The sequence below is a fragment of the Ilyomonas limi genome, assembly GCF_005233845.1.
Classification (GTDB): Bacteria; Bacteroidota; Bacteroidia; order Chitinophagales; family Chitinophagaceae; genus Ilyomonas; species Ilyomonas limi.
Window position 1 is genome coordinate 532,317 of sequence record NZ_SZQL01000001.1, and the last position, 57,671, is coordinate 589,987.

Consider the following 57,671-nt stretch of genomic DNA (forward strand, 5'->3'; position numbering starts at 1 on the left):
AATAAAAAGAACATTACAAACCTTTAAATACGCGTATTCTGAAAAGAGATCAGCATATACTTCTATAATAAGCATTGCAGCTATTTTGTTGAAGTTGTCTTAATGAATGTGACACATACTGCACTAACTGCTAATGGTTATTAAATCTTATAGTATATGCAAATTTCAGCTTGCGGATAATGTTTCCTGATATATCTGCTACTACGATAAATAAGTATGGAAGACAGGAGCTAAGATGGAAGTTCAGCTTACTTAATAACTATCAATTTGTAGCTGTGTGCAGCAAAGATGTATGTAACGCGGCTGCAATGGACTGACTGTAAAAAAGTGTGCTGATTATTACGTTGAAATAATAAAATCAACTTCTATGTTTGAAGAATATCCCTTTAAAGCAAATGATGGTTTTCAATGTAAACTATTAAGGGTTGCCGATGCTGCCAGTGCTACCAAAGGTCCGGTAATGCTGGTACATGGGGCTGGTGTACGGGGTAATATTTTTAATCCACCCAACGAGACAAACCTGGTACAAATGCTGCAGCAGGCAGGCTACGATGTATGGCTCGAAAACTGGCGGGGCAGCATTGTTTGCCCGAAAAATGAATGGGATTTGGATGTGGTTGCCGAAAACGACCATCCTGCGGCTGTAAAGGAAATATGCAGGATAACGGGTGCCCAGTCCATCAAAGCAGTTATCCACTGCCAGGGCTCTACCAGCTTTATGATTTCGGCAGTAAGAGGCTTGGTGCCCGAAGTAGATACAATTGTATCCAATGCCGTTTCGCTGCACCCGGTGGTACCTGATTATTCAAAGTTTAAGCTGAATTATTTTTTGCCCTTAATCAAACCGCTTACCCATTACCTTAACCCACATTGGGGCGATGATGCGCCGGATTTTGTATCAAAATTTTTTAGAACGGTGGTGCAATTAACGCATCGTGAAAACGACACAACCGTAGGCAAAATGGTAAGCTTTACCTATGGCGCCGGCTTTCCTGCATTGTGGGAATTAAATAACCTCACAGCAACCACCAAACAATGGATTCGCAATGAGTTTGGTAATGTGCCCATCAGCTTTTTTGAACACATCCGTAAATGCGTGGACAATGGCGTTCTGGTATCAAAAGATGGTAAAACAAACTATGCAGCAACAGCTCCAAAAACGGCTGCCCGGTTTGTGTTTTTAACTGGTACGCTCAATAAATGTTTTCGTAGCCTGAGCCAGCAAAACACTTATCAATATTTCGATGCATTACGACCGCACTATCATCAATTTTATGAATATCCAACATACAGTCATTTAGATATTTTCCTGGGCAAAAATGCACACAAAGACATTTTTCCTACCATCATCAACGAATTAAATGCATAATGCTATGAGTGTACCCAAACGAATAAAAACATACGCCGGACGTTATGCACTGGTAGATGACGTTCCCTTTACCCTGCCGGTACAAGCTAAAAATACACCTGCTTTTATGGCTGGTTTCTTTTGCAATTACGATAAAGCTAAACAACTACTGCCGGGCAACGAACTGTATCCTTTCAAATTTGCGAATGGCAAGGCGGTGTTTATGGTAACGGTGGTAAACTATGTTAATACCAATATTGGTAAATACATTGAATACAGCATTGCACTGGCCTGCACCAAAGGCAAAAAGCAGGCACCCGCTATGCTGCCTGCACTCCTGATGAAGCGGTACGGCACCGGCCAGTTTATCCTCGACCTGCCGGTGAGCAGCGACATATCGGTGAAAGGCGGTAAGGGAATTTGGGGAATGCCAAAGCATAAAGCGAGTCTGGATTTTAAAGTAACGGATAACACCGTTTCTGCGCAATACGAAAAAGATGGACAATTTGCTTTTCGTATTGAAATTGAAAAGCCTAAAAGAATCATTTTTCCCATCAACATCGGGGCTACCAATTATGGACATTTCCGCAACATGCTCATGCAATCTTATATCTATTTCAAAGCTAAAGCAGGTATTTGCCTGGGCAAAAAGGCTAAAGGAACGCTGTACATCGGCGATCATCCGCGAACGGCGTTTATGCGCAATTTAGACATTGAAAGCAAGCCTTTCTTCACCTTGTTTATGCCTTCGGCAAATGGCATTCTCGACGACCATTTTCAATGCTGGTTTGTAACCTACAAAGACAAGCCCGATAAAGTAACACCCGAAGGTTTTGAAAGCGTCATTAACCTCGGATTAGGCGAAGACTGGCTGCCTGCACCTGCTGTTACCGATTATGAAAAATACAGGATATAAAAACAATGTATGGAGAACGGTATGATTACGCACAAAAACAGATCGCCCCTGAAAAAAATACTGCTTCATATCAGCAGTATTTACACCTTTTTCATTGCCTCGTGGCACATGGGACTCATGATATCAGTATTGTTGCTGTGGTATCCAAGCTGGAGCGGACTAACCATTGATACCGTTAAAACCAACTTTGATATACCTGCACAAACCGCAACAAATTTGTTTGTGATAATGGTGCCCATAGCCATCACAACTGCTTTTATTTTGGTAATAGGAGAGTGGAAAAACATCTTGCGCTGGCCTGCCATTGTTGCGTTTATCGGGCTTACTGGTGCATCTATCGTTGCAAAGTATTTTCTCTTTCCCATCAACGATATTATTTATGCCGGCGTAAAAGATCAGAACGAACTAACGCCATTACTGATCAAATGGATGGCGCTGAATAATTGGCGGGTTTTCTTTAGTGCGCTTACCTGGGTAGCCATGATGACCTACTATACCATGAAATGTGAAATGAAAACTGCATGAAAAAATACCTGAGATTAATAATCATTTTAATTGGCATACTGACTGCTGTTTCGGGGTTGATGCAAATGCTGTTTCCGGCTTTTGTTTTAAAACTCGTGGGTGCCGAAATCACCAACACTACCAAACATTTTTTTGCCATTGTTGGAATGTTCATGTTTTTATTCGGTGGTTTAATACTTCATGCGCTGTATAGCATTCAAGACAACAAAGCAGCTATACTATGGTGTGCTTTACAAAAGTTTGGTGCATCCATCGCCGTAGCTATTGGCATTGCGCATCATTTGTTTGCATGGATGGCAGGACTGGTTGCTTTGTTCGATTTTATTTCGGGCATTATCATTCTGCTTTATTTTAAATCAATATATACTTATGAAGTTCGCTAATTATTGCTTTTGCTAATTGCTGGTATGCTTTATCCGCCTGAATTGAGCGGATAAGTGTTACAGGAATTGTTTTTATTCAACAGACCTATTCATAAAAAAGTATATAGAACAAATGAATGTTAGATGTAAGGCCTCATAGCTATTTGGGTGATAAACGAACGCCACCTGCTTATAACTTAAATGCATGTATGTGATGATAAAATAAATTTCACTTATGGCTAAATTCCTTTCAAAAAACAATGCTGTTCACCGCTCGCTTATTCTTGCGGGTGGTGGTGTGCGCCTTGCCTATCATGCAGGCGTGTTGAGGGTATTGGAGGAGGAAGGATTATCATTCGATCATGTGGATGGCACATCCGGCGGCATATTTGGAACGGCCATGTTGGCGAGTGGTATTACGCCTGTAGAAGCAGGCCTTCGCTGGCGGAAACTAAAGCTGGGTGGGTTCATGAATCTGGTGCCGTTTAAGGATGCGCATTTCCGGCTTTCTAAATTCTTCAATGGTGCAGAAGGAATTAAAAAGGCCATCTTTCCCGGCCTGGGTATTGATATAGAAAAGGTAAATGCCAATACTGACTTTGATGCCACTTTTAATGTTTGTAATTTCTCGAAAAAAAAAGTAGAAAGTTTTACGCATACGCAGGCAACGATTAATCATTTGGTCGCCGGTTTATCGTTGCCGATGTTTATACCCGCTACCAAGATAGGAGATGATTGGTACACCGATGCAGTATGGATAAAAGATGCCAACCTTACGGAAACGGTAAAGCGTGGCACACAGGAAATCTGGCTGATATGGTGCATTGGCAATACGCCTGTTTACCGGCACGGGCGCTTTAATGAATACGTGCACATGATAGAGATTAGCGCCAACGCAGGCATCATGAGAGAATTAGACTGGATGGAACAGGTAAATAATGCGCGCGAAAAAGAAGGCTTGCCTGCTATCAAACTGCACATTGTAAAACCGGAATTTCCTTTACCATTAGATCCTGCTTTTTTTCTGAAAAAAATAGATGCCGATACATTAATCAACATGGGCTATGCCGATACCAAAGCGTATTGCAGGCAGTACAAGGAAATGCCTGTTGTTATCAATCCCGCAACGGCAACGGTAATGAAAAACTGCGATGCCACACTGCATTTCAGGCAGCAGTTTTATGGCAGTATTTTACTGGACGGTGGTAAGCAACAAGTTTGTTTGCACCTGGCTTATTTTATCCGAAAAATGGATAGTGAATATGTATTGCAGCAATTTGCTTCCATTGAATTGGTAGGTAGCGATGAAGTAATTCCGGGATATGAGCATAGGGTTGTAAAAACAAGGAAGGGCGAACTATCGGGCAGGTTTTGCGTTCAACACAACAACAATATTATTCAGGTAAATAGTAGTATCTTGTTTTCCGATTCGCTTGCGCTTTTTGTAGGGCTGGATTGCAAAAAAGCTATTATAACTGTTACTGAGAACGATGGAATGCCAAATACAACTACCTTTTACCAGCCTGCCCTTAACAGGATAAACAATGCGGCGCATTTGTATATAGATGGCAATTTTTCTTTTGTGGAAAAATGGAAATGGAAGCGTGCGTTACTGGATTATATTTTTCAATAAGCATGGATATGGAGAGACAATATAAGCAGTCTAAAATGGTGAATTGGTATCAGCCCCGTATGCTGCTGAGCATTGGGTTGAAGGCGGTGATTTCGGGCACGTTTGGCAACTACGCAGACCGCAGAGAACTGGAAGCAGCGTTGGACAACAACCTGGATAACGAAAAAGAGTGGGAACAATTAGAAACTGAATATGGTAAGAACGAAGAAATCTGGATTGATGTAATCAACGATACAGGTGATGGGTTCAACTCCACTTTTGCTGTTGCCAAAACGGTTGCACAAAAAACACTAACATTTAGCTATACAAATGAGGAAGGCAACTTGCAAAGCGTAACAACACAACGTGGTAAAATTTTGATATTCGGGGGCGATGAAGTGTATCCTTTTCCTACACTTGAAGAATACACCAACCGCTTTAAAATTCCGTTTGCTTCGGCGTGCGACGACGTGGCTGAATTAACCAAAGAAAACGACCGTCCGCACCTCTACGCCATTCCCGGCAACCACGATTGGTACGATGGGTTAGGCAATTTTATTAAACTCTTTTGCCAGCAGCGCTGGATTGGTATTTGGAGCACCAAACAGCACCGCAGTTATTTTGCATTGCCCCTGCCTTGCAACTATTGGATTTGGGCTACGGATATACAGTTAAATTCCGACATTGATAAGCCGCAGTTAAACTATTTTGAAGCGATTGCCAAAACCGAAATGAAAGATAACGACAGGATTATTCTGATAACTGCCGAACCGGCCTGGGTGTATAAGCAAATACATAAAGAGGATCGCTCGTACGATAAGCTGAAATTTTTTGTAGATAATTACATTCACAACAAAAACGGATGCACAGGAAGAACTTTCAAATTGGCGGCTACACTCACAGGCGATCTGCATCAATATGCGCGCTTTTGTAATAAGGAAAAACCGCAGGGACACCAGTATTTTACTGCAGGTGGCGGTGGTGCTTTTTTGCATTTGACGCATAATCTGCCTTCCTGCTTAAAATCCATCCGTGAGGGAGATGATGCCGCCAATGATATTTATCAGCAAAAGGTATTTCCCGAAAAAAAAGATTCGCACCGGCTGCTGCTGGGCAACCTGCTTTTTCCATTCAAAAATGTTACATTCACCTTCTTACTGTTTTGTATTTACCTGTTTATTTTTTGGATAGTACAGGATCATTATCCGGGAGCATTTATTAATGCAATGAAATATCATTATCCGTTTGTACATTTTGTATTTACGGTATTAAGCCATCCTTTTTTATGTATTCTCACGCTAGGGCTGAGTGCCGGTTTTTATGCTTTTTCCGATACGAATGTAACGTCTAAAGCAGCGCCGGTTGCAGGTTTTATACATGCTGTTGCGCAAGCTGTTGTTCTCTTGCTTACATTGTATTATAATAGTTCGTTGTGGTATGTTCTTAATGCAGAAAACTATAGCCTTGTTGCAAAAATAGTCACTGCTCTGTTTGCCTCTTTTGTTGGTAGCATTATAGCCGCGTTTGTTATGGGCGTGTATTTGTATGTAAGCAACCTATTGTTCAACATGCATATCAACGAAGCTTCTTCCTCCCTTGCTTCGCCCGATTATAAAAACTTTCTCCGGTTGCATGTTCACAAAGATGGCGTTACAGTTTATCCCGTTGGCATTAAGAAAGTACCCAGAAAATGGCAGCAGCATTACAACAAAGATAAAGACACGTACTCTTTTACAGGAGCAGTTGTTGAAAGTGCACTCATCGAAGAACCCATTCATATTTTAAATAATCAGCTATGAGAAAACTATCAAAACATATCAGCGAACTACGCCCGTCGTATGATGTAGTGATTATTGGAAGCGGTTATGGCGGTAGCATTGCGGCTGCACGCTTTGCAAGAGCCGGATTGCAGGTGTGCCTGCTGGAAAAAGGCAAAGAAATGCAGCCCGGCGATTTTCCGGATAATATGTCGGAAGCGGCAAAGGAAATGCAGGTAAATGCGGATAGTCGTACAGCAACAGGCAATGGCTTATATGAATTTCACATCAGCGAAGATATTACGGTATTTAAAGGCTGTGGATTGGGCGGCACTTCGCTGGTGAATGCCAATGTAGCTATCAAGCCGGTGGAGCGCGTGTTTGAAGATACACGCTGGCCAACTGCCATCCGCAACGATAGGAAAAGCCTTGAAGAAGGATATGGAAAAGCAGCGCAGGTGCTGGCTCCGCAACCCTATCCGGTAAATGCGCCCGGCTATCCCGAACTGGCGAAAACAAAAGCATTAAAGAAATCGGCGGCTGCCATGAAGGAGCCATTTAGCTATGTGGACATTAATGTGAGTTTTGCTGATGGACCCAACAGCGTAGGCTACGAGCAACACAAATGCAACAACTGCGGTGATTGTGTAACGGGTTGTAATCATGGTGCAAAAAATATGCTTATCATGAATTACCTGCCCGATGCAGTGAACCACGGTGCGGAAATCTTTTGTAATGTGGACGCAAAATATGTAGAGCGCTCCGGCGATGATTGGCTGGTGTATTTCGATTTGTTTCATGCCTGTCGCGATGTATTCAACGCACCGTTGTTGTTTGTGCGCGCCACAAAGCTGGTAATAGTGGCAGGCGGTGCATTGGGCAGTACCGAATTTTTGTTACGTTCCAAAGAAAAGGGACTCTCTGTTTCGCCTATGCTCGGCAAACATTTTACCGGTAACGGCGATGTACTTGGTTTTGGTTACAACTGCTGCGAACCTATTAATGGCATGGGTAAAGGCAGCCACTTTGGCGATGCTAAACTAAAGCCGGTTGGCCCGTGCATTACAGGAGTTATTGATATGCGCGATAAGCCCAACCTTGCCGATGGAATGACCTTTGAAGAAGGCAGCATACCGGGGCCGATCGCTTCGTTCGTAAGCAGAAGTTTGTTGGGATTAACCGTGTTGCGTCATTTAGAGGGTGCATCGTTTTGGGATAAAATGAAAGCCACCATGCGCCGGTGGGTGAGCGAATGGCGGGGACCTTATTACGGAGCTACCAACAATATGCAAACGTATCTGATTATGTCGCACGATGATGGCAACGGAGAGATGAACCTGAAGAAAGGACGGCTGAATATTGAATGGAAAGATGTGGGTCGCCAACCCATTTTTGAAAAAGCAAGTAAGGCAATGGAAGATGCCACAAAAGCGCTAAGTGGCGTGTACGTGAAAGATGTAGTTTGGAACAAAGAATTGAATTATAAGTTGATAACAGTGCATCCATTAGGTGGTTGCTGTATGGGCGATAGTGCAAGCACCGGTGTAACCAACCATATTGGTAATGTGTTTACCGGAAGCAATGGCACCACGCATCCGGGCTTACATGTATTAGATGGTTCCATCGTGCCTTTGCCACTCGGCACCAATCCGCTCTTTACCATTAGTGCAGTTACCGAGAGGGCTTGTAAAATCATCATTCAGCAAATGGGTTTGCAGGCAACAGAAGATTATCCGCCTATACACTTGGCAGACGTAGGTTATGTTCCTGCCGTACAATTTACCGAAACAATGAAAGGTTTTTTCAGTACAAAAGAAACAGATGATTTTGAAAAAGCGTATGAGGCCGGCAAGCAGGAAGACTCGCCGTTCCAGTTTACACTAACCATTAAAACAGGGGATATTAACGTCTTTAGCAGCAATCCCGGGCATCCGGGCTCAATGGTGGGAACGGTAATTGCGCCTGCACTTTCTGATAAGCCCATGACCATTAGCAATGGTGTATTTAATCTCTTTGTAAAAGATGCAAATAATCCGCTGCACAAAAAAATGAAGTACAGTATGCAGCTAAACACCCATGATGGGAAACATTATTTTTTCGATGGATATAAGCAGGTAGAACATGATAAACATTTTGATATGTGGTCGGATACTTCCACACTGTATATCACTGTTTACAACGGCACCAATACAACAGGAACAAAAGCAGGCGTGGGTATTTTGAAGATTGCACCGGGAGACTTTGCCAAACAAATGACCACTATGAAAGCAGTGGATACTAAAAATAAATGGGAAAGTATCAAAGCGTTGGAGAAATTCTCCATGTTCTTTAGTAAGAATATTATTGATACTTATATCAAACCTGTGTTCGGGAATATAAAGAACAAATTAGTTGATAAAGAGAAGCATGAAAAAGTAATATAGAACTTTAGCCTGCTGAATTATACACAAACAATTGAAAGGCTTTAGTATGAGTGAATGCTTATGCTAAAGCCTTTACTTTTATACATATCTGCGCTTAAGTTGAAATGCTGAATAAATAGGAACTCACTTTTATTGTGCAACATTTACTTACCACATTGTTACCTAAATTATTTTAGATTTTGGCGGGTGGGGGTATCTGCAGATAGCCCTTTAATGGTTGGTGTCACATCATCCGAAATGGCAGCGTTTAAATAAGTTTAATCGGCAATGTACTAATAGCAACTTCTCTTATTCGCTTATACTATTTTCAGTTGAACAGCAGTCGTTTTTCTCTCCTCAAGACTCAACGCTTTCAGCTTATATAACTCAGGCTGATTAACGGGTATTACTGCTAAAATGTACTGCTTATTTATTAGGCAACTCAAACATCATCATAACAGTTCATAACAGTTAAGAAATCCAGTTTTCTAATTTAGTGTTGTCATTAACGTTTTAAATCACGCTTGTCATATTTGAGCCTATTGCTTAACCACGCCATATAATAAAAAACAAATTGCTTGTTATGAAAATGCTTTTAGTTCTCATGCTAAGGCACAGGAAATCTTTTGCCTTATTGCATCCGTCTTTGTCCTTGTTTGATGTGCAATATGAGTATGCTGTTTCACTTGTAAAAGAAAAAAACCTCCACATCTGATTGTATTATAAATATTAAAAAAGAACACCTTTTCACTAATTATCAATACCTAATATTTAAGTTAAACACAAGCCGTATGAAACAATCAACGCTCTTGCGGAGAAGACACTCTAATTATTCCTGTTGGAATACAACATGGCTCTTTCGCAAGCAAACTTTTTTAATGATTATTACCCTATTATTTATCACTTTACAGCTTTCTGCACAGGAAAAAAACATTACCGGCACGGTGCAGGATGAGAAGGGGCAGCCTGTATCCGGCGCCAGTGTTATGGTTAAAGGTACTTCCACAGGAACCACTACCGATGCTACCGGTAAATTCAGCATTCAGGCGCGGGATAATGCCACTTTAACGATTAGCTATGTAGGCTATACCACGCTGGAGGTAGATGTGAATGGCCGCGCTACGGTGGATATCAAACTGGGTGCAGCCAGCCAGGACTTGAATGAAGTAGTAGTAATAGGTTATGGTACGCAGAAAAAAGCCACCCTTACCGGTTCTATTGCTACGGTAAGCGGCAATGAAGTAAGAAAATCTCCTGCTCCAAATGTTTCCAATTCACTCGTTGGCAGACTGCCTGGTTTGGTAGTTGTTTCAAGAACAGGCGAACCAGGGAATGATGGTTCTTTATTAAGAATAAGAGGCGTAAATACTTTAGGGGATAATGCTCCGCTTGTTATTGTTGATGGTATTCAAAATCGTGGACTGGATCGTATTGATCCGGCCAACATCGAATCCATTACGGTCTTGAAAGATGCTTCGGCTGCTATTTATGGCTCTGAAGCAGCAAATGGTGTTATTTTAGTTACTACCAAACGTGGCAAATCAGGAAAGCCTCAGATTCAAATTGATCTCAGGCAAGGATGGAATCAGCCAACGGTTCTTCCAAAGATGGCAGATGCGGCAAGCTATGCGGAGATGATCAATGAAATTAAACTGTATCAGAACCAGCCGGCAAAATATACAGAAGAAGACATTCAGAAATTCAGGGATGGTTCCGATCCCTGGGGACATCCCAATACAGATTGGTTTGACGCTGTAATAAAACCGTGGTCTCCGCAGAATTATGCAAATATTTCATTAAGCGGCGGTACCGACCGTGTTAAATATTATGTTTCGGGCGGCACCACTTATCAGGATGGTATTTTTTATAACAGTGCCAACTATTATAAGCAGGTTAATTTCAGGAGTAATCTTGATGCTGCTATTTCTGATAATATTCACCTGAATGTAGATGTTTCCGGTGGTCAGTATAATGCGCACTACCCGGGCACTGGTATTGGCGGAGATGCTTTAAATACCTGGTGGGCACTTAACAGGCAATATCCTTATTTGCCTGCTTACTGGCCCAATGGCTTACCTGGCCCCGATGTTGAATATGGTCAAAATCCTGTTCTTACTACCACCGATGCTACCGGTTATCTGCAGGATAAAACGCTTGCATTACAAACCAATGTAAAGCTGGATATTACGATACCATGGATAAAAGGTTTGTCAGTTACGGGGTTGGCAAGTTATGACCGGTCGGTACTGAATCATAAACAATTTGAAAAGCCCTGGTATGTTTATACATGGGATGGAGTAACCCGCGATGAAAATGATATACCCGTTTTGGTAAAAGGGCAGAGAGGCGTTAGCGATGCAAGGCTATGGCAGGGCTTTACCGATGGTAACAGTTCCACATTAAGGGCTTTGATCAATTATCAAACGAGTATAAAAGACAAGCATAATATTAAAGTATTATTAGGTACCGAACGGATCTCTGGCAAGTCAATGAATTTCAGTGCCTTTCGCCGGTATTTTACCTCTACCGCTATCGACGAAATGTTTGCAGGTGGCAACTTGTTGAAAGATAATGGAGGATATGCCAGTCAGGATGCCCGCTTAAGTTATTTTGGCCGCGTAAACTATGATTTTGAAGGTAAATATTTAGCTGAATTTGTTTTTAGAGAAGATGGCTCTTACGTTTTCCCTCCGGGTTCTCAATACGGCTTTTTTCCCGGAATTTCCCTCGGCTGGAGAATTTCCGAAGAAAAATTCTGGAAGCAGCATATTGCATTTATCAACGACATGAAGATCAGAGGATCGTGGGGACAAACGGGTAATGACCGGATAGCTCCTTATCAGTTTGCGGCTAACTTCGCCTATAATGGTACTTATACATTTAATCAAAATGTTGTTTTCAATACCAGCGCACAGGTTCGTACCCCCAACCCAAACATCACCTGGGAAGTTGCCAATCAATCCAATATTGGTTTCGATGCGCGGATGTTCTCCGGCAAGCTTAGTGTATCGGCCGACTATTTTTATAACGTTCGTTCTAATATCTTATGGTGGAAAAATGCCTCTGTTCCCGGTTCTGCCGGGTTGAGCCTGCCGCAGCAAAACTTCGCCAAAGTTTCTAACAAGGGCTTTGAGTACCAGGTAGGCTACAATAGTAAGATAGGCAATTTAATTTATACCATCTCTGTAAACGGCTCCTATGCACAGAATAAGATTTTAGACTGGGACGAAACACCTGGCATACCAGACTATCAGAGAACTACCGGCCACCCAATGAATGCGCATTTATATTATCAGGCAATAGGAATATTCAGAGATCAGACTGCGGTGGATAAATACCCGCATTGGGATGGCGCGCAGCCCGGCGATATTATATTTAAAGATGTGAACGAAGATGGTAAGATTGATGGGCTCGATCGCATAAGGGATGATAAGACAGATATACCCACTTTTACAGGGGGGGTGGGTATTAGCCTGGAATACAAAAATTTCGACGCTTCCATATTAATACAAGGCGCTGCCGGTGCAGAAAGAGCTTATACCGAATTTTCTGGTGAGGCAGGCAACTTTAGAATGGAAAATGTAACAGGCCGCTGGACGCCCGATAATATAGATGCTAAAAAACCAAGAGCATGGAACCGTACCTCTCAATACTGGATGGCCGATGGATGGCCCAACAATACTTATTGGGTAAGAAACAGCAATTATATGAGGCTAAAAAATGCTGAAATCGGCTACTCACTTCCGCAAAACCTTATTAAAAGAATAGGCCTCACCGGCTGTAGAGTGTATGCCAGCGGTTTAAATCTGGTAACGCTTACCGGCTTAAAGGATTTTGATCCCGAATCTCCCAATACTGCACCGGGTTCTATCTGGGTTAACAGCCAGGTTTATCCATTAAACAAAACCATTTCTTTTGGTTTAACAGTAACCTTTTAAAATTTTTGAAATGAAGAATTTAGTAAGTGTATATACGATACTTTTATTGGTGCTCCTGTTATCTGCCTGCAGTAAAGACTTCCTGAATAAAAAATCTTTAACGGAGTTCTCAAGCGAGGATGAGTGGGGCGATCCTGCCTTAACCGCTACTTACATCAATGGCATTTATAACGAGCTGCCTGCAGGGCCTGCAATGAATGCCGGGAATGTAGATGAATCAAGAAGCAGGGATGCGGATGGCCTGAATTTTAATAACATGGTGATAACACAGGATGATGGAGAATACGGCGGATGGAGTGGAGCATACAGTGCTATCCGGCATTGCAATGTAGCTCTGGAAAATCTTTCTAAAGCATCATTCGACCCAACGCCGGTTGATGGGGTTTCTTTGAAAGACAGAATGCTGGGGGAAGTTCATTTCCTCCGGGCTTATCTCTATTTCAGGTTAACTAATTATTATGGCGGTGTGCCTATTATTACAAATGTTTATGGCTTGGATGATGATTTTAAAATAGAACAAAGCACTTATGCAGATTGTATAAATTTTATTGTAAGTGATCTTGATTCTGCTGCCAATTTATTACCCCTTATTCAGAGTGGTGACAATGATGGCAGGGCAACCAAAGGTGCTGCGCTTGCTTTAAAATCGAGGGTTTTATTATATGCAGCCAGTGATCTGCATAATCCTGAAAAAAATGGAAGTGTAATAAATGGATTTTCCCGCCCGGAATTATTGGGTTATACAGAGGGCGATGCAAGAGCCCGCTGGCAGGCTGCAAAAGATGCTGCTAAAGCTGTTATAGATTTAGGCATATATGAATTATATAAACCATCACCTGCATCTGCCGAAGAAGCTACCCAGAATTATAGTGATCTTTTTACATCCACCAAAAGTGTAGAAGATATTTTCGTGAAATATAGTTCGGCTTCAACAGGCGGTGGTTATAATGGCTGGAATATCGCTCCTAATGGCTGGTATGGCAATGGTGGCGTTGGCGCTATTAATGAATTAGTAGATGCGTATGAAATGGCAGATGGAAGCAAGTTCAGCAGAAGCAATCCTGCACAGGCAGCACAACCATACAGTAACCGTGATCCACGTTTGGCTGCTACTGTTCTTTTTGAAGGAAATAAATACAGGCAGCGTCCGGCAGATCTAACTATCTACGATCCCGTAGGAGTGGGGCAGTTCGGTTCATGGGAAAAATGGGATAACAGTGCCAATGAAAAGTATGTTGTATATGGACTCGATACACGTAACAGTATTGCCAATTCATGGAATGGTAATGAATGCGGCGCTACAATGCTTAAATTTTTAAATAAATCAGTAGATATTCAAAAGTCTTTTCAGGATTTAACGATCCGCTGGATAAGATATGGAGAGGTGCTGCTGAATTATGCCGAAGCCTGTATTGAACTTGGTGAAGATGCCGAAGCAAGAACGTATATCAATATGATAAGGAAAAGATCTTTTATGCCCGATGTTACCGAATCCGGAACTGCATTAATGGAGCATTACCGCAATGAAAGACGCATTGAAATGGCGTATGAAGATCAACGATTCTTTGATGTTCGCAGGTGGATGATTGGCCCCGAAGCTTATCATGATGTGCACGGGGTGCAAATTGTATATGCGTTAAATCCCGATCATACAACCGCTACTGTTCCCACTGTTACACCCATTGTTATACGTCCCGGAAAATGGGATAACAAGGCTTATTTCTTTCCTATAACAAGGAGTGAAATGAATAAGAATGATAAATTGGTGCAACTGCCGGGATATTAAGTACATTGTCAAACTAAATAGCTGAAGTGTTCGGCGGGTGCGGGCACCCGCCGATAGCCCGCTGATGGATAGGTCTCATCATCCGAAAAGATAGCGGTTAAATTATATTTAATTGACAATGTAGTAAGTTCTGTTGCCTAAAAAAATGTTGATGAAACCCGGCATAATACTGCTTAAAACACACAGAGGAATGAAAATGCGAGGTTCCATCTGACATTGATATAACATAAGAAATTTTCAGATGAATAAATATTTATTATTCTTTTTTAGTTTGTTGGTTTTTAGTAAAGGAATGGCTCAAATAAGCTTTCGGAAGCAGATGATTGCTGCTGAGAGCTTTGAGTCTGTTAATGTGTTTGATGTAAATAATGATGGGAAAACGGATATTGTATCCGGCGCATTTTGGTATGAAGGTCCGAATTTCATAACAAGACATTTTATTGGTAATATTGAAAGGACTGGCCCAACGGGAGAATACTGGGCTGATTTTGCTACAATTCCATTGGATGTAAATGGCGATGGAAAAATGGATTTTGTAAGTGGCGACTGGTTTAGCAAATGCATGTGGTGGTGGGAAAATCCCGGTAATAATGAACAATGGAAAAAACATATTATTGATACTACCGGTAATGTTGAGTGTATAAGAGCCTGGGATGTGGATGGAGATGGAACAGTAGAAATTGTTCCAAATAATCCCGGAAGTTCTTTAAAGTTCTATAAACTGCAAAAAGACAAACAGGATAAATCCACCGGAAAGTTTTTAAAAGTAGAGGTAACTCAAAAACAGGATCACGGAGTAGGATTTGGCGATATTAATGGTGATGGTCGCGGCGATTTTGTAATAAGCGATGGATGGATAGAGGCACCGGCTGATAGAATAAATGGCAAATGGATTTTGCATAAAGAGTTTACCTTAGGAACGGTTAGCGTACCGGTATTGATTGAAGATGTGAATAAGGATAGCAAGATGGATCTTATCGTTGGTCAGGGGCATGATTACGGTCTTGACTGGTATGAACAAAAAACAGATCAGTCTGCAAAAAGAATTTGGGTAAAACATCCTATTGATCCCTTTCATTCGCAATATCATACGATGGAATGGGCAGATATTGATAACGATGGGCAAATGGAATTAATTACAGGAAAACGTTATCGTGCTCATAATGGCGCAGATCCGGGCGGCAATGATTTGTCCGGATTGTACTATTTTAAATGGAATGGCGAATCCTTTACAAAAAATATTATCAGTTATGGCCCGCTGGGCGAAGGAAAGGGAACCGGGCTTTTCTTCGCCATTGCAGATTTGCATCATACCGGGCGTAAGGATATTATTGTAGCAGGTAAGGACGGATTGTATGTTTTTTATAATGAAGGCTTGTAATTTGGCTTTTAAAAGATAGGATAAACGATTGCAATTTTTCCGATAAAAAAGAAATTTGAGTCAGGCGTATAGGTATCATTTGCATCCCACAGAGGCACAAAGCTCACGAAATTTCTTCTTTGTACTCTTAGGCGCTTTGCAAGAAATTTTTACCAGTTATCGTGAGATTTAAAACGCTTTATTCTAAAAAAGAAATATAATATTTAGCTTCAAATTGTTTAACCTTAAAATTAGCATCTGTACATGACTATTTCGAAGATGAGATTAGAAAGAACACTGATAGGATTTTTAATTCTTATTATTTCAGCAACTGCCTGTAGTCCATCTGGCTCAGAATCAGAAAATAAAAATGTTGACCCAAAAGTGGCAAACCTCAAACTACCTGAAGGTTTTCACGCCGATCATCTATATTCTCCCGGCGAGAATGAACAGGGTTCCTGGGTTGCCATGACTTTCGACGATAAAGGCAGAATGATCACCTCCGATCAATATGGAAACCTTTATCGTACTACTATTCCGCCTATCGGCTCCGATACAACGCAAAAAGTAAACGTTGAAAAACTGCAGATAAAAGTTGAAGGCGATACAACGATGCACAAGATGGGCTTTGCCCAGGGGTTATTATACGCTTTCAACAGCCTGTATGTAATGGTGAATGATGAAGGCGATACTGCTCTCTCAAAACCAAGTGGCCTGTATCGTTTGCAGGATACAAACGGAGATGATCAGTTTGATAAAGTGTCTTTATTAAAAAGGTTGTATGGCAACGGTGAGCACGGCCCGCACAGCGTTGTTTTGTCACCCGATAAAAAATCTATTTATGTGATTGCAGGAAATTTTACAAAGATGCCTGAAATGGACGTGTATAAATCTCCTCCTGCAAAAAGGGAAATTGATAACCTGCTGCCTTTGATAAGAGATCCTAATGGTCACGACAATACCGTAAACACGCATGGCGGCTGGATAGCGCATGTGGATTCAACAGGTTCTCATTGGGAATTGATAAGCTCCGGCTTTAGAAATCCTTTCGACCTCACTTTCAACGAAGCAGGAGAAATGTTTGCCTACGATTCGGATATGGAGTGGGATTTTGGTCTTCCCTGGTATCGCCCTACCCGTATTTGCCATGTAACCAGTGGCAGCGAATTTGGCTGGCGCCCCGGCACCGATAAATGGTCGCCTTCTTTTCCCGATAATTTACCACCGGTGTTAAATGTAGGTCAAGGTTCTCCTACCAGTTTCTTTAGTGGTCACAATGCACATTTTCCTGAAAAATACCGCAAATCTTTATTTGCTTTCGACTGGAGTTTTGGAATTATTTACGCTGTTCAGCTTGAGCCGAATGGTGCGTCCTACAATGCAAAAGGGGAAGAGTTTGTTTCCGGTTCTCCTTTGCCTTTAACAGATGGTATGATTGGTCCTGATGGTGCATTGTACTTTCTTACAGGCGGCCGCAGGCTTGAATCAGATTTGTACCGCGTTTATTATGGCGATAACTCAGGCAATACTGAAAAACTCGCTGAGGTAAAACCAAGTGAAGAGCTGAATATCCGCAGAAAACTGGAAGAATATCATGGTCAGCCAAAAGCTGGTGCTATAGATTTTGCCTGGCCCTATTTAAAACACAATGACCGATTTGTTCGGTTTGCTGCAAGAATTGCTGTAGAGAATCAACCGGTTAGCGAATGGCAGGATAAAGCGCTGAACGAAAAAGACCCTGTTATTTTAACGCAGGCTATCATTGCATTGGCTCGCCAGGGCAATCCGGCTGTAAGAGACCAGGCGTTGAAGTCGCTGATGAGTGCTGATTATACAAAACTTTCCGAGCCACAACAAATAGATTTTGTAAGAGCATTTGAATTGGTTATGTCCCGCCTGGGATTGCCGGGAGCAGATGTAAAAGCACAGATAGCTGCTTATCTTAATCCGCAATATCCCGCCAAAACAAACGAATTAAACCGGGAACTGAGCAAGGTGTTGGTTTATGTAGATGCGCCTCAGTCTGTAGAAAAAACAATGGATTTGCTCGCTACTGCCAAAGACGATAAGTCTAACCAAAATACGCTTACCCAATCTTCCGACCTTATTCTTCGTAACCCGCAATACGGGTTGGATATTGCTAATACCCTGTCAAAATTGCCGCCGGCGCAACAAACGTTTTACGCTACTGTGCTAAGCCAGGCTAAAACAGGATGGACACCTGAGCTGCGGGAAAAATATTTTAAGTGGTTTTACGATGCTTTTAAATACAAGGGTGGTCACAGCTTTATTGGGTTTATTAATCTTGCCCGTAAAGATGCCCTCAGCCATGTTCCCAAAGAGCAGTTTGCTTATTATAATACCTTGTCGGGAGATTCTTTGGTTGCCAAAGGTGGCATTTATGTAGTGAATGCCGTTCAGCAACCAAAAGGACCAGGAAGAGACTGGACGGTAGAAGAAGCAACGCTGGTTGCTGATAGTGGTATTACCAATCGCGATTTTGAACATGGAAAAGCGATGTTCACTGCTTCGCTTTGCAGTTCCTGCCATACCATGAAAGGCGAAGGCGGCGTAGCTGGCCCTGATCTTACACAACTGGGCACCCGCTTCTCTTACAAAGACATGCTGGAGGCGATCATAGAGCCAAGCAAAACAATTTCCGATCAATATGGCGCTACGGTTTTTTATCTTAAAGAAGGAGGCTCCGTGTTAGGAAGATTGATCAGCCAGGATGATGAAAAATATATTATTTCTCAAAACCCGTTTGATCCTCAAATAACAAGAGAAGTACTTAAAAAAGATGTGGCCCGTACGCGGCTTTCAGATGTTTCGCCCATGCTTCCCGGACTGATCAATCGCTTAAACCCGGAAGAGTTGAAAGATCTGCTGGCTTACCTGAAATCCGGCGGTAACGCACAGGACACCATCTTTTCAAACAAAAAACAGGTAGCAGAACAAAAAAGCAAATAATAAAAAGAATTATTATAGTTTCCAACCCCCCTCTCCGCCGGAGAGGGGGGTTGAGGTGAGGTTTGAACAAGCAGTGAAGGGTTTCATTTTACATAATCATTAAAAGGTAATAAAAGGAGAAAATAAATTTGAAACCAGGCTGGGCTGATAAAATAACTAATCCTACACAATTGGGCGGAATTGAAACTGCTGTATTGGATAACGGTGCTGGCCGCGGAACCCGTATTGCCTGGATAAATACAGGAACCGGCTTTCGTTACAAAGTGGTTATTGACCGTGCAATGGATATTGCTGATGCTTTTTATAATCAGTATAACCTGGCGTGGTTAAATAATCCCGGTGTTACACCACCTCAGCCCTTTTCGCATAGAGGAACAGACTGGTTAAGAACATTTGGCGGCGGTTTGGTTACAACCTGTGGACTTGATCATGTTGGTGGCCCCGAAACGGATGCTTTTGGCGAACGTGGTTTGCATGGACAAATCAGCAATATTCCGGCAGCAATAGAGTCCATCATACAGCCGGACCCTGTGGCGGGTAAAATGGAAATGCGTATCACCGGCGTTACAAATCAAACACAGATATTTGGCCCAAGCCTCGAATTAAGACGAACCATATCAGGAACACTTGGAAAAGCAGCTATTTATATTCATGATGAAGTGCGCAACCGCGGTAACAAACCTGCGCCGCACATGCTGTTATACCACTGCAATTTCGGTTGGCCGCTGGTAAACGAAGGAACAGATATTATATGGGAGGGCAGTTGCGATCTGCATAAAGCAGCAGATAAAGATAAAATATTCAGGGAAGGTAATAATTTCCGTAAATGCCCTGCGCCGCTGGATGCGCATAATGGAACCGGTGAAGAAGTAGCATTTATTAATATAAAAGCAGATGATGCTGGCCAATGTGTATGCGGGTTGTATAATGAAACATTGCAGATTGCTGTGACCTTGCGGTTTCCTAAAAAACAATTGCCGTGGCTAACCAACTGGCAGCATTGGGGAAAAGGAGAATATGTAACCGGCCTGGAGCCGGGAACACACCCGCCTATAGGACAAGCAAAAGCAAGAGGACAAAATAATTTGATCTATATTGAGCCGGGTGAAAGCAGGAATTACGATCTCGCGATCGAAGTGTTATATCAGCAAGAAAAAATTCAGGATTTTTTACAACATTCAACGAAAGCAAATTAAGAATCACTATTAATTAAAGCCAATGGAAAAACTAAGTTTAGCTGCAAAAGCATTAGACCAGGGAAAAGGCATACTTCGGCTGGCGCCTACCTGGGTGCCAAGATCATTTTGTGTACCGGGCAGACGCATTAAGCTTCACCCCGATGATTACTACGTTTTGGGTGGTCAGCGGGGCGGTATTGACGAACGCTGGCTCTCTTCAACAACACCTGCAAAAAACGGTCCTTTGACCGGTGAAAATGAAGGATTAAGCGCCGTAGTTTTTAAAGATGGAACAAAAGACGGGCAGATCCTGCTAAAAGATGTAATAGATGAACTAAAAGGCGCATTAATTGGTGACAGGTTATGGAATGAGCATCAATCCTGGCCTATGTATTCCAAGTTTTTTGATAATATGGGCCCTTTGCCGCATCATGTGCATCACAACGATGAAAAGGCAGCTTTGATTGGCCAGAGAGGTAAACCGGAAGCTTATTATTTTCCACCACAGTTAAACAATCATGGCGGTGATTTCCCTTATACTTTTATGGGACTTTCACCGGGAACAACAAGAGCGCAAATCCGTGAATGTCTCGTAAATTTTACAAAAGGCGATAATAAAATCACCAATTATTCGCAGGCATTCCGGCTTGAACCGGGTACCGGTTGGGATGTGCCACCAGGACTGCTTCATGCACCGGGCAGTATGTGTACTTACGAGCCGCAAAAAGCTTCCGATGTATTTGCTATGTATCAGTCGCTGGTTAATGAAGCGATCATTCCTGAAGAATTGTTATGGAATGGCACCCCAAAAGAAAGCATCGGCGATTTTGAACAACTGTTGGATGTGATTGACTGGGAACTGAATCTTGATCCTTATATTCATCAAAACCGTTACATGCAGCCAAAGCCTGTATGGTCTTTGGAAGAAATGAAAGCAGCAGGATATATCGAAAACTGGATATGTTACAAATCGGATGCCTTTAGCGCAAAAGAACTGACCGTTTTTCCCGGCGCAACAGTTACTATTAAGGATAGTGCAGCTTATGGCATGATCCTGATGCAGGGGCACGGCAAAATGGGCGTTTGGGATATTGAAACCCCGTCGCTTATTCGCTACGGACAGCTAACCAATGATGAATTTTTTGTGAGCGAACAAGCGGCAATGGAAGGTGTTACCATCGTTAATGCATCTGCAAACGATCCTATTGTTATGCTGAAACACTTTGGCCCCGGAAATCCCGACCTTGTTTTATGATCTTTATCTTTTTTAATTTTCTAATTTAAGCTAACGATATGCAAGAAAACAATTATCCAAAACTGCATAATGCCACCTGGCCCGGCATTGTTGGAAAAGGGCCTGATTCGGAGCCAGTCATTCCATTTGATACCATGCTTGAAATGACTGCCGCAGCGGAAGTAAATGGTATTAAATTCGACGGTATTGACATCGGCCTTCTTGATCCGCATTTTAATATTGATATGACGGATGATGATATTAAAAGGCTGGCCGAAAAAGTTGCTTCCTATAATCTTACAATCGGCAGCCTCGTAGCGCCTATATGGGGCGGACCTGCCATGGGAAGCAAGGAAGAACGGGAAATGTTTGTGAATATGGTTCGCAAAGCCTGTAATATCGGGTATAAACTTCGCGAACTCGGTGTCCGTCCTTACGGTGTTGTCCGGATTGATTCCGCCAGTAAACCTGAAAGCTGGGCTGCCGATCCCGCAAATAATACCAAATTGATTGCCGATACTTTTCGCCAGGCCTGTGATGTTGCTGCGGAATACGATGAAAAGCTTGCTGCCGAAGGCGAGATCTGCTGGGGCGGTATGCACAGCTGGAAAACGATGATAGAAACGCTGGAAGCCGTTGGCCGTCCTAATATTGGTTTCCAGGCAGATATGTCGCATACACTATTATATCTGCTCGGTTATAATCGTCCCGAAGACCGTATTTTACCAGTTGATTTTGAATGGGGAGACAGAAAAGCTTTGGATGAAGCATTGAGAACCTTAACCAATGCGCTTCGCCCCTGGACGATTGATTTTCATGTTGCTCAAAATGATGGTACGGTGCATGGTACCGGCTCCCACGATAAAACAGGTCGTCATTGCCTTGCAACCGATCCTAATGGCAAATTGGATATTGTTCACGATGCAGGTTATTGGCTGCGCGATGAAAACGGTGAACTCACCAAAGCATTTAAACACATTTGCTGGGATGGCTGTATGTTCCCTAACGAAGTGATGACGCAGCAGAAAACCTGGAATGATATACTGGCAACCCTGATAAAAGTGCGCCATGCACATGGTTGGTATCAGCCTGAAAAAAAAGAAGAACCAGTATTATAAACTTGTTTTCCGGTGTTATAGGAGCAAGTAATAGTTCGTTGCATTATTCCTGTTGCGACAGGATGCATAAGTGCTCGAAAGCTGCTGAAGTGCAATCTTACGCTACATCATTGCGAGCGGAGTGAAGGGCTCTGTGGATGATAGTACAATCAGGCTGAGCCATCAATATTAATGCACTAATCAATGATAAACTTTATTATAAACATCAATTAACCTATTAATAATGATTTACGGCTATCCACAGACTGCTTCACTTAAGCTCACAGTGACGATGTTGCTTTACTTTCAAGCATAAAACGCAGGTTTCAAACACTGGTGCTTTAAATCCTGCCATCGTTTATGCCCTACAAAAGGGTGGTTTTTTTGAACAGAATAGCTGGTTGTAATACCAGCTTCTTTTAAAAGAACAGATAATTACGGGCAGGAAAACTAAAGCTCCAAAGATTTGCTGGTGAACGAAATGCAATGCAAGGCCGATGCTATAAAAACTTATACTGGCATTATAAAATCTATAATTGATTATTACGGAAAAACTTTTTTCAAGCAATATAAAATTTGAAAAATGGCAAAAAAGAAAGAACTGAGAATTGGATTAATAGGAACAGGATTTATGGGAAGAACACATTCCAACGGTTATAACCGGGTTGGCAATTTTTTTCCTAAACTTGAGTATAAGCCTGTTTTAAAAACCGTGTGTTCCCGAACGGAAGATAAAGTACGGGCTTTTGCAGAACAATGGGGATATGAATCGGTGGAAACAGACTGGAAAGCAGTAATTGCACGGAATGATATTGATGCAGTGGACATTTGTACGCCCAACGATATGCATGCCGAAATTGCAATAGCGGCGGCAGAGGCAGGAAAAATGGTGCTGTGCGAAAAACCGCTTGCCCGTACGTTGGATGAAGCAAAAGCTATGGTAGAAGCTGTTGAGAAAGCAGGCGTTAGTAATACGGTTTGGTATAACTATCGCAGGATTCCGGCTGTTACTTTAGCAAAACAGATTGTTGCTTCGGGTAAGCTTGGAAAAATATTTCATTATCGCGCTAATTTTCTGCAGGACTGGACAATTAATGCAAACCTTCCGCAAGGAGGCGAAGGATTATGGCGAATGGATGCAGATGTTGCGGGTTCCGGCGTTACCGGTGATCTGCTTGCCCATTGTATAGATACAGCTATGTGGATGAATGGTGCTATTAAAGATGTAGCTGCTGTTACAGAAACATTTGTAAAAGAGCGGGTACATCAGTTAACAGGAAAGGTGCAAAAAGTAAGCATTGATGATGCCTGTATTTTTCATTGTCATTTTGAAAATGGTTCGCTGGGGTTGTTTGAATCTACCCGTTATGCCCGTGGCCACAAAGCTTTATATACGTTTGAAATAAATGGCGAAAACGCTTCTATCCGCTGGGATCTGCACGATTTAAACCGCCTCGAATTTTTTGATAATGCGGATGCTTCCAATGTAAAAGGATGGCGCTCTATTCATGTTACAGATGGCGATCAGCCGTATATGGATAAATGGTGGGTACCTGGTCTTGGTATTGGTTATGAACATTCATTTATTCACCAGGTGGCAGATTTTCTCAAAAGCTTAGAAACAGGAGAACCTTGCGAACCCACTTTTAAAACGGCACTGGAAACGCAAAAGGTTTGCGAGGCGGTGCTTGAGGCAGCAGCTTCCGGTTGCTGGAAGGATACCGGTGTGGATCTCTAAAATGATTTTTTACAGGAATATTTATCATTCATAAAAAACAAAAAATGCTACAAAAAATCAATTTCAAACTCACTTTGTTGTGGGTTATAACGGGCCTTTTTATAGCTACAGGATGCAATAATTCTGAAGGTGCCAGTTCTGATTCCAATAAAGAGAGTGCTGATAGCAGTTCTAATAGCGATGGTTTTGTGCAGCTATTTGATGGCAAAACGCTGGCAGGCTGGAAAGGAGATACCGCTGTATGGCGTGTTGAGGATGGCACGATCATAGGCGAAATTACACCTGCATCAACACCCCTTAAGACCAATACTTTTCTTATTTGGGAGGGCGGTACACCGTCTGATTTTGAACTTACCTGGGAGTATAGAATTTCCCCAAAAGGAAACAGTGGCGTTCAGTATAGGAGCGAAGAAGTACAGGATGTGCCATACGCGCTAAGAGGCTATCAGTTTGACATTGACGGAGCTAATACTTATACAGGTCAAAATTATGAAGAGCGGGCAAGGGCTATTATAGCATTCCGTGGGCAAAAAGTAACACTCCCGGCGGTAACAGAACCTGTAAATGTACTTGCAAAAAATAATGTATGGTCGCCTTCCGTAGTAACAGATTCTTTAGGTAGCCAGGATTCTTTAAAAGCACAAATTCATGATGGATGGAATAGTTGCCGCATTGTGGCAAAAGGTAATCATCTGCAGCACTATGTGAATGACGTGTTGATGTGCGACGTAACAGACAATGATACTACCAATAGGAAAATGAAAGGTCTATTAGGATTACAAGTGCATGTTATGCCTACTATGAAAGTAGAGTACAGAAATATACGGTTGAAGGAGGAGTAAAAGGTTATAAAATGCCCAATGCAAAGCTGTTGTATTCGGGGTTTATTGAGGCGGATGCAGTTGGTTGCTGAGACTATTAATAAAGATAAACAATTGCTGCTACAACTCCGCAGGAGCAACACATTAATAGAAAGAAATAGTTATACATAAACAAGCTCCATCGGGAACGGTACGTTAGTAATAAAAATGTATCGCTCCGATGGGGCTTGTTTTATTTTGATGTGTTTGGCGGCTGCTAATATATTGCTCTTACAGAGTTGCATTTCATTCACAAATCGGCGAGTTGGGAAAAATATTTTAAGAGCAAACATATTTTGTGTAGAGAGATACTTGGAGAAAATTTTGTTTGCACTTATATAGAGGAGAACTTCAAAATTGACAGAAGTTTGTACATCGCTCTACATTGCAACTCAGACTTCGATTGCAAATATGTTTCAGCAATACTTGCCTTTTATTTTCGATATACGAATAATGAGTTTGATACTTTATTCTCTAAAATGAGAGTTGCTGAATTTAAAAGATTACCAATAAAATTATTGCATCTTAAAGATCAACGACCATTTATTCAGAAAGCAGATATAATACTTGGCAAGAATAAAGAACTCAATCAACTATCTCAACAATTCACTCATTTACTTCAAACCAAATTTTCCGCACTCAACATCAACAATAAATTGCAATCCTGATATTCCTTGTTACCTAATGAATTTTTAAAAGAACCTGACAAATAAAAAATAAAACTTTCCTTATCCGAACAGCAGGAATAGCTGCAATACTTTGAAGAACAAAAAAGCTGCCGATATTCAACACCTCATTGAAGAAACTGACACCACAATTAATGCAATGGTGTACCAATGGTACGGCTTAACAGAGAAAGAAATCAAATTGGTAAAAGGGGTGAAGTAACGGCGAAGAACCTTTGCACAGTATCTTCCAATGGTCTCACGACTGCGTTGTACCATGTCCTTTCTTTATGGCTGACTGGCTCTGCTGCTTTAGTCGCTCTACTTGTGCACTGGCTTCTTGCAGCGATACCGGCGGCTCTTCTTGTTGTTTCATCAATGGGTTCAAAACTGCATGTTCGTTCTTCACCCAGGAATCGTCTAAATATTCGCGAATAGTATTCATCTATTCTATACTTAATTTTTTTATTTTTCTACCTCCATATTGAATATTAAAACTGCAGCTTTTTTGCAGCAAACCCAAAACGTGCAATTCCATTGCGTATTTTATACGCCATCATACCAGTTCATAACAGTTGGCAATTTGCATACTCTAATTTAGAGCGATAAACAGTTTATTGAGCGTACGCTTAAGCTCATTGCTTACACCCAACACAACAAAATTAAATTGCTTGTTATAATGAAGAAAATTACCATTCTTTCAGCGGCATTATTAGCATCCACTGCTTTATTTGCCCAGCCGCAACAGCCTGCACCAAACGACAGCTTGTATCAACATTTTACCACGCCACCCAGCTCTGCCAAGCCGCGTGTATGGTGGCACTGGATGCAGGGAAATATTACCAAAGACGGCATCCGTAAAGATTTGATGTGGATGCATCACTCCGGTATTGGCGGCTTTCAAAACTTTGATGCCAACCTGGCAACACCACAAGTAGTTGAAAAACGATTGGTATACATGACGCCGGAATGGAAAGATGCCTACCGTTTTATGGCCAAGATTACCGACTCTTTGCATTTGGAAATGGGCATTGCCGGATCGCCTGGCTGGAGCGAAAGTGGCGGCCCATGGGTGCAACCACAAGATGGTATGAAGAAAGTGGTATGGACAGAAACCCGTGTACGAGGCGGTGCTACCAACATTACTGTACCAAAGCCGTCGGGTATAACCGGCCCTTTTCAAAACATACCGAAGCAGCCGGAATTTGGAATGAGTAATGCAACAGAAGAAGTGCCCGGTTTTTACAAAGACATCGCTGTAATTGCTTATAAATTGCCGGATGCAGATAAAGCCTTAAGCGAATTAGGTGCGGTGGTTACTTCCAGTGGCGGTAACTTCAATGTGCAGCAATTAACCGATGGAGATTTGGCAAAAACAACGTTGTTACCAACTGATACTGTTAAAGGTTTTGCCTGGATACAATTCGCCTTTCCGCAGCCGCAAACTATCCAATCTATAACAATGGTAGGCGGTGGCAATGCCGGCAATTTTGGTTTTGGTGGTGATGCTAAAGATGCCCGCACATTAGAAGCGAGTGATGATGGTACTAATTTCAAAGCCATTTGCACAATTCCCATCGGCGCCATATTGCAGCAAACCATCAATATTCCGGTAACAACTGCAAAATATTTCAGGGTTACGGTAAAAAATCCACCACCAATCATAGACTTAACGGCTATGTTTATGGGCACTAAACCTGCGCCGCCCAAGCCTTCTCCCGGAACGGAGATAGCAGAAATAGTGCTGCACCCGATAGCACGTGTAAATATGTTTGAAGAAAAAGATGCGTTTGCACCTGCCACAGCATTATACCAAAAAGCAACTGCACCTGCCAACGATGTGGTGAATACAACAGATGTTGTTGATCTTGCTAATAAGCTAAACGCAGATGGTACACTCAACTGGTCGGCTCCTGCAGGCAACTGGAATATTGTACGTTTTGGATATTCATTAACCGGTATTACTAACCATCCTGCTACACCAGAGGCAACCGGTTTGGAAGTAGATAAATTAGACCCGGTGGCAGTTAAAAATTATTTTACTACTTACTTAGATAGTTATAAAGATGCTACCGGTGGTTTGATGGGCAGCAAAGGTGGATTGCAATACCTGGTAACAGATAGCTGGGAAGCTGGTGCACAAAACTGGACGCCCAACATGCTACAGGAATTTCAAAAGCGTCGCGGTTATAGTATGCTGCCCTGGATGCCCGTACTCACAGGACATGTAGTAAAAAGTGCAGAAGCCAGCGAGCAATTTTTATGGGATTTTAGAAAAACATTGAGTGATTTGGTTGCCGAATATCATTACGATGCACTAACCAATATATTAGCACAGTATGGCATGAAGCGTTATACCGAATCGCACGAAAGTGGTCGTGCCCTCATTGCCGATGGTATGGAAGTAAAGCGAAAAGCCGCTGTACCAATGTCTGCCATGTGGACGCCTAACTTAATGATGAACGGCGGCGACCAAACTGGTTATCAGGCAGATGACCGCGAATCGGCATCGGTAGCGCATATCTACGGACAAAACCTCGCAGCCGCTGAATCCATGACTGCTTTTGGATTAGGTGGCGCTGCTTATTCTTATGCCCCTGAAAACCTAAAGCCTACAGCAGATTTGGAATTTGCCAGCGGTATCAACCGCTTTATGATTCACTCTACGGTGCATCAGCCGGTAGATGATAAAATTCCCGGCTTGAGCCTTGGGCCATTCGGTCAGTGGTTTAACAGGCATGAAACCTGGGCAGATAATGCAAAAACATGGACTACCTATCTTGCACGTACATCTTATATGCTGCAGCAAGGTAAGTTTGCGGCTGATATTGTGTATTATTATGGTGAGGATAATAATATCACTGCTTTATTTGGCAAAAAATTACCGGATATTCCCGAAGGTTATAATTACGATTTTATTAATGCCGATGCATTGGTGAATTTATTATCGGTTAAAGACGGTAAACTGGTTACACCCAGCGGAATGAGTTATCAGGTGTTGGTGTTGGATAGTAATGCACGCAAAATGTCGTTACCGGTTTTGCGTAAGATAAGAGACCTCGTAAAAGCAGGTGCAGCCATTGCCGGTATGAAGCCGGAAAGTGATCCTAGCCTTGCAGATGATTCAACCGAATTTCACAACATTGTAAATGAAATCTGGAATAGCAACAATGCAAAAGTGCTTACCGGCAAAATGTTGAGTGAAGTAATGCCTGCATTGAATGTTCAACCTGATTTTGTTTATACTAAGCCAGATCAAAATATCAAACTATTGTATGTACATCGTAAGCTAAATGATGGTGATTTGTACTGGGTAAACAACCGCAGTAATAATGCAACAACTATTGAAGCCTCCTTCCGCGTAACAGGTAAGGCACCTCAAATATGGCATCCGGAAACGGGTGAAACTGAAGATGCTTCTTACACGATTGCCAATGGTATTACCAAAGTGGCATTGCCATTAACGCCCAACGATGCAGTGTTTGTGGTATTTAGAAATAATACTACCAATACTTCCTTTACAGTGCCACCCACGACAGAAAAAGAATTAGCTACTGTGGAAGGTAGTTGGAATGTTGCCTTTCAACCTAATCGTGGTGCACCTGGCAATGCAACATTCGATAAGCTAATTTCATACACGGATAACACGGATGCAGGCATCAAATATTTCTCCGGTATAGCTACTTATACCAAAACCATTGATGCGCCCGCAAGCTGGTTTAGCAACAAGGAGCAACTATGGCTGGATTTGGGCGATGTAAAAAATCTGGCAGAAGTAATTGTGAACGGAAAGTCACTAGGTGTTATCTGGAAACATCCTTTTAAAGCAGATATAACAAGTGCCTTGAAACAGGGTGCAAATAAAGTAGAGATAAAAGTCACCAATCTATGGGTCAACCGTATTATTGGTGATGCACAACCAGGTGTTACTAACAAGATTACTTATACTTCCATGCCGTTTTATCAGGCTAATTCACCTTTGTTGCCCTCAGGGTTGTTGGGACCGGTGAAGATTGTATCGGTAACCAGATAATCAGTAGCGCTTAAATTAAGTTGGTACTGCTCGTCACTATGCAAATAGCGCCGCCAAGTTGTAAAGATAATTTATTTCTTAAGGGCGGTATTTGCACAGTGACGAGTAGTTTGCATTTTTAATATAATGGAGAAACGAAAGCTGCATTTCCGGAAAGACGGGTGTGTAATGGCGAACTAATATCACTGGAAAAAGCGGATATTTTAATGGTAAATGCTATGTGAATAGGACATAAAGCTATTATACTTGAGTATAGAAACGGAGCAGTAATAAAAACCGGAGTAGAAAAATAAACTACTGTAACGAAATAAATTGATTGTAATAGCCGATTTCAGTATTTTGTACTTAATATAAAAGTGAATACCGGTGCAGGAATAAAACAATTGACTTATGAAGAATAATATTCTGTTCAGCTTGCTTTTTTTCTCCCAGCTCTTATGTATCAGCGTACATGCTCAGCAACAGGGTAAATCTCAAATTCAGAATCTTGTTTTAAGTAAAATCGGAGGCGTACAACCCCGGAATGTCATTTTCATTTTAACCGATGATCATCGTTATGATTTTATGGGTTTTACCGGCAGGTTGCCGTGGCTTAAAACACCTAACATGGACCGCTTATATCATGAGGGTGCCTGGTTTAAAAACGCTTTTGTCACTACTTCTTTATGCTCACCCAGCAGGGCGTCTATTCTTACAGGCGCATACTCGCATGTGCACACCATTGTTGATAATGCAGCACCCGAACCACCCGGCAATATTTATTTTCCCCAATACCTGCAAAAAGCAGGTTATCAAACGGCTTTTTTTGGTAAATGGCACATGGGCGAAGAAACTGCATCAGACAATCCACGGCCGGGCTTCAGCCATTGGGAAAGCTTTAAAGGACAAGGCATTTACTACAATCCTACCCTCAATATTGATGGCAGGCAGGTGCACTATAGCGATTCTACTTACATCACCTATTTGCTTACTGAGCATGCTATTGACTGGCTGAAAAATAGAGACAAATCCAAGCCTTTCTTTGTGTACTTATCGCACAAAGCCGTACATGCTCCAATGACACCTGCCAGGCGCCATGCAGGTATGTATAAAAATCAACCATATCTCAAACCACCCACCTATTACCAAACCCTTTCGGATGATTACAAAAAGCTGAATTGGCCGGAATGGGTAAAGCAGCAGCGCTATAGCTGGCATGGCGTGGATTATATGTATCATACGCACCAGGACATTGAAGAACTGGTACAAACCTATTGCGAAACCCTCATGGGGGTAGATGAAAGCATTGGTGCAGTGATGGACTATTTAAAGAGTGAGGGACTGGATAAAAGCACACTGGTTATCTATATGGGTGATAATGGTTTTAGCTTTGGGGAGCATGGTTTAATTGATAAACGGCATTTTTATGAAGAGTCAGTAAAAGTTCCTTTTTTAGTGTATTGTCCGGAGATTTTTAGCGGCGGCAAAACCATTACCAAAATGGTACAAAATGTTGATGTAGCACCAACTATATTATCTGCTGCCGGCCTGCAACCACCTGCCACTATGCCCGGCAAATCGTTTATACCACTGCTAAAAGGAGACTCTACCAACTGGCGAAACAAAATATTTTACGAGTACTATTGGGAGTACGATTTTCCGATGACACCAACGGTGTTTGGCGTGCGTACAGATAAATTCAAATACATCCGCTACTATGGTATTTGGGATACTAATGAATTGTATGATTTGGAAAACGATCCTGATGAAACCACCAATCTTATTTATAAACCTGAATATGCCGATACAGCAAAAAAAATGGCTAATGAATTGTACGATTGGCTAGGACAAACCGGTGGAATGCAAATCCCTTTGAAACGGGTTGTAAGACCACCTTTTGGCGATTACCGGCATCGGGGAATGTATTGAGATGAATGGTAAATGGTAAGTGAAATTAAAAAGTACAGTAAAATCAAAGCTAATTGCGTTCCACTCGTCAATGGCTTATTAAGTAAAGAAAAGAAGTGTAAAAAATTATAGCCTTGTACAGGTGGCTGCTCAAGTATTGCCACGGCATATCCGGGTGTAAAAGAGCAGCTTCTTTACCTCCATTAATTACAACAATCCGGCACCGCTATTTTACAGAAAAAATATTTTGTTCAAATGTATGAACATATTGATAGAACTACTATTTTTACTGTATGTATGAACATATGTACATACTACACTAACGATGGAAGAAGCCTTTGTAATTGACCATAGAAGTGCATTGCCATTACATTTACAGGTAGAAGAAATACTGAGAAAACTGATAGAGCAGCCTGAATATCAAAACGGTAAGCTGCTTCCTAATGAAGTGCATATTGCACAACGGCTTGGTATTTCAAGAAACACAGTGAGGCAGGCTACCAACAAACTGGTGTATGAGCAATTACTCGTAAGAAAGAAAGGCGTAGGTACTAAAGTGGCAAAAAACAACATTGCCACCAAGCTGAACAAATGGACAAGCTTTACGCACGAAATGGACGAAAAAGGGGTTTCTTTTAAGAATTATGCTATTAAAGTAAGTAAAGTGTTGCCCGACAAGGAAATACGGCAACTCTTCAATATTGCAGAAGGTGTAAAAGTAGTAAAACTGGAACGATTAAGGGGATTGGAAAAAGGGCCGATCGTATATTTTATTTCTTATTTCCATCCAAGAACAGAACTTACAGAAGACGAAGATTATACTAAGCCGCTGTATGAAAAACTGGAGCAGGAACACCATATAGCGGTTGCAATCTCAAAAGAGGGTATCAGTGCCATACTGGCTAATAAAAAGCTTGCTGACAAGCTGAATATAGCCGTTGGCGACCCAATACTGTTTCGTAAACGAGTGGTATGCGACCCCGGAGACCGGCCCATAGAATATAATTTGGGTTATTACCGGGCAGATAGTTTTACCTACACAATTGATATAGCACGGGATTGAGGAAATGCGGAGAACGTTGCTTGTGGGTGGGAATTCGAAATATTTATACGCTACATTCACCTTTCATCAACATTCGCTACTCACCAATCATAAATGCCATTAATAAGTTGGTTTTTGCCAACAACTGATTGCTTATTAACGATTAATTTTTTGCCAATGAAATACTGTACAAAACTAATTGCTGCCTGCATTTTTATTATTGCCTTATGCTACTCACAGCAATTACTGGCACAGGCTGCGGGAAGAACAATAACCGGAAAAATAACTTCCCCCTCCGGCGATATACTAACTGGTGCAAGCATTAGTATAAAAGGTACTTCCACTACTGCCATAACCAACGAAAAAGGGGAGTTTACCATTACTGTTCCCGACAACAAAGCCGTGTTGGTTATATCGCATGTAGGCTATAAACTAAAGGAAATCCCTGTAAAAAATCAATCCTATTTAACGATTACGCTGGAAAGTGAAAGCAACGAGTTGTCGCAGGTAGTGGTAATTGGTTATGGGGCTGTAAAGAAAAGTGATCTTACTGGCTCGGTAGTATCAGTTAAAGGCGATGAAATAAAAGCGGTGCCCGTTACTTCTTTCGACCAGGCTTTGCAGGGCAGGGCAGCCGGTGTGCAGGTAACGCAAACCAGTGGCAAGCCCGGCGCGGAACCATCCATACGCATCCGCGGTACTACGTCTATCAATGCCGGCAACGAGCCGCTGTATGTGATTGATGGCATGCTGGTAAGCAGCGATGGCGGCGATATGACTACCGGCGTTACGCTGGGTCCGCGTATTGGTGCGCTGGCAGCTATCAACCCAAATGATATAGAGTCTATTGAAATTTTAAAAGATGCTTCTGCTACGGCTATCTATGGATCGAGAGGTGCAAACGGCGTGGTAATTATTACTACCAAACGCGGTAAAGCGGGCACCGGCACCGTAAGTGTAGATGCTTATTACGGGCAGCAGGAAGTAGCGCACAAGCTCGATTTATTAAACGCTGCACAGTTTGCTACTCTGGTAAACGATGCCAAGCTTAATGCGGGCGCAACGCCGGTGTATGTCAATCCCAAAAACTTAGGTGCGGGCACCGATTGGCAGGGCGAATTATTCAGAACTGCGCCAATGGCAAATTATCAATTAACCTTTTCGGGCGGTGACGAAAAAACAAAATATGCTATATCCGGCGGCTACTTCAACCAGGATGGCATTATTATCAATTCGAACTTTAAAAGATATTCTTTCAGAACCAATTTCGACAGGGAAATCAATAAAAAATTAACCGTAGGTAATAGCATCAGCTATGCAAGAATTGCTTCAACAGGTGTATTGACAAATGCTGGTACGATTGTGCCCGGCGTGGTAAGTGCAGCCATATTGTTTAATCCGGTATTGCCGGTATATGATTCTACCGTAAAAGGCGGTTATACTTTTGAAAATGACAGGGGAAAAATATTAGGCAATCCTATTGCCGATGCCAAAGAATACAACTCTTACACTACCAGTTCCCGGATATTGGGCAATGTGTATGCACGGTATAAAATTTTGGAAAGTCTGGAGTTTAGAACCTCCTTTGGTATTGATGGTTTTACGCAAAAAGAGAACTCATTTGGACCTAACTTTTTAAAACGTACACAAGCCAGCCAGGGCGAGGCTTCTATTAGTACGGTGCAGGGTTTAACATGGCTAAACGAAAACACACTTACATTCAATAAAACCATTAAAGAAAAGCATGTATTGAATGCTGTTGCAGGTTTTACCGTACAACAATTTCACAACGAAAGTTTGTTTGCCTATGCGTTTGATTTCCCTGACGACAGAACAGGTTACCATAATATTGCAGCCGGTTTAAAGCCACAAAAACCTTCCAATAATGAATCGCAATGGAGCCTCGTTTCTTTTCTTGGCAGAGTAAATTATTCCCTCGAAGATAAGTACCTTTTTACCCTGACCGGTCGTGCAGATGGAAGTTCCAAATTTGCCGCTGGTAATAAATATGGTTTCTTTCCATCGGGTGCATTTGCCTGGCGCGTTTCTAAAGAAGACTTCCTGAAAAATGCAAAAGCAATCTCCGATCTGAAATTCAGGATAAGCTATGGTGTTATCGGCAACCAGGCTATTCCGCCTTACCAGTCACTGGCATTGGTTGGTCCTTATGGTGAAGGGGTGTTTAATAGTTCCAATGGCAGTGAAGTATATACCGGTTTGGAGCCATTAAGCTATGTAAATAAAAACCTGAAATGGGAAAGTACAAAGCAAACAGATGTGGGCGTGGATATTTCGCTGTTCAATGCGCGGCTGAATGCTACAGTGGATTATTACCAGAAAAAGACATTTGACCTCTTGCTTTCTACGCCTATTCCTACTACATCAGGCTTTAGCACTACGTTGCTGAATGTGGGGAATATATCGAATAAAGGATGGGATTTTGATGTGCGTTCTATTAACACAACAGGTGCTTTGCGGTGGAGTACAGCAGTGAATGTATCGGTAAATAAAAATGTAGTTACCAACCTCAATACAGAGACCGATATATTATTGCTTGGTGGCAGTTTATTGAGAACCGGCTTGCCTATCGGAACTTTTTACGGGTATATTTTCGATGGTATTTTTCAGAGTGATGAAGAAGCCGCTAAAAGTCCGGTGCTGATTGGGCAGGAAGCCTCTTCTGCTAATCCTGCTGCACGGGCAAAAGCCGGTGATAGGAAGTACCGCGATATAAACAATGATGGAAAAATAGATGCTAATGACCGCACGATTCTGGGCAGTGCGCAGCCCAGGTTTACCTGGGGTTTCAGCAACAACTTGTCTTATAAAGGACTTGAATTGAGCTTCTTTTTTCAGGGTTCGCAGGGCAATAAAATGGCTAATTTCAACAACTACGACCTGCTGAATTTTACCGGGCAAAATAATGTATTGGCAGAAGCCGGCTTAAACAGGTGGACACCCGAAAATGGCAGCAAGCAATATCCGCGTGCATTATCATCCGGCAGCCTCGATGTAGGTATTTTCTCCTCGGCTATTGTAGAAGATGCTTCTTACATAAGATTGAAAAATGTAACGCTTGGTTACAATCTTCCATCCAAATGGCTGCGTAAAGCCGGCATCAGCAATCTCAGGATTTATGCAGGTGCCACCAACATCTGGACACTTACCGATTATACCGGCTTTGACCCCGAAGCCAACACGTATGGACAAAGCACTACGCTGATTGGCATTGACCAGGGTGGTTATCCACAGGCAAAAACATATACGGTGGGTGTTAGTTTGGGATTATAAATTATAACGAAAAAGCTTAGCAATATGAAAGGGTATTTCATCATTATTACAATAATTAGCTGTTGCATTTTTATGCTTTCTTCCTGTGAAAAATTCCTTACAGAAGATCCCAAAAATGTAGTAGCTGTTACCAATTTTTATCAAACAGAAAATGACGCCATTTTAGCCGTCAATGCTATTTATGCGTACTTAAATTCTACCAGCACCGGTTCAACAGCAGGTGTATATCACAGTACGTTTTGGGTGATTGCAGGTGTTGCTTCCGATGAGATGAACAATGAGTCCATCTTTACACCGGACATTGACCAGATCAGTAAATTTTCTGAAAGTCCCATCAACAACGGGTTGCAGGAAACATGGACAATGCACTACAAAGCCATTACGCTTGCTAATATTGCCATTGCAAGAATTCCCGGTATTGACATGGATCCAACACTAAGAACAAGGCTGGTAAATGAAGCACATTTTTTACGTGGTTTATTATACTTCGATATGGTGCGCCTGTTTGGAAACATTCCGTTGGTATTGGAAGAAGTGGAGCCTTTAACACCGCCTGTAACTACGCCAAATGCCATTTACGACCAAATCATACAAGACCTTACCGCTGCAGAAGATTTGCCCGACAGTTATCCCCCGGGTCAAGGTCGCGGGCGTGCTACCAAAGGCGCTGCAAAAGCCATCCTTGCCAAAGTATATCTAACACAGCAGGACTGGACTGCCTGTGCAGCCAAATGCAAGGAAGTTATCAACTCCGGTCAGTACCAGTTGTGGGATGATTTTGCAGATGTATTTAAGCTCTCCAGCCGTGGTGGCAAGGAAGCCATTTTTTCCGTAGGTTTTGGCGATGCAGGCGGCGCTATTATCTTTTGGGAAGTAGGGCAGTTTAATGTACGCTTGTTGCCACCGCAATTGAGTGTGGAAGGCGTGCAGAATGCACAAGGCTGGCAAACACCTACTCAAAATCTGTACGATACTTATGACCCGCAGGACCGTCGCAGAGAAGTAACTTATATCACAGAAGTTCACAACCCCGATGGAACGGTTACTACGATAAAACCATACATCCAAAAATATTGGGATCGCGCTGCTGAGCCGCAAGGCAATGGTTCTGCCAATGATTATCCGGTAATACGCTATGCTGATGTACTGCTGATGTATGCAGAAGCTGAAAATGAATTAGGCAATTCGGCTGAAGCACACACCTACATCAATATGGTGCGTAAACGTGCCCGCTGGGATGGCGTTGCCGAACGCAATACCGTGCCTGATTATGTGGGTTTGAGCCAGGAAGCATTTCGTGCTGCTGTGTTGCAGGAAAGAAGGTTGGAATTTGTGGCAGAAGGACAGCGCTGGTTTGATCTGGCACGTACGCATACATTGGAAAAGTTGGTGCCTGTTGCCAAGCCGGGTATTACACCGCAACCAAAGCATTACTTATTCCCCATTCCACAAAGAGAAATTGATTTAAATCCGAATCTGAAACAGAATGATGGATATTAATGTCTTACAGGTAACACAGATGAGCACGGATGATAAGAGAAACTATTAATACTATTCCATAACAACATTCATCATAAAAATGATATACATGAAACAAATGCATTCATCTGAGCGCATCTGTATTGCATGTAATTGTGATAAAGCAATAAACGATATAAGCATTTAGGAAGATCGAGGCAGGTAATAGGTAAAATTATTTTTTATCTGTGAGAAATAATCATTTGTGAGCAATAAAAATCATGAACAACAACATAGCCATAGTAATGGACTTAGGAGGTACCAAAATAAAATTGGGTTTAGCAGAGAATGGAAACATGCTATGCACTAAAGAAATGGATGCTTATTCTCAGCATGGTTTAAGTGTACGATTGCCTTTTATTCAGCATTGTATTGATGAGATGCTCCGGCAACAAGGCATAGACATACATAAGGTTTTCGGAATGGGTATATCCATACCCGGTATTGTGGATAGTAAAAAAAAGAAGATTTTATCTATTGATAATAAGTTTAATGATGCACCGCAGTTAGACCTGAGTGCATGGGCAAAGCAAAACTGGAATATACCCATACAATTAGAAAACGATGCACGCTGCGCCCTCATTGGTGAATGGCAATATGGAAAGGGTAAAGGCTGTGATAATGTAGTAATAATGACTATTGGTACCGGCGTTGGTTCGTCGGCGGTAATAGAAGGAAAGGTGCTACGTGGAAAACACTTTCAGGCTGGATGCCTGGGCGGGCATTTTACCATCAACATACATGGGCAACGGTGCAATTGCGGCAATTATGGCTGCGTGGAAGTAGAGGCTTCTACCTGGAATATTGCAAGAATTGCAAAGGTATCAAAAGGCTTTGCAGAGAGCGCCTTAGCAGCGGAAGATGCAATTGATTTCGAATCTATATTCCGGTGTGCAGCTAATGGAGATGCATTGGCAATGCAGTTGCGAGAAGAATGTATAAATGTATGGAGCGCATGTGCGGTTAATTTAATTCATGCTTACGACCCCGAAATATTAATTGTAAGCGGAGGCGTAATGAGGAGTGCGGATTATATCATTCCACGTTTGCAACAAAAAGTAGCTGAATATGCGTGGACGCCGTGGGGAGAAGTAAAAGTAGAGAAAGCACAAAACATTAATACGGCGGCACTACTTGGAGCGGCTTATTTAGTATATCAATCATAAATACAAAGTATTGAAAAAATCAAATTTTGACAAAGCACCTTATGTAGCTATTGACGGGCATCGCTGTACGGCAGGATGGGAAGATATAACGGACGAATTGAGTAATGTCATCTTTCAAAAGAATGCTCAGCAGGTGGTAGTTGCCGTTGACTGTTATCACGGCGTTTATGTGGAGGAGATTGCAGCTTGCCTGCAGGAAGGTTTTCCCGCTGCACAGTTATTTTATACATTATCTGCTATGCGCAGCAATGCGGAAACAGCAGAAATGGTGTTCCCTTTTGTAACAGACGATCCTGTGTTTGGCTACATCACTCCACTGGAGTTAAAAAGCTTTTTTAGTGAACAAAAAACAACGGTTTTACAGCAACAAATAAGCGCAGCAACAGCAACTATCATTTTTGTTATAGGTTATGGTGCTACACTCATTGCTCCTGATGCTGATTTGATTGTATATGCCGATATGCCGCGCTGGGAAATACAGTTGCGTTTTCGTAATAAAAATATTAGCAATCTGGGAGCAGACAATACTGATGCTGAATTTTCCTACCAGTACAAAAGAAGCTTTTTTGTTGATTGGCGTGTATTAGACCGGCATAAAAGAACACTCCTGAACCGCTGGGATTTTGTGCTGGATACTACGATACCAGGAAGGCCAAAAATGATCACCGGCAAAGCATTACAGGAAGCTTTGGCACACACCGTAGAAAGACCGTTCAGAGTCGTTCCATTTTTTGATCCCGGTCCCTGGGGCGGGCAGTGGCTGAAAGAAGTGTGCGATTTAGATGACAATCAACCCAATTATGCATGGGGTTTTGATTGTGTGCCCGAAGAAAATAGTTTATTGTTTCGTTTTGGAGAGGTGTTGTTCGAAACACCGGCTATTAATCTTGTATTTGCGCAGCCTGAAAAGTTACTGGGTAAAAAAGTATATCAGGCGTTTGGTGCAGAGTTCCCCATCCGCTTCGATTTTTTGGATACGATAGAAGGCGGAAACCTAAGCCTGCAGGTGCATCCTTTAAGAGAATACATCCGCGAAAAATTTGGAATGGGCTACACGCAGGATGAAAGCTATTATATACTGGATGCAAGAGAAAATGCCTTTGTGTATCTGGGTTTGAAAGAAGACATAAACAAAAACGCCATGCTGCACGAACTGCATCAGGCGCAGGAAAAAGGTGGTGATTTTGATGCAGAAAAATATGTAGCCAAATGGACTATTAAAAAGCATGATCACATACTCATACCTGCCGGAACCATCCATTGCTCCGGTGCCGATACGGTAGTGCTGGAGATAAGTGCTACACCTTACATCTTTACTTTTAAATTATGGGATTGGGGCCGGATGGGACTGGATGGAAAACCGCGTCCCATATCGCTGGAGCATGGTAAGAATGTAATTCAATGGAACAGGACGTCGGCATGGACAAAGGAGCACATCATCAATCAATTTGAACGAATAGGTGAAGGCGATGGCTGGATAGAAGAAAGAACCGGGCTGGATGCTACTTCCTTTATTGAAACAAGAAGACATTGGTTTACTAAAAAAGTAGCGCACAATACAAACGGGATTGTGAATGTGCTCAACCTGATTGAAGGCAGGGAAGCCATTATAGAAAGCCCTTCCAACGCATTTGAGCCGTACATTATTCATTATGCAGAAACCTTTATAGTGCCTGCCAACGTAGGCGCATATACTATTCGTCCGTATGGCGAAAGTGATGGTCAACAATGCGCTACCATCAAAGCTTTTGTAAGAACAGATAACTTAACTGATTACCGCATTAATTAATACACTATGAATACTACCGGCAATAAAGGGTATGTATATAAAGCAACCTCCGTAGCAGCCATTGGCGGGCTTCTTTTTGGCTACGATACGGCTGTAGTGGCAGGTGCCATTGGTTTTATCCAAAAGCAATACGGCCTTTCGGCTACCATGGTTGGCTGGATTGCATCGTGTGCATTAGTAGGCTGTATCGCAGGCGCTATGTTTGCAGGCAAATTAAGTGATGCCATTGGTCGTAAAAAAGTATTGATTTTATCTGCCATTTTATTCGCTGTTTCCTCGGCAGGTATTCTGTTGCCGATGAGTCTTACATGGTTTGTTATTTTCCGGTTTATTGGCGGTTTAGGCATTGGCGTTGCCTCCATGCTGGCGCCCATGTACATTGCCGAAATTGCGCCGGCCAACATACGCGGGCAATTGGTGTCTATCAATCAACTGGGCATTGTTTCTGGTATTTTATTAATCTATTTTGTAAATGCAGCTATCGCCGGCTGGCACGATGAAACCTGGAATATCACTACCGGCTGGCGTTGGATGTTTGGCTCCGGCTTAATTCCTTCTGTTATCTTTTTAATCCTCTTATTTTCTGTGCCCGAAAGTCCGCGCTGGCTGGCACAACAACAGCGGTGGGTTGCCGCAAAATTCATTCTTACAAAAATCAATGGCGCGGCAAAAGCAGAAGAGGAAGTAAAAGACATCAAGGCAACATTAAACCTTGAAAAAAGTTCCTTTGCCGATATATGGGCACCGGCAGTTCGCAAGCCGTTGATAATAGGGGTGGTGCTGTGTATTTTTTCGCAGGTTACGGGCATCAATGCTATTATGTATTATGCGCCGGAAATTTTCAAATCTACAGGCGATGCCACAGATTCGGCTTTGCTGCAAACCGTGCTGGTAGGTGCTATCAATTTATTATTCACACTCGTTGCCATAAAATATGTTGATCGCTGGGGCAGAAGAACGTTGCTGCTGCTGGGCTGTGCCGGCATGGCTGTTTGCCTTGCTATTGTGGGCAGTGCCTTTTATTTTGATATGGCAAAAGGCTACCTCGTGCTTGTTGCTATCCTTGCTTACATCGCTTTCTTCGCGGTATCACTTGGCCCTTTGGCATTTGTGGTAATAGCCGAAATATTCTCTAATCGCAACAGGGGCATGGCAATGTCGGTTTGTATTTTTTTCTTATGGACTTCGGTGTATGTCGTATCGCAGTCATTCCCTATGTTGCTCGCTTCTATTGGCAGTGCTTTTACCTTTTGGATATATATGTTGATGTCGGTGCTTGCTTTCCTGTTTGTTTATAAATTAATTCCCGAAACCAAAGGAAAATCATTAGAAGAAATAGAGCGGTTTTGGAAGGTGAAAAACGTAGAAGCAGAGCCATTGATTGTACCAAAAACAAGCAATATATAAAATGCCGTTAGCTGTAATTATTCAACAAAAATATTCCTATTCATGAAACGATACATTATACCAATCTGCTGCTTTACCTGTTGCATAATGATGCTGGCATCCTGCAAGAAAGATACAACAGACCCCAATTTGCCTGTACTAAAATTACACCCGGTAAACGTAACCGGAAAAAGCGGTCAGCAGGTGTTGGATACATTGGATATTCTTGCACCGTATGGAGCTAAAATATTAGTGCTTTCAAAGACTATCAACCTTGTACCAGACAGTGCCTTTGGTACCACGACAGTAACGCCGGAAAGTATTGGAAATAATATGTACCGGTACATTTTTGCCTACACCTATCAGCCCGAAGAAGTAGATAAGCTCGTAGGCATTAATTTTCATTTTGAGGATGAAAAAGGCAATGTGGCTGAGAAGGATTTAACGGTAAATACTACAGCATCCGGTGCACAAATTATTTACTCGCACAAGTGGAAACTGACTTCTAAACTATGGACGACCGTTGATCCTATTGAAGAGAATGAACAGGATTGTGAAAAAGACAATTTCTTTATGTATCACCGCGATAGCACCATTGCTGTTGACTTTGGTACGCAGGGCTGTTTGTTTGATGGCTTTAATGTGTATGATAAATGGACGTTGAGCGAAGATGAAAAAACATTTACCCAAACGTATCACTCGGTATTTGATAGTACAAAAATCACTACCGAAGTGTATAATGTACAGTCATTAACAAAAGATAAATGGGTAATGGATATAGCATTGGATTTAAGTGCATTTGGCTTAACCGATCATGAAGTATTTGTATATACTTACGAAGCAGCAGATTGAGAGTATAAGTGGTGAGCAATCAGTTGTGCGTATTAGCTTCTCACTCACCATCCAATACTCACAAATAGCAATGATTTTATAACTAGCAAACATGATACATGAAACCATATAATAATCCATTAAAGCTTACCATTAGTGCCGGTATATTTATGTTACTTTCCTGCTCATCTGGCAAGCATATTTCACAATCACCGGTAAATACCGATCTTACTTCTTTGAAGTTTACGGTGGAAGCAGCAGATGACTGGAGTGATCTTTTTTATAGAAAGTCTGGCTGGTTTGGTGCCGACGGTATTTTTGCCATTGCAAAAAATGGTGTGGATACTGCAGGCGCAGGCAAAGACAGTGAAACCACACTACTGTTTAGCGATACGATGTTTGGCGATATTGTAGATGATAGTTTGCAGCCAGGCTACACGATGGTGCATAATTCTGTTGCCATCATCAAGGGCAATGAACCGGTGAAAGATAACATCCGTTTTTATGTAAATAAAAAAGCAGATGGTACGCCGGAATCGATGTTTATTCCTAATACGCCCAATACCAAACCCGGCGATTATTTTTGGCTGGGCGATGGCTTTGTAAACCCCGCAAAGAACAACGCTACTTATATTTTTGGTTATCGCATACACGATACCAGCACCGCAGTATTTGGCTTTGGCGAATTTGGCAATGTGCTCATCAAAATTCCACAGGGCAGCAAGCCGCCGTATAGCGATCAACAGCAAATGGATACGCCGTTCTTTTTGGCTGGTACTACTGATATACAAGGCTCTTTCGGCGCCTGCATTTTTCCCAATATCAAAGCTGCAGGTTATAAAACCGCCGATGGTTATGTGTATGTTTATGGACTGCGCGGCAAAGAAAAAAATGTAATGGTGGCAAGAGTGTTACCAAAGGATTTTGAAGAGTTTGACAAATGGCGTTTTTGGGATGGCAGTACATGGAATAAAGACATCAGCAAGGTAGCCAATATTACCAACCACGCCTCCAACGAGTTGAGTGTGTGTCCATTACCGGATGGGAGATATGCAATGGTATTTCAAACAGACGGTATTGGCCGTGGTGTAGGCTTGCGGTTGAGTAATCATCCGCAAGGTCCGTTTGGTCCTATCATTAAATTATGGGAATGTAAAGAGCCGGACATTGCTAAAAATTTCATTGTATATAACGCAAAAGCACACACCAATCTTTCCAATCCAAACGAATTACTCATCAGCTATAATGTCAATTCGTTTGACTTTTGGAATGATATAAAAGTATATCCAAACTTGTATCGCCCCCGGTTTATAAGAGTTAAACTACTGCAATAAAATTATCCATGAACGTAGTCAAAACCTATATAACCGGCTGTTTATTTTTCGTACTATTTATAAGCATATCCTGCAAGGATGCAAAACCTGTTGCAGCTACCAATGCCGTATCTCATGCGAGATGGTATGAAAAAGATACAGCCAACCAGATGATTACCACGCCCGCTCCGCAATGGGCAGAAATGTTGCGGCACAATAAAGGCTGGATTGGTGCCGATGGCATTTATAGCGTGGCCATGAATGGCGTGGAAGCACCGGGCAAAGCAGATAAAACCAATACATTCTTCTGGTTTAGTGATTGCATCATTGGCAATATTGTAGCAGACACTTTACAGTCGGATTGGGAATTATTGCACAATTCCGTTGCTTATTTGCAGGGCGATCAGCCAGACCCAAATAATATTCAGTTTTATTACAGAAAAGACAGTGCAGGACGTTCGCTTTCTATGTTTGAGCCGCATACACCTAAGTCGGAGCCGGGCAATTATTACTGGCTGGGTGATGGCTTTTTTAATCATGCAGCAGACAGCACCGTGTATATTTTTGCTTACCTGGTGAAGACCGTTCCCGGCGGTATTTACCCGTTTGATGATATTGGATTGTCGCTTATTGCCATACCCAAAAACAGCAAGCCACCTTACACCGACCAAAAGCAGTATGATACGCCGTTCTTTTTGAAGGATAGTAACGGAAAAGGTAAAGTGGTGTTTGGCATTAATGTGTTGCCCAATACCGTAGGTGCCGGTGCGCCGCATCCGGATGGCTATATTTATGTGTATGGTGTAAGAGGTGCTAAAAAAGAACTGTTGGTAGCAAGAGTAAAAGATACCGGATTTACCCAATTTGATGAATGGCGGTTTTGGGATGGCGCTGCATGGAATGCAGATATTAATGCCGCCGCCGCATTAACCGATAGGATCTCTAATGAAATGAGTGTATCTTTTATGGATGATGGACGTGTACTTGCAACGTATGAATTGGATACTAATTCGCCTAATGTGGTAGTGCAGGTAGGTGCTTCGCCGGAAGGACCTTTTCAACCGTATAAAAAAATATGGGAAACACCTGAAATATATGATGCCATTGATTTTTATACCTATAACGCTAAGGCGCATCCGCACCTTTCAAAACCGGGTGAATTGTTGATCAGTTATAACGTAAACTCGTTTAACTTTATAGAGAATATCACCAGGCGTCCATATCACTTGCGACCAAGATTCATCACTTTAAAATACAAATAAATGAAAGGGAAAAGCAGAGGGTATTGTAAGAATGATGACGGTTAATCTTTTGAACTACAGAGGGCGCAGAGGAGCACAAAGAGTACAGCGTGACATTGTTTTAACGCATGTCTCCGGGCGGAGAGTAACAGCAATAGTAAGTGATTGGAATGCGAACTTACCACAGGTTACATCCACATTGATATTAGCTAATACAATGGATATTTACAACAACATTATTTCACCCTTTTTGGATGTAAGGATATTGTGTTCTTTTTGTTACTACAATCCTGTTATCTATTTGAGATTTGTAAGCCTGAAAGGCTGACTAAATTATTGTAATTATCCGGAAAAAATCGTTACAACCCCGGAGGAGTGAAATAGTAGTGCCTTAAAAATAGCCTCTTTAATCACACTCGCCTGAAACTGTGAATTAATATAAATCAATCTATACTTTATGTACCTTCACTTCACAACATTAAGTAATTCCGCATTCTTAAAATTCCAATAACATTCATAAAATCCATTCTCTAACAAACAAACTTCCACTATGAAAAAAGTTTTACTACTCGCTGTAATGCTGATCATCGGTCATCAGCTTTTTGCATTTACCACACAGGGCGTTTGGCGCTGGCGTAAGGATGATGGCTCTGAAACATCGGCTACCTGGATGGCTGCACAAAACACGCCCGTTACTATTTCCTCCATGGACAGCATTATACGCCTGCGTATTGAACTGTACAACAACGGCAGCGGCGGCACTTTGGACGGTGCTTTTTTTGAAGATTCCAGCAGCGAAGCCGGCTCGCATTGGGATACTATTAAACTGGAGACTGGTTCCAGCGCCTTTGTATTGGCAGGTACCGATGCGTATGTAACCGACCTGGAGCCAACCACAGCGCAACTAAACGGGCAGGCATTTGCATTTGAGCCGGGGAAAGTAATTGTATCAACGTATAAACTACCGGCGCAAACAGTTTCAAAAGGCGCGCGAACGGAAATGGAATATACTATTAAACCATCGGCAAATATCAAGCCCGGTGTTACCTACTACTTCAGGGTAGATGCAGCCAATTATCTGGTAGATTATGAGTTTCCTTCATTAACTACTTCCGCTGTATTGCCGGTAAATATTACAGGCTTTATTGTGCAAGCAGCGGAAAAAGGTGTATTGCTCCGCTGGACGACAGTAACGGAAACAAACAATGCCCGTTTTGAGGTGGAGCGAAGCGGCGATGGCAGAACATGGAGCGTGATTGGCAGTACTAAAGGAAACGGTACTTCAGCCGAGGCACATACCTATACGCTGTATGATGACAGTCCGCTGAATGGCATGAACTTTTATCGCATCAGGCAATATGATGTAAATGGAAAAGCCAGCATAACAGACATCAAATCGCTGAATATGCTGAGGAGCCGTGCAAATGTTGTATCGGTATTTCCTAATCCTGCAAAGGGCAGCAACATTCAATTTAGCCTGCAGCATTATAGCGGTGGCGATTTGTTGGTTACTCTATCATCCGCTAATGGGAAAACTGTTCACACAGAAGTGATTAAAGCGGCACAGCAAAACATTACCTACAAACTGCATGTAAATAATGCATTGAACGCTGGCATGTATATTTTGCATGTAAAAGGCGGCGATGTTGCTGAAAGCATCAAGGTGATTGTTCAATAAAAAGTGTTTGTACAGTTAAAAAAAGGAAAGAACACCAATAACTGTTCTTTCCTTTTTATTTTGTTTTTTCACTGCAGAGAACAGGAGTAAATGAAGTTCGCGCAGAGCTATTTATTACTCTCGTTGGACATGCTGCCAATCAGGAGTAAACGAAGTTTATCCAGTATTATTTATTCCTCTGCGTAAGTTCTGTAAACTCCTGTTCTCTGCGAAGAAAAAGCACAACATCGGTTTTATAAGCATGAATTTTTATGATTCAACAATTTCTCAAAGGCAAATGGATAGGACCACTGATTGCGGGTATTCTTACCTTCATAGCACTTAGCCGCAGCAATTTTCTTTTTGCATGGATATGCTACGTTCCACTTTTCTTTTCTTTATTCAATAAAACACCAAAACAATGGTTTGCAAGCGGACTTATTTTTGGTGGAGTGATTGCCGTTTTCGCATTTTACTGGATGATACCCGGAGCTGAAAGATTTACCGGCAACAGCATCTTGTATGGTATAGGTGTTTTCATCCTTTCTGCACTCTTTCTAGCGCTTTATTTTGGTGTGTTGTTGTATTGCTTTAGCAAAATAAAAATAAGCAATGAACATTACCCAAACATATACATCAACGCCCTGCTTGCTGCTGCTGTTTTTACGGTAGCTGAAGCTTTGTTGATGAATGTATCTGCAGGCTTTCCGTGGTTCGATTTTCATTCGGCTTACTTCCTGGCAGGTAATGAATATGCCATTCAGCCAGCGGCTTTTTTTGGCATACATATTTTAAGTTTTGTAGTGGTGTTTGTTAATTATTTAATTGCTGTTTTTCTTTTTCAAAAGAACTATAAACACTTATTTATCCCTGCAGTTGTAATTATTGCTTATTTGTTTGCTGGCTATCTGATAGAGCAATCATTCAATCAATCTGTTTCACCCCAAAAGTCATTCACCGCAGCGATACTTGCCGAAAACATTCCGCCCGAAATGAAGTGGGATGATAATAACGGTAATATGCTTGCGGAGCGTTTATTAGACCTCAACCGCGAAGCGGCACAACTAAAACCTGACATTATTGTATGGTCGGAATCTGCTATACCCTGGACATACCGTAAAGACGATGACCTGGTAAATGAGGTGCTGAAAATAACCGCGCCTGCACAGGTCACGCATATTATGGGCATCAATACGGGGCATGCCACCAATGAAGTATATAATTCGGCTTACTGCCTGTTGCCCAACGGAGCTGTTGCCGGCCGTTATGATAAGCAATATTTACTTTCATTAGTAGAAAGTCCAATCAACGGAATTATCATTCCTTTTTTATCCAGCAGTGGTTTTATAGAAAGAAAAGATACTGCACATGCAGCACCTTTACCTACTGCTTATGGCAAAGCCGGCATTATGATTTGTAATGAATGTACGGTGCCGCAAGCTGCTTACAGCGCGGTACAGCAAGGTGCCAACTTTTTGTGCAACATGAGCAATGATGGCTGGTTTAATGATACATACATTGTAGGCATGCATTTCTACAATGCAAGGCTGCGTGCGGTAGCTACAAGAAAAGATGTGGTAGTTAATTGTAACAATGGTTATTCAGGACTGATACAGGCTTCGGGAAAAATAGCTGCACAGGAACGCAGTACAGAACCTTTTGTAAAAATGGTAACAATACAGCCTAATAATGAGCTAACGCTTACCACGCAATATCCTTTACTATTTGTGTATGTATGCGCTGTTTTTATTGTGGTTGTATTCATTCTCATAATGAAAAAGAAAGCAGGTGCATACAAAGGCAAAAACATGCAACATAGTATTACCCTAGAGTAAAAGAAAATTGTGTAACAGTCTTCTTATTAATAAAACAGCATTTTGGTGTTTCAGAAAATTGAAAGATTATGTAGCCACTCATTGCGCAATTGCTGCCAATTATTACCAGGAATTAGCGACGACTTTGTGGGAACCTGTTTACCGGATCAATCAATCTTAATGCACTATTACTTAAATTCTTAAAGCTTTCAGTAAACCATACAGTACAGTTGCAAATAACACCTTTGTTAGCCTAATCAACAGCTACAATACTAAATCCATCTTAGAGTAAGTGGAGGCGCAGACATGGACAGATGCGTGAAGTGATCGTGCCGTCCTTGATTTCCTGTCTGCCGTCAGGCAGGTTTGGTTACTTTTGATCGGGCAAAAAGTAACCAAACAACAACTACACGTAAGAAATTATACTTAAAAACACTTACAATCTCAACAGTATCCAAAACCAATTTATCCTATGTTAAACTTATTTATGGTACCATGCACCTAATTCTGACGCCGTATTAAAAATAAAACGGGTTACGCATACAATTGTTATTATCTGGTGGATATAGCTATCCGATTTTTACTACTATTTCCTGTTCGGGTAATAATGTAATTTCCTCAAAATTGATAGTTATCATATCGCCATCTGTTGTGTAAGTGCATGGTAGTTTTGTGCCATTGCTATACATGCTTAACTGTGTAGGTTTTCTGTTGGTTGTCAATTGCAGTTGCCTTAAACTTAAGGTGCCATATTTTACTTTGATGGTATTGCTTTGCGAAGCAGCCGTTTGCTGTTGCGCAATATTGCCCCACGCCTTTGCCGATGTAAAAAAGCTTTTAAAGTTATCCTTCGAAACCTTTGGATGAAAACCCATTATTTTTTCAGGTCCGTTGTAATAAAAGTCCTGCAACGCCAGCATTACGCCCCACGATGCCATAGCGCGGGCATAATGATCGCCACACTCCACTTCATTCCAGGGATTATGCTTTTCGGGGCTGTATCGCTCGTGTACTGCTTTTACAATAGATAAGCCTTCATCAATCATGTTTTCATAAATCATATTGGTGGCTACCTGGTATTCTATGCCGGTCCATACTTCATCGCGGTAGCGCACCCCTTTCTCGCCCATGTGCTCACTTTTTGGCCAAGTGCAAACCAGTAAACCAGGCTCGCCAAAACTGGCGTAAGTTCTTTCGGGCGGATGTATTTTGTTTTGCACAGCTACATCGGGCGCCCAGTTGTATTTCCATATAGATTGAAGCGTTTGCTTCACCTGCTCCTTTGGATAAATATACCCAAGATGGTTAAGGTGATTCCATGTTTGTCCAAATAACTGATCACTTAAACAACCAGTGGCATACTGGTATTCGGGATGTGCCTTAAGGTTTACATCCTGAATAAAATATTCACCATTCCACAATCTTTTCACCGTATTTGCTTCACCGGCAGCAGCTATTTGTTTGCATCGTGCAGCAAAGGCGGTATCATTCATTATTTCAGCCATTTTACCTGCTGCTTTAAGTGCCGCCAGATAAAGCGAACCCACGTATGTATTAGCGCCATAAAACGCAATATCATATGTGTTTGCCTGCACCTTTTCTATTAAACCATCCTCGTTTTCATCTTCATTAATGATGAATGTTGTGGCGCGTTTAATACGATCCCAGTTGCGTGTTAAAAAGAGATCATTATCCGAATTAAGGTATTCGCGATACGCTTTTAAAATAGCACCTGCATGTCCATCAATCAATACGCCGCCCCAGCCGTTGCGCGCCAGTATGCTGCCATCTTTTTGAAAGGAAGCATCAAAGTCTGTTCGCTCTCTAATGTTTCTTTCCAGCTCAGGGAAAAAGCGTGCGAGTGCCTGCTCGTAATTCCATACATGCGTGCAGGTACCTACACAGGAACCTACTCCCTCCCATGCCCAAAATTTACCATTTGCCCACCACTGGCAGGTTTCGGTAGCAAGTGTGGATAAAGGCATCAGCAACCGTTGTGCCAGCCAATAAGGAAGTGTAGTATTGTTGTAATAGGTATCGTGAAAGGTATGTGTTTCGGCAGACAGGCGCGGGAGATTGTTTTGTAAATAATAAGCTACCTCCTGCGAGTTGCCGAACCAGTTGCTGTACATATTGCCAATAATAGTTGCACCATCTGTTGGCAGTGCCGTATTCCAATCGTTGCCAATGATATCTGTTACATCGCTACCGTAATAATACGATGGCCGGTTAGGGAAATACCAGGTTAGCAGGAAGGTAAGGTCTTTACTTTCGCCGGGCTTTAAGCTGATTGTACTGCCTACCGAGCCGGCAAATTTTTCGCCTGTTTTTCTTTTGGCAGAATCGCTGTTATTATTGTCTGATAAACCGCTATAATCTGCATCACCATTGGCGTTGGCAGTTAATACGCTCAGCGAAAGATTGCCATAATATGGATGATTGGCAGGAAAGTATTTATCCTTTGTAACCCATTTATCACTAAACACAATATCATCAATATTAATGTGTCCCCAGCCGCCGGTTTCTGCATCCACAATTTCAAAATGCGCCTGCTGACCTTTTACATCTTTTACATCCCAGCATTGTATATCCAGCCCTTCGGTATTCTTGCCGGTTGCGGTGCGAACTATCTTGCCATTTACAACAAGATTGATGCAGGTAGTGCCCGGATGATTGCCGCCGCCTATTTTAAAAGCGATATAATCATCAGCTATGGTAAAATTGTTCGACACCATTTTGCCGGTAGTACCATCGCCATTTAAAAATGAGTTGACAACACCCTTTCCACCAAAGTTCACTAACCTGCTTTGGTCGCCGCCAAAGCTGCCCGCCGCCGGCGATTTACCAAATGCATCGCCACTGATTGTCCATTTGCCATAACCGTTTTCAAAATCTTCATACACTTTTAGTACCGGCTTATCTGTTGCAGTTAGCGGCTTGCCAGGAACGAGGTCCATCACCAATGAAGTAATACCATTTTTCCTGATAATCCGGTTGCGGCTATCGGCATTTATTTCATTCGCAATTTCGAGGCACACCAGGTTTTGCAGCCAGCCATTGAGCGTTGCCGTTACGGGTTGCGAAGAAGTGTTTTTAATCGTGTATTTTAAAATAGTAGCCGGCGTTGCAGATTCACGTGCATTCATTGGGATAAATGGTGAAAATACTTCTGCACTTACCTGTACAGGCAATGTATTTTTCTTATTGGCATAATCAATTGTAGCAATCGGATATTCACCGGTAAAAGCAATATCATCAAAACCGTTTTTGTTGAGTTGAACGGTTTGTTTTTTGCCATTTTGATTAATGGTAATGGCAAAGCCCTGGTCTATATAACTGGCAGGGCGAAAGGTTTTATAGCATACAGCCCATGGTCCTAATGCAGTATTGAAATGCGTAAGTGAATCAACGCCATAGCCGGTATTATAAGCATTATTGGCAATCCACCAGTTTGCAAGCGTACCGTCGCCGCGCACATACAACTGACCGGCAGCAATACCACCGCACGGCATTCCTATCGTTAATAGCTCATCACCTTTATATGCCTTTCTTTCATTACTCCATAAGCTTTTTGCCCACGCTTCAGAAAGATTTTTTTCTATAGGCACATGATGGGATGGATCTATATTTTGGCAATAAACAAGAGAGATAAATGCAGTAGTTGTTAATAGAAAAAAGAACTTTTTCATGTATATGCTTTCGTTAGATGTAAAATGATTATGACAGCTAAAATATGCACCGGCAAGGAAGTGCAATGGAATAACTCAAAAATAGCTTAAACGTTTAAGTAAAAAAACTTTTCCTGTAAAAAATTTTATTTTCAATAAAGCTTATCTATATTTACATTAGCTTGCTTAATCGTATAAGCAGGCAATTGCTGCTATTTTATGTTGGATGAGTTGCCAGGTGTTTGCTTAAATTGCACGGCAAGTACTAGCTGTTTATGAAACTTAACTTAAATGTAATCCTGCTGCTGATAGTAATAATGTGGAGCAACTGCAAACAGGCGGGAGATACATTGTTTACACCAGTTCCATCATCACAATCGCATATAACGTTTGTAAATCACATTGAAGAAGATACCAGCTTCAATATACTTACTTACGAATACCTGTACAATGGCGGCGGTGTAGCTACCGGTGATTTGAATGGCGACGGACTTGCCGATATGGTACTTACGGGCAACATGGTGAATGATAAGGTGTATTTGAACGAAGGCGATATGCGGTTTAAGGATATAACCGATGCGGTTGGCTTTACCAAAAGAAAGCGATGGAAAACAGGAGTGGTGATGGCAGATGTAAATGGGGATGGGCTGCTGGACATTTATGTTTGCTATAGTGGTCCCGGAACAGATGCCGAAAGAAGTAATGAGTTGTACATCAACAACGGTGCGAAGAATGGCATCCCTACGTTTACAGAAAGTGCCAAAGCGTATGGACTGGATGCGCCCGGCACTTACTCTACCACCGCTACTTTTTTTGATATGGATAATGATGGTGATGTAGATATGTTTCTGGTCAATCATGCCGATATGTTTTACAATCCATTTTACAATACTGAAAAGCTGCGTGCAACCAGACATCCAAAGTTTGGCAACAGGTTGTACCGTAATGATAATGGGGTGTTTAAAGACATCAGCGAAGCGGCACACATTACCGGCAGCGGTTTGAATTTTGGGTTGAGCGTGGCTACGAGTGATATTAATAACGATGGCTGGACAGATATTTATGTTACCAACGATTATGATGAGCGTGATTTTTTGTACCTCAATAATCATGATGGTACTTTTAGAGAAGTGCTGGATAAAGCGGCAGGGCATATTTCGGAGTTTGCAATGGGCGCTGATATAGCTGATTATAACAACGATGCAAAGCCCGATGTGATGGTGCTGGATATGCTGCCCGAAGACAATCATCGTCAGAAATTATTGAAAGGGGCAGACACGTACGATAAATATACTACGCGTGTGGAGCATCATTTTCATCACCAGCAAATGCGCAATACGTTGCAGTTAAACAATGGTACAGATACCAGTGGCACGCCCATTTTCAGCGAAGTGGGACAGCTTGCCGGCATCTCTAATACCGATTGGAGCTGGGCGCCTTTATTTGCCGATTTTGACAATGATGGCTGGAAAGATTTATTTATATCCAACGGCATTTTCAAAGACATTACCAACCTGGATTTTGTGAAATACACATCGGGCTACAGCAACAATTTTACTAATGAGAAGGGCGATAAAGTGGAAATGTGGCAGTTAATACAGGAAATGCCTTCTACCAAACTCAGCAACTACTTTTACCGCAACAATCATGACCTTACTTTTTCTAATGTTTCGCAGAGTTGGGGATTGAATAAAAAAGCCATCAGCAATGGCAGTGCGTATGCCGATCTGGATAATGATGGTGATTTGGATCTTATCATCAGTTGCATCAACGATGAACCAACGCTTTTAAAAAATAATACTGTTGAAAAAAAAGCAGGCTATTTTTTAAAAATAAAACTAAAAGGTGCAGGAAAAAATACACAAGGCATTGGTGCAAAAGTGTATGTAACTACCCCGCATAACAAGCAGATGCAGGAGCAATTTATCACGCGCGGTTTTCAATCTTCTATTGACCCGGTAATGCATGTTGGCCTTGGGCAGGATAGTATTATACAAACTATACAGGTAGAATGGCTAAGCGGAAAGAAATCGATAGTAAGCAATATAAAGGGTAATACAACTATAACAATAGCAGAGGCGGATGCAATGCCCGATACTGTAATATTGCCACCGCCATCAATGCCATTATTTACAGATGTTACGGCAACTGCTGGCATCCATTTTACGCACAAGTCTTCTTCGTTTGTTGACTTTAAAGTGTCACCTTTATTACCCTGCCAGCTTTCCAAAATTGGACCGGCACTTGCCAAAGGCGATGCAAACGGAGATAGATTGGAAGATGTATTTGTTGGCGGCGGTGCAGAGCAGGATAAAATATTGTTTTTGCAAACGAAAGGAGGCATGTTTATACCTGCATCCAATCAGCCCTGGAATATGGATAATAAAAGCACTACCGCAGATGCGCTTTTCTTTGATGCGGATGGTGATGGCGATGCCGATTTGTACCTTGTAAGCGGCGGTGCTGATTACTATCTGAATGCAAAAAATTACCAGGATAAATTGTATGAAAACGATGGTAAAGGCAATTACAAATTGGCTGTAAATGCGCTGCCTGCCGAAACTATTAGTGGTGCCTGTGTAAGAGCAGCAGATATGAATAAAGATGGTTTGCTGGATTTATTTGTAGGTGGTAAAATTGAACCCGGGAGGTTTCCTGAAGCGCCGGCGGGTATGCTGTTAAAAAATAAAAGCACAAAAGGACATATTGAATTTGTAAATGATAGTAATCAAAAAGATGCTACGCTTTTGCACCCTGGTATGGTGACCGATGCAGTATGGATAGACCTGAATAAAGACGGCTGGCAAGACCTTGTAGTAGCAGGCATGTTTATGCCGGTTACGGTATTTGAAAACCATCGCGGTGTGCTCCAAAACGAAACCAAAGCGTATGGGCTCGATAGCACCAGGGGTTGGTGGTGTCGCCTGCTGGCAGCCGATTTTGATAACGATGGCGATACAGATTTGGTGGTAGGAAATATGGGTACCAACACGCAGTTTAAAGCATCGGCAAAAGAGCCACTGACTGTCACCTACGCCGATTTTAATGGTGATGAAGTAATTGATCCTATACTCTGCTATTACAATGGCGGCAAAAGCTATCCTTACTTTTCGCGCGATGAAATACTGGAGCAAATACCTGCTTTGCAAAAGCGCTTCGGGCGGTATAAGGACTACGCCGATGCACAACTTTCGGATATGTTTTCAAGCGAACAACTGGCTAAAGCTTCAACAGCATCCATACAAACATTGCATTCCATTTATATAAGCAATAATGGAAATAAGCAATTTACCATAAAGCCATTACCTGCGTATGCCCAAATAAGCATGACGAATGGACTGGTAGCAAAAGACATAGATAATGATGGCAAAATGGACATAGTGCTTGCTGGTAATTTTTATCCCATGCGGGTGCAACTCGGCCCCATGGATGCAAGCATGGGGTTGGCGCTGAAAGGTAATGGCAGTGGTACTTTTACGCCATTGCCGTATGCGCAGACAGGCTTGTATATACCGGGCGATGTAAGAAATCTAATGGAAGTAAAAACAGGCAACAGTACCCTATTAATAGCAGCAAAAAATAATGAGCCGGTGCAAGTGATACAATGTAATGCAAAGTGAGGATTTATAGAACTCGCCGCTGTTGTTGTTCTTCACCAACTGCTATTTATTAGTTGATGAAGAATGCAGGTTTACTATTTAGCTCACTTTGTTGTTGGTGAAGAACACCAACAATGGCTAAAAAGTGAAGCCGCTGCAAGTAGCAACTATAAAGAATTGGTTTGTGTTGAACAACAGTACCGGATAATGATACCCGCTACTATACCAGAACCGCAGAATATTTTTTAATAACAAAAACGGAGCAATAAATGACAATTATAAACACATCGGCATGAAACAAAAGTGGTAAACTTACATTATGAAAACCTAAAACTAACGACATGCATTTCCTTACTTATTCTTTCACCTTCATAAACTAAACAATTGTATGAAACAGCAAAAAACTTTGTTTCTTACACTTATCCTGCTGCTTTGTACAAGCTGGCTGTTGGCGCAACAGTCCATTACAGGAACCGTTACCGACTCTATTGGTAACCGGCTGCAAAGTGTAAGTGTATTAGTCCCCGGCACTTCGGTAGGCACTACTACCAACGAAAATGGAAACTTCAGTATTACCGTACCTCAAGGTACCACGCAACTCGATTTCTCGCTGGTGGGCTACAAAAAACAAACAGTAGCTATTGGTACCAAAACCGATTTGATTGTTACTATGTTGCCAGTACCCAATGGTCTTGCCGACGTAGTGGTTGTAGGATATGGTGTACAGCGCAAGCGCGATGTAACCGGAACTATCAGCAGTGTATCGGGCGATGCGCTTAAAAACATCCCGGTGTCCAACAGTGCACAGGCATTGCAGGGGCGCGCTGCGGGTGTAAACATTGTACGCACCGATGGCGCGCCCGGCTCGGTGCCCACCATTCGCATACGCGGCACCGGTACCATCAACAGTGCAGACCCGCTGGTGGTGATTGATGGTGTTCCTGCGGGCAGTTTAAATGATGTAAACCCCAATGATATTGCTTCGATAGAAATATTGAAAGATGCTTCTTCGTCAGCTATTTATGGTACCCGTGCGGCTAATGGCGTGGTGTTGGTAACCACCAAAAAAGGCAATTTTGGGGAGCAATTAAAAGCATCCGTTAACCTGTACACCGGCACTTCCAAAGCTATTAAATATTTAGACCTGCTAACTGCGCCAGACCTTGCCATGCTGAAGAAAGAAGCATACACCAATGACGGTTTAACAGTACCCGGCATCTGGAGCGATCCGTACTACGCAACACAAAGAACCGATTGGCAGCGTGCCCTGCTGGGTACCGGCAAAACCAATAATGCCGATGTTGCTTTGAGAGGCGGCAGCAGCAATTCTACCTATAGTTTTTCCGGAAATTATTATGACGAACAAGGCTTGATTCCCAACTCGTATTTCAAGCGGTACAGTGCCCGCATCAACTCGGAGCATCGCCTGTTTAAGATAATAAGAGTAGGCGAAAACTTTTTGTATTCCAATACCCAAGGCAATGCACCGGATACCAGATCAACGCAAACGGGTACTGTATGGAGTGCTTTGCGCTTTAACCCTGCTATTCCTGTTAAGAATGAGGATGGCTCATGGGGTACTTCTAAAGCAGATAACGAACTGGGCGACATTAACAACCCGGTAATGACGGCAGTAGATCCGGATATTAAGAATACCAACAATAATATTCTTACCAACGCTTACATAG

At 42.1% G+C, this 57,671-nt stretch carries 35 protein-coding genes (1 of these 35 only partly in view); 33 read left to right on the top strand and 2 right to left on the bottom strand.

What is annotated here, in order from left to right:
* The first annotated feature begins 367 nt into the window (after positions 1-367).
* The 18 genes from FC093_RS02165 to FC093_RS24335 all read left to right on the top strand — a co-directional run bounded on the left by FC093_RS02165 (position 368) and on the right by FC093_RS24335 (position 25,971).
* Complete coding sequence (locus tag FC093_RS02165) at positions 368-1,369, top strand: alpha/beta hydrolase family protein (RefSeq protein ID WP_137260085.1); 1,002 nt, start codon at positions 368-370, stop codon at positions 1,367-1,369.
* A gap of 4 nt (positions 1,370-1,373) precedes the next feature.
* Positions 1,374-2,264: an acetoacetate decarboxylase family protein gene (locus FC093_RS02170; RefSeq protein ID WP_137260086.1), complete on the top strand. Its 891-nt coding sequence runs from the start codon at positions 1,374-1,376 to the stop codon at positions 2,262-2,264.
* Between the two features lie 9 nt (positions 2,265-2,273).
* Positions 2,274-2,789 carry a hypothetical protein gene (locus FC093_RS02175; protein WP_137260087.1) on the top strand — a complete coding sequence of 172 codons (516 nt, stop codon included), beginning with the start codon at positions 2,274-2,276 and terminating at the stop codon, positions 2,787-2,789.
* On the top strand, positions 2,786-3,172 hold the full coding sequence (locus tag FC093_RS02180; RefSeq protein WP_137260088.1) for a patatin: 387 nt from the start codon (positions 2,786-2,788) through the stop codon (positions 3,170-3,172). Before FC093_RS02175 ends, FC093_RS02180 begins: the two co-directional genes overlap by 4 nt.
* A gap of 214 nt (positions 3,173-3,386) precedes the next feature.
* A complete protein-coding gene (locus tag FC093_RS02185) occupies positions 3,387-4,784 on the top strand; it encodes a patatin-like phospholipase family protein (RefSeq protein WP_137260089.1) in 1,398 nt (465 codons plus the stop codon).
* Between the two features lie 8 nt (positions 4,785-4,792).
* The gene (locus FC093_RS02190; protein ID WP_170970966.1) at positions 4,793-6,562 is read left to right on the top strand and encodes a metallophosphoesterase; all 1,770 of its coding nucleotides are present in this window, start codon (positions 4,793-4,795) and stop codon (positions 6,560-6,562) included.
* Positions 6,559-8,943, top strand: coding sequence for a GMC family oxidoreductase N-terminal domain-containing protein (locus tag FC093_RS02195; protein WP_137260091.1), 2,385 nt, complete (start codon positions 6,559-6,561; stop codon positions 8,941-8,943). The genes FC093_RS02190 and FC093_RS02195 overlap by 4 nt, the downstream gene beginning before the upstream one ends.
* A gap of 770 nt (positions 8,944-9,713) precedes the next feature.
* A complete protein-coding gene (locus tag FC093_RS02200; RefSeq protein ID WP_240743152.1) occupies positions 9,714-12,860 on the top strand; it encodes a SusC/RagA family TonB-linked outer membrane protein in 3,147 nt (1,048 codons plus the stop codon).
* Between the two features lie 10 nt (positions 12,861-12,870).
* Positions 12,871-14,646: a RagB/SusD family nutrient uptake outer membrane protein gene (locus tag FC093_RS02205; protein WP_137260092.1), complete on the top strand. Its 1,776-nt coding sequence runs from the start codon at positions 12,871-12,873 to the stop codon at positions 14,644-14,646.
* Positions 14,647-14,887: 241 nt separating this feature from the next.
* Positions 14,888-16,027 (top strand): FG-GAP repeat domain-containing protein, encoded by a 1,140-nt coding sequence (locus FC093_RS02210; RefSeq protein WP_137260093.1) that lies wholly within the window; start codon positions 14,888-14,890, stop codon positions 16,025-16,027.
* 243 nt (positions 16,028-16,270) lie between these two features.
* On the top strand, positions 16,271-18,976 hold the full coding sequence (locus FC093_RS02215) for a c-type cytochrome (RefSeq protein WP_206106486.1): 2,706 nt from the start codon (positions 16,271-16,273) through the stop codon (positions 18,974-18,976).
* Positions 18,977-19,104: 128 nt separating this feature from the next.
* Complete coding sequence (locus FC093_RS02220) at positions 19,105-20,172, top strand: aldose 1-epimerase family protein (protein ID WP_137260094.1); 1,068 nt, start codon at positions 19,105-19,107, stop codon at positions 20,170-20,172.
* 22 nt (positions 20,173-20,194) lie between these two features.
* Complete coding sequence (locus FC093_RS02225) at positions 20,195-21,409, top strand: cupin domain-containing protein (protein ID WP_137260095.1); 1,215 nt, start codon at positions 20,195-20,197, stop codon at positions 21,407-21,409.
* Positions 21,410-21,447: 38 nt separating this feature from the next.
* Positions 21,448-22,506 (top strand): sugar phosphate isomerase/epimerase family protein, encoded by a 1,059-nt coding sequence (locus FC093_RS02230; RefSeq protein WP_137260096.1) that lies wholly within the window; start codon positions 21,448-21,450, stop codon positions 22,504-22,506.
* A 562-nt stretch (positions 22,507-23,068) separates the two neighbouring features.
* Complete coding sequence (locus FC093_RS02235) at positions 23,069-24,223, top strand: Gfo/Idh/MocA family protein (RefSeq protein WP_137260097.1); 1,155 nt, start codon at positions 23,069-23,071, stop codon at positions 24,221-24,223.
* Positions 24,224-24,267: 44 nt separating this feature from the next.
* Positions 24,268-25,065: a 3-keto-disaccharide hydrolase gene (locus FC093_RS02240; RefSeq protein WP_137260098.1), complete on the top strand. Its 798-nt coding sequence runs from the start codon at positions 24,268-24,270 to the stop codon at positions 25,063-25,065.
* Positions 25,066-25,322: 257 nt separating this feature from the next.
* The gene (locus tag FC093_RS24500) at positions 25,323-25,751 is read left to right on the top strand and encodes a TaqI-like C-terminal specificity domain-containing protein (RefSeq protein WP_394347964.1); all 429 of its coding nucleotides are present in this window, start codon (positions 25,323-25,325) and stop codon (positions 25,749-25,751) included.
* 91 nt (positions 25,752-25,842) lie between these two features.
* Positions 25,843-25,971, top strand: coding sequence for a hypothetical protein (locus FC093_RS24335; protein ID WP_262711008.1), 129 nt, complete (start codon positions 25,843-25,845; stop codon positions 25,969-25,971).
* Between the two features lie 36 nt (positions 25,972-26,007).
* On the opposite strand, the gene FC093_RS02250 is transcribed toward FC093_RS24335, so the two are convergent.
* The gene (locus FC093_RS02250) at positions 26,008-26,193 is read right to left on the bottom strand and encodes a hypothetical protein (RefSeq protein WP_137260099.1); all 186 of its coding nucleotides are present in this window, start codon (positions 26,191-26,193) and stop codon (positions 26,008-26,010) included.
* A gap of 234 nt (positions 26,194-26,427) precedes the next feature.
* On the opposite strand from FC093_RS02250, the gene FC093_RS02255 reads away from it, so the two are divergent.
* From FC093_RS02255 to lnt, 13 genes are all read left to right on the top strand, one after another.
* Positions 26,428-29,781 carry a glycosyl hydrolase gene (locus FC093_RS02255; RefSeq protein WP_137260100.1) on the top strand — a complete coding sequence of 1,118 codons (3,354 nt, stop codon included), beginning with the start codon at positions 26,428-26,430 and terminating at the stop codon, positions 29,779-29,781.
* Positions 29,782-30,171: 390 nt separating this feature from the next.
* Positions 30,172-31,689, top strand: coding sequence for a sulfatase family protein (locus tag FC093_RS02260; protein WP_137260101.1), 1,518 nt, complete (start codon positions 30,172-30,174; stop codon positions 31,687-31,689).
* A 304-nt stretch (positions 31,690-31,993) separates the two neighbouring features.
* The gene (locus tag FC093_RS02265) at positions 31,994-32,731 is read left to right on the top strand and encodes a GntR family transcriptional regulator (RefSeq protein ID WP_137260102.1); all 738 of its coding nucleotides are present in this window, start codon (positions 31,994-31,996) and stop codon (positions 32,729-32,731) included.
* Positions 32,732-32,887: 156 nt separating this feature from the next.
* Positions 32,888-36,001 carry a SusC/RagA family TonB-linked outer membrane protein gene (locus tag FC093_RS02270; RefSeq protein WP_170970968.1) on the top strand — a complete coding sequence of 1,038 codons (3,114 nt, stop codon included), beginning with the start codon at positions 32,888-32,890 and terminating at the stop codon, positions 35,999-36,001.
* A gap of 72 nt (positions 36,002-36,073) precedes the next feature.
* A complete protein-coding gene (locus FC093_RS24770) occupies positions 36,074-37,501 on the top strand; it encodes a RagB/SusD family nutrient uptake outer membrane protein (protein ID WP_206106487.1) in 1,428 nt (475 codons plus the stop codon).
* A gap of 239 nt (positions 37,502-37,740) precedes the next feature.
* On the top strand, positions 37,741-38,685 hold the full coding sequence (locus tag FC093_RS02280) for an ROK family protein (RefSeq protein ID WP_137260105.1): 945 nt from the start codon (positions 37,741-37,743) through the stop codon (positions 38,683-38,685).
* A gap of 10 nt (positions 38,686-38,695) precedes the next feature.
* Entirely contained in the window at positions 38,696-40,474 is a 1,779-nt protein-coding gene (locus FC093_RS02285; protein WP_137260106.1) for a class I mannose-6-phosphate isomerase, read from the top strand.
* A gap of 6 nt (positions 40,475-40,480) precedes the next feature.
* A complete protein-coding gene (locus FC093_RS02290; RefSeq protein WP_137260107.1) occupies positions 40,481-41,881 on the top strand; it encodes a sugar porter family MFS transporter in 1,401 nt (466 codons plus the stop codon).
* A gap of 42 nt (positions 41,882-41,923) precedes the next feature.
* On the top strand, positions 41,924-42,712 hold the full coding sequence (locus FC093_RS02295) for a hypothetical protein (RefSeq protein ID WP_137260108.1): 789 nt from the start codon (positions 41,924-41,926) through the stop codon (positions 42,710-42,712).
* A 98-nt stretch (positions 42,713-42,810) separates the two neighbouring features.
* A complete protein-coding gene (locus tag FC093_RS02300) occupies positions 42,811-44,025 on the top strand; it encodes a DUF4185 domain-containing protein (protein ID WP_137260109.1) in 1,215 nt (404 codons plus the stop codon).
* Between the two features lie 8 nt (positions 44,026-44,033).
* A complete protein-coding gene (locus FC093_RS02305; RefSeq protein ID WP_137260110.1) occupies positions 44,034-45,266 on the top strand; it encodes a DUF4185 domain-containing protein in 1,233 nt (410 codons plus the stop codon).
* A 529-nt stretch (positions 45,267-45,795) separates the two neighbouring features.
* On the top strand, positions 45,796-46,923 hold the full coding sequence (locus FC093_RS02310) for a T9SS type A sorting domain-containing protein (RefSeq protein ID WP_137260111.1): 1,128 nt from the start codon (positions 45,796-45,798) through the stop codon (positions 46,921-46,923).
* A gap of 251 nt (positions 46,924-47,174) precedes the next feature.
* Positions 47,175-48,737, top strand: a complete 1,563-nt coding sequence (lnt, locus tag FC093_RS02315; RefSeq protein WP_137260112.1) for an apolipoprotein N-acyltransferase — start codon at positions 47,175-47,177, stop codon at positions 48,735-48,737.
* 548 nt (positions 48,738-49,285) lie between these two features.
* Here lnt and FC093_RS02320 read toward each other — a convergent pair.
* Positions 49,286-52,405, bottom strand: a complete 3,120-nt coding sequence (locus FC093_RS02320; protein WP_137260113.1) for a GH116 family glycosyl hydrolase — start codon at positions 52,403-52,405, stop codon at positions 49,286-49,288.
* 254 nt (positions 52,406-52,659) lie between these two features.
* Between FC093_RS02320 and FC093_RS02325 the strand changes: the two genes are divergently transcribed.
* Complete coding sequence (locus tag FC093_RS02325) at positions 52,660-56,004, top strand: VCBS repeat-containing protein (protein ID WP_137260114.1); 3,345 nt, start codon at positions 52,660-52,662, stop codon at positions 56,002-56,004.
* 367 nt (positions 56,005-56,371) lie between these two features.
* Positions 56,372-57,671, top strand: the start of a protein-coding gene (locus FC093_RS02330) for a SusC/RagA family TonB-linked outer membrane protein (RefSeq protein WP_137260115.1). The gene runs 1,751 nt beyond the window's last position; the window shows 1,300 of its 3,051 coding nt (coding positions 1-1,300); it begins with the start codon at positions 56,372-56,374; its stop codon lies beyond the right edge, outside the window.

Excerpts from the sequence above, each read along its gene's own strand:
- FC093_RS02165 (WP_137260085.1), top strand. The coding sequence starts at position 368 with ATGTTTGAAGAATATCCCTTTAAAGCAAATGATGGTTTTCAATGTAAA.
- FC093_RS02170 (WP_137260086.1), top strand. The coding sequence starts at position 1,374 with ATGAGTGTACCCAAACGAATAAAAACATACGCCGGACGTTATGCACTG.
- FC093_RS02175 (WP_137260087.1), top strand. The coding sequence starts at position 2,274 with ATGGAGAACGGTATGATTACGCACAAAAACAGATCGCCCCTGAAAAAA.
- FC093_RS02180 (WP_137260088.1), top strand. The coding sequence starts at position 2,786 with ATGAAAAAATACCTGAGATTAATAATCATTTTAATTGGCATACTGACT.
- FC093_RS02185 (WP_137260089.1), top strand. The coding sequence starts at position 3,387 with ATGGCTAAATTCCTTTCAAAAAACAATGCTGTTCACCGCTCGCTTATT.
- FC093_RS02190 (WP_170970966.1), top strand. The coding sequence starts at position 4,793 with ATGGAGAGACAATATAAGCAGTCTAAAATGGTGAATTGGTATCAGCCC.
- FC093_RS02195 (WP_137260091.1), top strand. The coding sequence starts at position 6,559 with ATGAGAAAACTATCAAAACATATCAGCGAACTACGCCCGTCGTATGAT.
- FC093_RS02200 (WP_240743152.1), top strand. The coding sequence starts at position 9,714 with ATGAAACAATCAACGCTCTTGCGGAGAAGACACTCTAATTATTCCTGT.
- FC093_RS02205 (WP_137260092.1), top strand. The coding sequence starts at position 12,871 with ATGAAGAATTTAGTAAGTGTATATACGATACTTTTATTGGTGCTCCTG.
- FC093_RS02210 (WP_137260093.1), top strand. The coding sequence starts at position 14,888 with ATGAATAAATATTTATTATTCTTTTTTAGTTTGTTGGTTTTTAGTAAA.
- FC093_RS02215 (WP_206106486.1), top strand. The coding sequence starts at position 16,271 with ATGACTATTTCGAAGATGAGATTAGAAAGAACACTGATAGGATTTTTA.
- FC093_RS02225 (WP_137260095.1), top strand. The coding sequence starts at position 20,195 with ATGGAAAAACTAAGTTTAGCTGCAAAAGCATTAGACCAGGGAAAAGGC.
- FC093_RS02230 (WP_137260096.1), top strand. The coding sequence starts at position 21,448 with ATGCAAGAAAACAATTATCCAAAACTGCATAATGCCACCTGGCCCGGC.
- FC093_RS02235 (WP_137260097.1), top strand. The coding sequence starts at position 23,069 with ATGGCAAAAAAGAAAGAACTGAGAATTGGATTAATAGGAACAGGATTT.
- FC093_RS02240 (WP_137260098.1), top strand. The coding sequence starts at position 24,268 with ATGCTACAAAAAATCAATTTCAAACTCACTTTGTTGTGGGTTATAACG.
- FC093_RS02250 (WP_137260099.1), bottom strand. The coding sequence starts at position 26,193 with ATGAATACTATTCGCGAATATTTAGACGATTCCTGGGTGAAGAACGAA.
- FC093_RS02255 (WP_137260100.1), top strand. The coding sequence starts at position 26,428 with ATGAAGAAAATTACCATTCTTTCAGCGGCATTATTAGCATCCACTGCT.
- FC093_RS02260 (WP_137260101.1), top strand. The coding sequence starts at position 30,172 with ATGAAGAATAATATTCTGTTCAGCTTGCTTTTTTTCTCCCAGCTCTTA.
- FC093_RS02265 (WP_137260102.1), top strand. The coding sequence starts at position 31,994 with ATGGAAGAAGCCTTTGTAATTGACCATAGAAGTGCATTGCCATTACAT.
- FC093_RS02270 (WP_170970968.1), top strand. The coding sequence starts at position 32,888 with ATGAAATACTGTACAAAACTAATTGCTGCCTGCATTTTTATTATTGCC.
- FC093_RS24770 (WP_206106487.1), top strand. The coding sequence starts at position 36,074 with ATGCTTTCTTCCTGTGAAAAATTCCTTACAGAAGATCCCAAAAATGTA.
- FC093_RS02280 (WP_137260105.1), top strand. The coding sequence starts at position 37,741 with ATGAACAACAACATAGCCATAGTAATGGACTTAGGAGGTACCAAAATA.
- FC093_RS02290 (WP_137260107.1), top strand. The coding sequence starts at position 40,481 with ATGAATACTACCGGCAATAAAGGGTATGTATATAAAGCAACCTCCGTA.
- FC093_RS02295 (WP_137260108.1), top strand. The coding sequence starts at position 41,924 with ATGAAACGATACATTATACCAATCTGCTGCTTTACCTGTTGCATAATG.
- FC093_RS02300 (WP_137260109.1), top strand. The coding sequence starts at position 42,811 with ATGAAACCATATAATAATCCATTAAAGCTTACCATTAGTGCCGGTATA.
- FC093_RS02305 (WP_137260110.1), top strand. The coding sequence starts at position 44,034 with ATGAACGTAGTCAAAACCTATATAACCGGCTGTTTATTTTTCGTACTA.
- FC093_RS02310 (WP_137260111.1), top strand. The coding sequence starts at position 45,796 with ATGAAAAAAGTTTTACTACTCGCTGTAATGCTGATCATCGGTCATCAG.
- lnt (WP_137260112.1), top strand. The coding sequence starts at position 47,175 with ATGATTCAACAATTTCTCAAAGGCAAATGGATAGGACCACTGATTGCG.
- FC093_RS02320 (WP_137260113.1), bottom strand. The coding sequence starts at position 52,405 with ATGAAAAAGTTCTTTTTTCTATTAACAACTACTGCATTTATCTCTCTT.
- FC093_RS02325 (WP_137260114.1), top strand. The coding sequence starts at position 52,660 with ATGAAACTTAACTTAAATGTAATCCTGCTGCTGATAGTAATAATGTGG.